General features: G+C 42.7%; 51 protein-coding genes, 5 tRNA genes and 1 pseudogene (1 of these 57 running past the window's edge). 18 read left to right on the forward strand and 39 right to left on the reverse strand.

The window, feature by feature from the left end:
- The 4 genes from EZV76_RS09505 to EZV76_RS09520 all read right to left on the reverse strand — a co-directional run.
- Window positions 1-1,679: beta strand repeat-containing protein (locus EZV76_RS09505; RefSeq protein ID WP_136566321.1), on the reverse strand; the 1,679-nt coding region annotated here is incomplete at its 3' end.
- 465 nt (window positions 1,680-2,144) lie between these two features.
- The gene (locus tag EZV76_RS09510; protein ID WP_136566322.1) at window positions 2,145-4,091 is read right to left on the reverse strand and encodes an OmpA family protein; all 1,947 of its coding nucleotides are present in this window, start codon (window positions 4,089-4,091) and stop codon (window positions 2,145-2,147) included.
- 11 nt (window positions 4,092-4,102) lie between these two features.
- Entirely contained in the window at window positions 4,103-5,050 is a 948-nt protein-coding gene (locus tag EZV76_RS09515) for a PorP/SprF family type IX secretion system membrane protein (protein ID WP_136566323.1), read from the reverse strand.
- Window positions 5,051-5,061: 11 nt separating this feature from the next.
- On the reverse strand, window positions 5,062-8,856 hold the full coding sequence (locus EZV76_RS09520) for a T9SS type B sorting domain-containing protein (protein ID WP_136566324.1): 3,795 nt from the start codon (window positions 8,854-8,856) through the stop codon (window positions 5,062-5,064).
- Window positions 8,857-9,247: 391 nt separating this feature from the next.
- On the opposite strand from EZV76_RS09520, the gene EZV76_RS09525 reads away from it, so the two are divergent.
- Window positions 9,248-10,837 carry a peptide chain release factor 3 gene (locus tag EZV76_RS09525; protein WP_136566325.1) on the forward strand — a complete coding sequence of 530 codons (1,590 nt, stop codon included), beginning with the start codon at window positions 9,248-9,250 and terminating at the stop codon, window positions 10,835-10,837.
- A gap of 186 nt (window positions 10,838-11,023) precedes the next feature.
- A complete protein-coding gene (locus tag EZV76_RS09530; protein ID WP_136566326.1) occupies window positions 11,024-11,455 on the forward strand; it encodes a hypothetical protein in 432 nt (143 codons plus the stop codon).
- Window positions 11,456-11,489: 34 nt separating this feature from the next.
- Here EZV76_RS09530 and EZV76_RS09535 read toward each other — a convergent pair whose 3' ends face one another.
- The 27 genes from EZV76_RS09535 to EZV76_RS09665 form a co-directional block, all read right to left on the reverse strand.
- Window positions 11,490-11,801, reverse strand: a complete 312-nt coding sequence (locus EZV76_RS09535; RefSeq protein ID WP_136566327.1) for a DUF3467 domain-containing protein — start codon at window positions 11,799-11,801, stop codon at window positions 11,490-11,492.
- 64 nt (window positions 11,802-11,865) lie between these two features.
- Window positions 11,866-16,164, reverse strand: coding sequence for a DNA-directed RNA polymerase subunit beta' (rpoC, locus tag EZV76_RS09540; RefSeq protein ID WP_136566328.1), 4,299 nt, complete (start codon window positions 16,162-16,164; stop codon window positions 11,866-11,868).
- A 39-nt stretch (window positions 16,165-16,203) separates the two neighbouring features.
- Window positions 16,204-20,013, reverse strand: coding sequence for a DNA-directed RNA polymerase subunit beta (gene rpoB, locus EZV76_RS09545; protein WP_136566329.1), 3,810 nt, complete (start codon window positions 20,011-20,013; stop codon window positions 16,204-16,206).
- A gap of 126 nt (window positions 20,014-20,139) precedes the next feature.
- Complete coding sequence (gene rplL / locus EZV76_RS09550; RefSeq protein WP_136566330.1) at window positions 20,140-20,523, reverse strand: 50S ribosomal protein L7/L12; 384 nt, start codon at window positions 20,521-20,523, stop codon at window positions 20,140-20,142.
- 54 nt (window positions 20,524-20,577) lie between these two features.
- Window positions 20,578-21,096, reverse strand: coding sequence for a 50S ribosomal protein L10 (gene rplJ, locus EZV76_RS09555; RefSeq protein ID WP_136566331.1), 519 nt, complete (start codon window positions 21,094-21,096; stop codon window positions 20,578-20,580).
- Between the two features lie 26 nt (window positions 21,097-21,122).
- The gene (gene rplA / locus EZV76_RS09560) at window positions 21,123-21,812 is read right to left on the reverse strand and encodes a 50S ribosomal protein L1 (RefSeq protein ID WP_136566332.1); all 690 of its coding nucleotides are present in this window, start codon (window positions 21,810-21,812) and stop codon (window positions 21,123-21,125) included.
- 20 nt (window positions 21,813-21,832) lie between these two features.
- Complete coding sequence (gene rplK / locus EZV76_RS09565; protein ID WP_136566333.1) at window positions 21,833-22,270, reverse strand: 50S ribosomal protein L11; 438 nt, start codon at window positions 22,268-22,270, stop codon at window positions 21,833-21,835.
- Between the two features lie 155 nt (window positions 22,271-22,425).
- A complete protein-coding gene (gene nusG / locus EZV76_RS09570) occupies window positions 22,426-22,977 on the reverse strand; it encodes a transcription termination/antitermination protein NusG (RefSeq protein ID WP_136566334.1) in 552 nt (183 codons plus the stop codon).
- A 6-nt stretch (window positions 22,978-22,983) separates the two neighbouring features.
- Complete coding sequence (secE, locus tag EZV76_RS09575) at window positions 22,984-23,172, reverse strand: preprotein translocase subunit SecE (protein WP_136566335.1); 189 nt, start codon at window positions 23,170-23,172, stop codon at window positions 22,984-22,986.
- Window positions 23,173-23,193: 21 nt separating this feature from the next.
- Window positions 23,194-23,266, reverse strand: a tRNA-Trp gene (locus tag EZV76_RS09580).
- Window positions 23,267-23,333: 67 nt separating this feature from the next.
- On the reverse strand, window positions 23,334-24,521 hold the full coding sequence (tuf, locus tag EZV76_RS09585) for an elongation factor Tu (protein WP_136566336.1): 1,188 nt from the start codon (window positions 24,519-24,521) through the stop codon (window positions 23,334-23,336).
- A 48-nt stretch (window positions 24,522-24,569) separates the two neighbouring features.
- A tRNA-Thr gene (locus EZV76_RS09590) sits at window positions 24,570-24,641 on the reverse strand.
- 98 nt (window positions 24,642-24,739) lie between these two features.
- Window positions 24,740-24,812: transfer RNA gene (locus EZV76_RS09595), tRNA-Gly, on the reverse strand.
- 80 nt (window positions 24,813-24,892) lie between these two features.
- Window positions 24,893-24,975 (reverse strand) — tRNA-Tyr (locus tag EZV76_RS09600).
- Between the two features lie 22 nt (window positions 24,976-24,997).
- Window positions 24,998-25,071, reverse strand: a tRNA-Thr gene (locus EZV76_RS09605).
- 102 nt (window positions 25,072-25,173) lie between these two features.
- On the reverse strand, window positions 25,174-25,476 hold the full coding sequence (hpf, locus tag EZV76_RS09610) for a ribosome hibernation-promoting factor, HPF/YfiA family (protein WP_136566337.1): 303 nt from the start codon (window positions 25,474-25,476) through the stop codon (window positions 25,174-25,176).
- Window positions 25,477-25,530: 54 nt separating this feature from the next.
- Entirely contained in the window at window positions 25,531-26,421 is an 891-nt protein-coding gene (locus EZV76_RS09615; RefSeq protein ID WP_136566338.1) for a tyrosine-type recombinase/integrase, read from the reverse strand.
- A 97-nt stretch (window positions 26,422-26,518) separates the two neighbouring features.
- Window positions 26,519-26,713 carry a 30S ribosomal protein S21 gene (rpsU, locus tag EZV76_RS09620; RefSeq protein WP_119642038.1) on the reverse strand — a complete coding sequence of 65 codons (195 nt, stop codon included), beginning with the start codon at window positions 26,711-26,713 and terminating at the stop codon, window positions 26,519-26,521.
- Window positions 26,714-26,782: 69 nt separating this feature from the next.
- Entirely contained in the window at window positions 26,783-27,922 is a 1,140-nt protein-coding gene (locus EZV76_RS09625; RefSeq protein ID WP_136566603.1) for an acyl-CoA dehydrogenase family protein, read from the reverse strand.
- Window positions 27,923-27,956: 34 nt separating this feature from the next.
- The gene (locus tag EZV76_RS09630; RefSeq protein WP_136566339.1) at window positions 27,957-28,814 is read right to left on the reverse strand and encodes a ComEA family DNA-binding protein; all 858 of its coding nucleotides are present in this window, start codon (window positions 28,812-28,814) and stop codon (window positions 27,957-27,959) included.
- 11 nt (window positions 28,815-28,825) lie between these two features.
- Window positions 28,826-30,445 carry an alanine/glycine:cation symporter family protein gene (locus EZV76_RS09635; RefSeq protein ID WP_136566340.1) on the reverse strand — a complete coding sequence of 540 codons (1,620 nt, stop codon included), beginning with the start codon at window positions 30,443-30,445 and terminating at the stop codon, window positions 28,826-28,828.
- Between the two features lie 85 nt (window positions 30,446-30,530).
- Window positions 30,531-31,538 (reverse strand): potassium channel family protein, encoded by a 1,008-nt coding sequence (locus EZV76_RS09640; RefSeq protein ID WP_136566341.1) that lies wholly within the window; start codon window positions 31,536-31,538, stop codon window positions 30,531-30,533.
- 3 nt (window positions 31,539-31,541) lie between these two features.
- Window positions 31,542-31,769 (reverse strand): PspC domain-containing protein, encoded by a 228-nt coding sequence (locus EZV76_RS09645; protein WP_116217522.1) that lies wholly within the window; start codon window positions 31,767-31,769, stop codon window positions 31,542-31,544.
- 8 nt (window positions 31,770-31,777) lie between these two features.
- The gene (locus tag EZV76_RS09650) at window positions 31,778-33,058 is read right to left on the reverse strand and encodes a DUF2851 family protein (RefSeq protein WP_136566342.1); all 1,281 of its coding nucleotides are present in this window, start codon (window positions 33,056-33,058) and stop codon (window positions 31,778-31,780) included.
- Window positions 33,059-33,128: 70 nt separating this feature from the next.
- Window positions 33,129-33,440, reverse strand: coding sequence for a rhodanese-like domain-containing protein (locus tag EZV76_RS09655; protein WP_136566604.1), 312 nt, complete (start codon window positions 33,438-33,440; stop codon window positions 33,129-33,131).
- Window positions 33,441-33,518: 78 nt separating this feature from the next.
- Window positions 33,519-34,133, reverse strand: a complete 615-nt coding sequence (locus EZV76_RS09660; protein ID WP_136566343.1) for a thioredoxin family protein — start codon at window positions 34,131-34,133, stop codon at window positions 33,519-33,521.
- A 5-nt stretch (window positions 34,134-34,138) separates the two neighbouring features.
- Window positions 34,139-34,696, reverse strand: coding sequence for a TlpA disulfide reductase family protein (locus tag EZV76_RS09665; protein ID WP_201741852.1), 558 nt, complete (start codon window positions 34,694-34,696; stop codon window positions 34,139-34,141).
- 133 nt (window positions 34,697-34,829) lie between these two features.
- On the opposite strand from EZV76_RS09665, the gene EZV76_RS09670 reads away from it, so the two are divergent.
- From EZV76_RS09670 to EZV76_RS09720, 11 genes are all read left to right on the forward strand, one after another.
- A complete protein-coding gene (locus tag EZV76_RS09670) occupies window positions 34,830-35,276 on the forward strand; it encodes a MarR family winged helix-turn-helix transcriptional regulator (protein ID WP_136566344.1) in 447 nt (148 codons plus the stop codon).
- A gap of 4 nt (window positions 35,277-35,280) precedes the next feature.
- A complete protein-coding gene (locus EZV76_RS09675; protein WP_136566345.1) occupies window positions 35,281-35,913 on the forward strand; it encodes an NAD(P)H-dependent oxidoreductase in 633 nt (210 codons plus the stop codon).
- Window positions 35,914-35,947: 34 nt separating this feature from the next.
- Window positions 35,948-36,520, forward strand: a complete 573-nt coding sequence (locus EZV76_RS09680) for a YceI family protein (RefSeq protein ID WP_136566346.1) — start codon at window positions 35,948-35,950, stop codon at window positions 36,518-36,520.
- 243 nt (window positions 36,521-36,763) lie between these two features.
- Entirely contained in the window at window positions 36,764-38,158 is a 1,395-nt protein-coding gene (locus EZV76_RS09685) for an anthranilate synthase component I family protein (RefSeq protein WP_136566347.1), read from the forward strand.
- 2 nt (window positions 38,159-38,160) lie between these two features.
- Entirely contained in the window at window positions 38,161-38,730 is a 570-nt protein-coding gene (locus EZV76_RS09690) for an anthranilate synthase component II (protein ID WP_136566348.1), read from the forward strand.
- Window positions 38,731-38,800: 70 nt separating this feature from the next.
- Entirely contained in the window at window positions 38,801-39,796 is a 996-nt protein-coding gene (gene trpD, locus EZV76_RS09695; protein WP_136566349.1) for an anthranilate phosphoribosyltransferase, read from the forward strand.
- Window positions 39,797-39,881: 85 nt separating this feature from the next.
- Window positions 39,882-40,667: an indole-3-glycerol phosphate synthase TrpC gene (gene trpC / locus EZV76_RS09700; protein WP_136566350.1), complete on the forward strand. Its 786-nt coding sequence runs from the start codon at window positions 39,882-39,884 to the stop codon at window positions 40,665-40,667.
- A 107-nt stretch (window positions 40,668-40,774) separates the two neighbouring features.
- Entirely contained in the window at window positions 40,775-41,470 is a 696-nt protein-coding gene (locus tag EZV76_RS09705) for a phosphoribosylanthranilate isomerase (RefSeq protein WP_136566351.1), read from the forward strand.
- A 62-nt stretch (window positions 41,471-41,532) separates the two neighbouring features.
- Window positions 41,533-42,714, forward strand: coding sequence for a tryptophan synthase subunit beta (gene trpB, locus EZV76_RS09710; RefSeq protein WP_136566352.1), 1,182 nt, complete (start codon window positions 41,533-41,535; stop codon window positions 42,712-42,714).
- Window positions 42,715-42,779: 65 nt separating this feature from the next.
- Window positions 42,780-43,541, forward strand: a complete 762-nt coding sequence (trpA, locus tag EZV76_RS09715; protein WP_136566353.1) for a tryptophan synthase subunit alpha — start codon at window positions 42,780-42,782, stop codon at window positions 43,539-43,541.
- A gap of 33 nt (window positions 43,542-43,574) precedes the next feature.
- Window positions 43,575-45,071 carry a M20/M25/M40 family metallo-hydrolase gene (locus EZV76_RS09720; protein WP_136566354.1) on the forward strand — a complete coding sequence of 499 codons (1,497 nt, stop codon included), beginning with the start codon at window positions 43,575-43,577 and terminating at the stop codon, window positions 45,069-45,071.
- Here the strand turns inward: EZV76_RS09720 and EZV76_RS09725 are convergent.
- From EZV76_RS09725 to EZV76_RS09750, 7 genes and pseudogenes are all read right to left on the reverse strand, one after another.
- Entirely contained in the window at window positions 45,068-45,745 is a 678-nt protein-coding gene (locus EZV76_RS09725; RefSeq protein ID WP_136566355.1) for a uracil-DNA glycosylase family protein, read from the reverse strand. The two genes, EZV76_RS09720 and EZV76_RS09725, sit on opposite strands and share 4 nt — an antisense overlap.
- Window positions 45,745-46,341 carry a hypothetical protein gene (locus tag EZV76_RS09730; protein ID WP_236640901.1) on the reverse strand — a complete coding sequence of 199 codons (597 nt, stop codon included), beginning with the start codon at window positions 46,339-46,341 and terminating at the stop codon, window positions 45,745-45,747. Before EZV76_RS09730 ends, EZV76_RS09725 begins: the two co-directional genes overlap by 1 nt.
- Window positions 46,342-46,470: pseudogene (locus EZV76_RS17505) on the reverse strand (hypothetical protein); the annotation flags it as partial.
- A gap of 71 nt (window positions 46,471-46,541) precedes the next feature.
- Complete coding sequence (locus EZV76_RS09735) at window positions 46,542-49,088, reverse strand: phosphoenolpyruvate carboxylase (RefSeq protein WP_136566357.1); 2,547 nt, start codon at window positions 49,086-49,088, stop codon at window positions 46,542-46,544.
- Window positions 49,089-49,253: 165 nt separating this feature from the next.
- Window positions 49,254-50,015: a peroxide stress protein YaaA gene (yaaA, locus tag EZV76_RS09740; protein ID WP_136566358.1), complete on the reverse strand. Its 762-nt coding sequence runs from the start codon at window positions 50,013-50,015 to the stop codon at window positions 49,254-49,256.
- 88 nt (window positions 50,016-50,103) lie between these two features.
- Window positions 50,104-51,132, reverse strand: coding sequence for an RluA family pseudouridine synthase (locus tag EZV76_RS09745; RefSeq protein WP_136566359.1), 1,029 nt, complete (start codon window positions 51,130-51,132; stop codon window positions 50,104-50,106).
- Window positions 51,133-51,134: 2 nt separating this feature from the next.
- A complete protein-coding gene (locus EZV76_RS09750; protein ID WP_136566360.1) occupies window positions 51,135-51,722 on the reverse strand; it encodes a PASTA domain-containing protein in 588 nt (195 codons plus the stop codon).
- A 78-nt stretch (window positions 51,723-51,800) separates the two neighbouring features.
- Here EZV76_RS09750 and EZV76_RS09755 point away from each other — a divergent pair, with 78 nt between their 5' ends.
- From EZV76_RS09755 to EZV76_RS09775, 5 genes are all read left to right on the forward strand, one after another.
- Window positions 51,801-52,775, forward strand: coding sequence for a D-alanine--D-alanine ligase (locus tag EZV76_RS09755; protein ID WP_136566361.1), 975 nt, complete (start codon window positions 51,801-51,803; stop codon window positions 52,773-52,775).
- Window positions 52,776-52,807: 32 nt separating this feature from the next.
- Window positions 52,808-53,266, forward strand: a complete 459-nt coding sequence (gene coaD, locus EZV76_RS09760; protein WP_136566362.1) for a pantetheine-phosphate adenylyltransferase — start codon at window positions 52,808-52,810, stop codon at window positions 53,264-53,266.
- A 195-nt stretch (window positions 53,267-53,461) separates the two neighbouring features.
- Window positions 53,462-55,300, forward strand: a complete 1,839-nt coding sequence (locus EZV76_RS09765) for a PAS domain-containing sensor histidine kinase (protein WP_236640902.1) — start codon at window positions 53,462-53,464, stop codon at window positions 55,298-55,300.
- The gene (locus tag EZV76_RS09770; RefSeq protein ID WP_236640903.1) at window positions 55,284-55,697 is read left to right on the forward strand and encodes a response regulator; all 414 of its coding nucleotides are present in this window, start codon (window positions 55,284-55,286) and stop codon (window positions 55,695-55,697) included. The genes EZV76_RS09765 and EZV76_RS09770 overlap by 17 nt, the downstream gene beginning before the upstream one ends.
- Before the next feature lie 114 nt (window positions 55,698-55,811).
- Window positions 55,812-57,545 (forward strand): M14 family metallopeptidase, encoded by a 1,734-nt coding sequence (locus EZV76_RS09775; protein ID WP_136566364.1) that lies wholly within the window; start codon window positions 55,812-55,814, stop codon window positions 57,543-57,545.
- On the opposite strand, the gene EZV76_RS09780 is transcribed toward EZV76_RS09775, so the two are convergent.
- Window positions 57,538-57,671, reverse strand: the 3' end of a protein-coding gene (locus EZV76_RS09780; RefSeq protein WP_136566365.1) for an NUDIX hydrolase. 469 nt of this gene lie beyond the right edge of the window; the window shows 134 of its 603 coding nt (coding positions 470-603); the start codon falls outside the window, past its right edge — the gene reads right to left on this strand; it ends in the stop codon at window positions 57,538-57,540. The genes EZV76_RS09775 and EZV76_RS09780 overlap by 8 nt on opposite strands.

Genomic DNA, 57,671 nt, shown 5'->3' on the forward strand with positions numbered 1-57,671 from the left:
GCATTGGTCGGGTCAGTAACGTTCGTAATGGATGTGCCCGCGCTGTTGCCCTCTCCCAGCACGCTCGCCAAATTTTGTATCTCGTTGGTGATGCTTCCGTCCACCTCCGTGAAGGTGCTGTTCACGATATAGGGGTCGCCGGTGGTGCCTGTGCCGCTCACACTGATGTCCGTACCGGCGTTCACGATGGTCTCCGAGCCATCGGCCGCGTTGGCCGTGATCTGCGTGTCCACGTAGTTCTTCGTGGCGGCGTCCTGGGCATTGGTCGGGTCCGTCACATTGGTGATGGAAGTGCCCGCGCTGTTGCCCTCGGAGAGCACCTCCGACAAGGTCTGGTCGTCGCTGCCCAAGTTGGCCAAAGGTACCTGTAACGTACCGTTGCTGTCCTCTATCTCTAGGTTCGCCCCACTTACCTCGAAGCGGGTGTTCACCTCATTGGTCACGCTTCCATCGACCTCAGTGAAGGTGCTGTTCACGATATAGGGGTCGCCAGTGGTACCTGTGCCGCTCACGCTGATGTCCGTGCCGGCGTTGACGATCGTCTCCGAGCCATCGGCCGCGTTGGCCGTGATCTGTGTGTCCACATAGTTCTTCGTGGCGGCGTCCTGCGCGTTGGTCGGGTCAGTAACGTTCGTTATGGATGTGCCCGCGCTGTTGCCCTCGGAGAGCACGCTGGCCAAATTTTGTATCTCGTTGGTGATGCTGCCGTCCACCTCGGTGAAGGTGCTGTTCACGATATAGGGGTCGCCGGTGGTGCCTGTGCCGCTGACACTGATGTCCGTACCGGCGTTCACGATGGTCTCCGAGCCATCGGCCGCGTTGGCCGTGATCTGCGTGTCCACGTAGTTCTTCGTGGCGGCGTCCTGCGCGTTGGTCGGGTCAGTAACGTTCGTAATGGATGTGCCCGCGCTGTTGCCCTCGCCGAGCACGCTGGCCAAATTTTGTATCTCGTTGGTCACGCTGCCGTCCACCTCCGTGAAGGTGCTGTTCACGATATAGGGGTCGCCAGTGGTGCCTGTGCCGCTCACACTGATGTCCGTACCGGCGTTGACGATCGTCTCCGAGCCATCGGCCGCGTTGGCCGTGATCTGTGTGTCCACATAGTTCTTCGTGGCGGCGTCCTGCGCATTGGTCGGGTCAGTAACGTTCGTTATGGATGTGCCCGCGCTGTTGCCCTCGGAGAGTACCTCCGACAAGGTCTGGTTATCTGTATCAATCAAGGCCGCAATATCCGCTAGTGATACGGCATATGTGTTCGTATCAGAATCTGTAATAACCAAATTGGTATTGGTCCCATCAATTCCAAAAGAAGTAATCGTCGTATTGGTATCGGTAAGGCTATCGCTTAAACTACTTAAATCAACATTGACACTACCCCCATTCTCCAATGTCAATGTTAAAGTATTGGTTGCATCGTTAAACGTGAAACCTGTAAGCTGTTGGTCATCTGAAGAAGTTAGTTCCCAAGTATCACCATCCCAAAAGTAAATGGTTCCAGTATTGGTATTGACATAAATGTCTCCAGTGTCGGCGCCGCTTGGAACTATCGCTCCTGGGCTTGACACATCGGTTCCTTTTAGAACTTCACAATTGCACTGGTCTTGCAGGGTTACTGTGGTTTGAGAAAAGGCAATTCCTGTAGAAAGTAGCAGGATTAAAACTAATATGCTCTTTTTCATGGGGTTATTATTAGTTGAGGGTTCTGTAATTGTATTTTTTTTTGCAATTTTACTAGCTTAGTTTTCGTGTTGGTTGCAAGAATCAACACTTGGCATTTTAATACATGCTACAAAATTACCTTTACTTATAGGGGGGGAAAATATTTGTTGTGTATGCCCTGAATCTTACGGTATAGTCTTGAATTTTTGAGGTGATTGTCCGAATACCTCCTTGTTTCTTAGGACCGTTTATCGATAAATCCAGCAATATCAACGGTTAAGAATGCTTCAAAAATTGAAGACCATTTTATGAATCTAATCGTAAGAAATATCCTTCACTTTATTTTTTAAACCTTTTTATGTGTTTAAATGATGTATTTGAGGTAATAATTTTCTCGAGGGAAGATTGTAAAATCAGGTTACTCCAAACAAAAAGCACCTCTTGAAATTTCAAGAGGTGCTTTTTATTCTTATTCAGTGGTAGAATCAGTCAAATATGATGAATTCGGACCTTCTGTTTAGCTGGTGTTGCTCGCTGGAGCATGGTACTCCATTAGCACATTCGTTGACCAATCTTGATTCTCCAAATCCTTCGCTTTGTAGTCTGTCGGCAGCAATCCCTTTGGAAATCATATAATTTATTGTAGACTCCGCTCTTTTCTGCGATAACCAGAGGTTATATGCGTCGTTTCCACGGCTATCGGTGTGTGAGTTCACCTTAATTTTTAAGCTTGGGTACTTTTCCATGGCTACAATTACCTTTTGGATTTCGATTTCGGCATCTGGACGGATGTTGTATTTGTTCAAATCAAAATAAATGGTACTCAGCTGGAGTAGTTTGGCCAAATCATCGCCAAACCCACCGGTCACGACATCGCGTTCCAAATAAAAATCTATAATTCTTGGTTTGCCATCGGACTTATTCAGGTACTCCTCTGCAGGAACATACCCATCTCGTGATGCCCGTACAAAATTACCCTTGGAGCAATCCAACTGCAAAACATAATTGCCTTTGGAATCTGTAATTGTTGAAGAAATTTCTTTATTTTCCTCATCAATGACCATAACTGTGGCTCCTGCCAACACTTCATTGGATATCCGGTCTCTAACCGTTCCCGAAACTTCTTGTATGCAATCGAGCACCAAAGGGTCATTTTCAACAAACTCGTAAATATCATCTTCTCCCATTCCACCTTCTCTATTTGAGGAAAAGTAGCCCTTCTTGCTCTCTGAATCGAAAATAAAGGAAAAGTCATCTAGAGGTCCATTGATGGGCCTACCTACGTTAACAACAGGTTGATCGTAATCATTGAAGGCAATTTTGGTGGCAAAGACATCCAAACCACCCAAACCTTGATGGCCGTCCGATGAAAAATATAATACACCATCTTTAGTGATAAACGGAAAGGTCTCACGCCCTATGGTATTAATGTTCTTCCCTAAATTTATGATTGGCCCATAGGTTCCGTCTCCAATAATTTCTGTCATGAATATATCCGATTCCCCTGCACTTCCGGTCATATCAGAAACAAAATACAACCTCTTCTCATCTGGACTCAAGACAGGGTGTGCCACCGAATAGGAATCATTGTTGAAAGGGAGCTCCGTGATGTTTGTCCAAACTCCATTGACCCGTTCTGCGCTATAGATCTTTAAACGGATGATACCCTCCTCATCTTTTTTCTTTTTTCCATCCAAAAAATTGTTTCGGGTAAAGTACATGGTGGTTCCATCCTTGGTTACTACCGAAGTTGATTCATGTAGTCGGGTATTCACATCTCCCTCCAGTTTTATGGCTCTTCCATTGGAAGCACTATCAGCATCGACCTTATATAGGTCCAGAAAGTCTTTTGAGTTCCATGTATGCCTATAGCGGGCCAAATTTCCCGTGTCCCTATCCGAAGCAAAAATGAGACCTTTCTCATAAAAGGATGCGGCAAAATCTGAATACTTACTATTATATTCGAAGGGCTTTACACCATATCTTCCTGAGTTTTCCTCTATTTTGGCCAGATAGTCTTCATCAAAATCAACATCAACCGCGGTCATCGTCTTGAACTTTTCCATCAATTGGCCAGCTTCATCGTAATTCCCCAACGATTTCAAGCTTTGGGCATATCTAAAAATGAAGTCCACTCCCATTTCATCTGGATAGGATTCTTCCAGTTTCTTATAGATATTGGCTGCCTCTTGGTACTTCGCATTGAAATAGTAGGCATTTCCAAGGCGTTTCAGCAAATCTGACGACACGTATCCTTTGTCCAATACCTTCTTGTAAATGTCGATGGCCGGACTAAAGGAATATTCTTCATAACGTTGGTCTGCCTTTGCTTTTCTTTTGGCTTGCTGCTTATCTGGAATGCTATCCTGTGCCAGCATGTTCGCTATGCATCCAAAAAACATGAGAAGGAGTATGGGTATTCTTTTTAGCATCCTAACCTGTATTAAAAGAATCTTGGTGATACCGTTCTTTGAAACGATTTAAGCAACTCCAATCTGAGGAATATCTCAAAAGAGCCGTCGTTGAATTGGGTCCCTCCCAATTCGGTTACTTCCCTGTCATAGGCCAGACCTATCATTATCTGGTCCGTAATCTGAAATCCTGCCAAGGCACTTACCGCAGCATCCAATCTGTATGCGGCGCCAAAACTGAACTTGTCTGCATACAGGAAATTTGCCGATAGGTCAACTTGCAAAGGTGCCCCTCCAACAGCTTTTGTCAAAAGAGCCGGTTTAAATTTCAAATCGGCCCCAATATCAAAAACATACCCTGTAATCAAATAAAAATTGATACGCTCGGCCGACAAAAAGTTCACCGAGCCATCATCATTATTATTGTCGAAATACTCGCTTTCCAAAATATTTGGTGCTGAAGCCCCAACATAGAATTTGTCAGTATGATAATAAATTCCCAGTCCAAAATTAGGATTGAACTTGTTATCGATGTTGTCTTGACTGACCACTTCTTGATCAAAATTTCGAAGTCCGTTGAAATCCAAGCTGAGCATATTTCCTCCTGCTTTCAACCCAAATGACAATTTAGCATCCCTTGCGAATTGGATGGTATATGAAACGACGGCATCCAAGTAAGTTTCTTGAACCACTCCATCCCCAATATTGTCATTAACAATGGAAACTCCATAACCCAACCTACTGTTTCGGATGGGTGAATGAAGGTTTAAGGTGAACGTTTCTGGGGCACCATCCAACCCTACCCATTGGGAACGGTACAATCCGGCAAAACTCAATTGGCCTCGAGACCCGGCGTAAGCAGGGTTTACGCTCAAAGTATTGAACATGTATTGCGTATATTGCGCGTCTTGTTGGGCAAAAAGCCCCATGGACATCATTCCCAATACAGCAAACGGAACTAAAAAATGTTTTTTTATCATTCTAACTATTGTTACCTGCTTATATAAATGTAATCGGTGTCCGTGAAACTTCCTTTTTCGGTTTCATAATTAAAGATATAAAAATATACCCCGGCCGGAAGATAGTCGTTCACACTCAATGAGGACCTTCCTCTGGAACGACCGTCAAAAACATTCCTCACATTGTCATAGTTTTTGCCCTCATAAACGGCCACACCCCATCTATTAAAAATCTGTAATGTGCTGGATTTTATCTTGCTCACCCCACGGATAAATAGGAAATCATTCTTTAAATCCCCATTTGGAGTCACCATCTGGTTTACTTCTATCTCCTCTATGATCACGGTAACCGTTGCCGTATCACAATTTTCAGGGTTGCCTGCCTCGCAAATGGTATACTCTATGGTATACTCCCCAGCCGTAATTTCTGAAGCAACAGTAATTGTTCCATCGTCATTGATCATGAGTGAGTTTGTTGGATCTGAAGTCAAAATGACATCGACCAAGTTAACTTCCTCCCCATCAAGTCTGTCATTCAACAACACATTGGCATTTGGAATAACACCGCCTCCTGCTTCTTCATTATAAAAATCATCCACGGCATCGATGACGTTGGCCATACCCTCGGTTACCTCCACGGTGACCGTGGCCGTATCGCAATTTTCCACATTATCGATTTCACAGATGGTATAGGTGATGGAATATATACCCTCGGCTGTACCAGGGTTCACACTCACGCTTCCATCAGGATTGATGGTAAGCTCGTCCGTTGGGGTCGAGGTCAAAATAACATCGGCCAAAGTAACTGCCTCTCCATTCAATGTATCGTTGGAAAGTACATCACTGTCAGCAATGTCTCCATTTCCAGTATAGGAATCATCCACGGCATCAATGGCATTGGCCATGCCGTCCGCGACCTCCACGGTGACCGTGGCCGTATCGCAATTGTCCACATTGGCGATTTCACATATCGTGTACGTTATAGTGTACGTGCCCTCGGCTGTACCAGGGTTCACACTCACGCTTCCATCGGGATTGATGGTAAGCTCGTCCGTAGAGGTAGAGGTCAAAATCACATTCAACAAAGTAGCGGGCTCCCCGTTCAATGTATCGTTGGAAAGCACATCACTGTCAGCAATGTCCCCATTTCCGGTATATGAATCATCCACAGCATCAATGGTGTTGGCCCCCACTTCAATGGTAACCGTAGCTGTAGCACAAACATTTGGGTCCGGCAAGACATTACATACTTGATACACAACCGTAACCGTAGAATTGGATTCCAATTCCGTAGGGGTATAGGTCATAAACCCAGTTTCTGGATCAAAGGAAACAACACCGGCCGCAGTCCCTCCAATTCTCGACAAACTGGTAACACCCACATTATTTTCATTATTGTTAGGGAGATAATCATCATTCTCCAAAATATTTATGGCCACTTCCGTCAAGGCTGGGGTTGATCCAGAATCATCAGCTGCTGAAGCTTCCAAAGGATTGGGATCCGTACCATTTGGATTTCCGTCTCCATCACAATCCAGTTCTTTCCACTCTGGAGATGGCTCCAACGTGATACTCTCTGGATTATAATCACAAGGGTCCAATGGATCAGTACCATCTTCTATCTCGTCTTCATTGGTAACCCCATCACCATCGCAATCAGCAGTATTCCATGTAGAGCTTGGGTCCACGGTCTGGCTATCCAGTACAAAGTCACATGCATCGTTCGGATCTGTTCCGTCTTCCTCTTCATCTTCGTTCGTCACTCCATCACCGTCGCAGTCAGCGGTCAAATAATCCCCACTCTGTGGCAAGGTCACATGGTCAGGATTGTAGTCGCAGGGATCCAATGGGTCGGTACCATCTTCCTTCTCATCCTCATTTGTCACTCCATCACCATCACAATCAGAAGTATTCCATGTAGAGCTTGGGTCCAGGGTCTGGCTATCCAATACAAAATCACAGGCATCGTTCGGATCTGTTCCGTCTTCCTCTTCATCTTCGTTCGTCACTCCATCACCGTCGCAGTCAGCGGTCAAATAATCCCCACTCTGCGGCAAGGTGACATGATCAGGGTTATAATCACAGGGATCCAAGGGATCCGTGCCATCTTCTTTCTCGTCCTCGTTGGTCACACCGTCTCCATCACAATCCGATGTCTTCCATTCAGACGAAGGTTCCACGGTCTGGTTGGCCAATATAAAATCACAGGCATCGCTAGGATCCGTTCCGTCTTCCTCTTCATCATCATCAGTGACTCCATCACCATCCGTATCATCACCTCCGCCACTGTCGGGGTCAAGGTAGTCCGGGGTGCCATCTTCATCAGTATCATCATTTGTAGGGTCACCGTCCTCATTTGCGTCCTCGTCAGGGGTGTCGATCCCGTCGCCATCATCATCAATATCTCGGTAGTTTACATCTTCAGTACCATCTGTGTCGGGAAGGTCCGTTGCAGGGTCCTCTATCTCGTCGTTCACGTCATAACCGTCGTTGACATCGCTGCCCTCGTAGCCGTCGTCAAGACCGTCGTTGTCCGTATCCGTCCCTGTGTATGTCCAGTCCGGGATACCGTCATAGTTGAAGTCGTTACCTTCGTTGTTGTCCGCCACCAAATCGTCATCACTGTCTTCGTCAAGGTAGTCCGGCGTGCCGTCACCATCGGTGTCCTCCGGGTCTAAGCCACCAAGGTAGGCGCTGTTCAAACCGTCGTTCGACTCGTAGGTTGCAGCGTCGTCGTTGTTCGGGAGAATATAGCCTGCAGTGCTCTGCGCCTCAACGTTGTCTGGAATCCCGTCATCGTCACTATCGATATCTCTAAAATCTGGCAGTGAATCTGCATCAGAATTGATGGGATCAATGCCTCCAAGACCATATACATCATCCATTCCGTCTCCATTATCATCGATTCCGCTTGGCGCCACATAATCTTGGATTGTCTGGCTTTCAACATTGTCCAATATGCCATCATTATCACTATCGATATCCCTATAATCAGGAATGGAATCGGAATCCGTATCAATAGGATTTAATCCATCTTCATAGGCATCATCAATATCATTGCAGTTTTTGTCATCAGATGGTGGAATGTACCCTTCTGATGTTTGTGCTTCCACCTTATCTTTTATTCCATCATTATCTGAATCGAAATCCCTGTAGTCCGGTATGCCATCTTCATCTGAATCCAAAGGGATAATCCCAAATCCGTATGCCCCTTCATATGCATCGTCCAATCCATTTGCATTTGAATCCGTTCCAGAGGGCCCAACATAGTCTTTAAACGACTGAGCCTCTACATTGTCCCTAATGCCATCGATGTCAGAATCCACATCCAGATAATCTGGCAAAAACCCATTTCCCCCATTATATCTATCCGTATTTATGGGTTCGATTCCCAGCTTACCATCATTTTCATAAGCATCATCCAAACCATTATTGTTGGCATCTATTCCCGACGGTGCTATATAATTTGAGGATGACTGCCCCTCAATGTTATCCAAAATACCATCACCATCTGAATCTATGTCCAGATGATTGGGAATACCATCGGAGTCTTTATCATAAGGATTGGTCAGGGGGTCGTTATCGCCATCAAGGTTATTATCCTCTACCGAATCCAAAATTCCGTCATTATCGTCATCAATATCTATGTAATCTGGAACACCATCTCCATCTGCGTCAGTGTACATATCTACAACGACCAAGGATTTGGTTGTGGATGCGGGTGCCCCATCAAAAGAGGTCATGATCAGGAATATGGCAAGTCCCAGAACAGGAAATAGACCATAAAGTATCCTTCTCCCAAAATCCAAGAAAGTATTTTTTTCCATAAATGATAAGTTTTGGTCAACTAATCACCATGGCATGTAGTTCTCGTAAGTGTAAGAAAATTGGGGCTTTCTTATTTTTTCGTGCTTTGGTCATTCCGACACATACAAACACAATCCGGTCACATAATTAATGTATTTGACGCTCACCTCCTATTTTTCTCGATAAAAGGCGTATTCATCATCATTATTTACCTCATACTTTACATTAAATCAAAATAAACCGAAGCTCAAACTTTACGCTTGAGCAATGCGGAGCGAAAATTACTCTACTTTTTGCTACCATAACCCAAGGCCGGCTTCCTTTTTTTCCGAAAATATCAACAATGGGGTATCTTTTAACAAATTGATGACAAAAGCTATAATTACCCTATTTTTGCCCAAATTTTTGTTGATGAGTTTTGAAAAGGAAATAGCGCGACGAAGAACTTTTGGTATTATCTCTCACCCTGATGCGGGAAAAACCACCTTGACGGAAAAATTACTTTTGTTTGGAGGTGCAATACAAGAGGCTGGGGCCGTAAAGAGCAATAAAATTAAAAAGTCCGCCACGAGCGACTTCATGGAGATTGAGCGACAGCGAGGTATCTCAGTAGCTACTTCGGTTCTGGCATTTATTTACAACAATAAGAAAATCAACATATTAGATACACCAGGACACAAGGATTTTGCCGAAGACACCTTTAGAACCTTGACTGCTGTTGACAGTGTAATTGTAGTAATCGATGTTGCCAAGGGTGTAGAGGAACAGACCGAAAAATTGGTTGAAGTTTGCCGGATGCGCAATATTCCCATGATTGTCTTTATCAACAAGTTAGATCGGGAGGGAAAAGATGCCTTTGACCTATTGGACGAAGTGGAACAAAAATTGGGACTATCTGTTACTCCCCTTAGTTTTCCCATAGGAATGGGGTACGATTTTAAGGGTATTTACAATATTTACGAGAGAAACATCAATCTATTTAGCGGCAACAGTAAAAAGAATATTGAAGAGACTATTGCCTTTGATGATATCAACAGCCCAGAGCTCGAAAAAATTATAGGTGCCAGTGCCGCTGAAAACCTTCGTGACAATCTGGAATTGGTAAATGGAGTATATCCTGATTTTGACAAAGAAGCATATCTAAAAGGAGAGTTACAACCTGTTTTCTTTGGTTCAGCCCTAAATAATTTTGGGGTTCGGGAATTGCTAGACTGTTTTGTGGACATTGCTCCTCCCCCAAGAGCCAAAATGGCCGAGGAACGTTTAGTAAAAGCCAATGAGAAGGATTTTTCAGGCTTTGTGTTTAAAATCCATGCGAATATGGACCCCAAACACCGAGATAGATTGGCATTTATAAAGGTAGTTTCGGGAACTTTTGAGCGTAATACACCTTATTTACACGTTCGTCATGACAAAAAGTTAAAATTTTCCAGCCCTAATGCATTCTTTGCGGAAAAAAAGGAAATCGTTGATGTTTCATACCCCGGTGATATTGTTGGACTGCATGATACTGGGAATTTTAAGATCGGAGATACGTTAACCAGTGGCGAAAAGCTACATTACAAAGGTATCCCAAGCTTTTCACCAGAGCATTTCAGATATATCAACAATGCAGACCCCATGAAGGCCAAGCAGTTGTATAAAGGAATTGACCAGCTTATGGATGAGGGTGTAGCCCAGTTATTTACCTTGGAAATGAATGGCAGAAAGATTATTGGTACGGTGGGAGCTCTGCAATATGAGGTAATCCAATACCGATTGGAGCACGAATATGGCGCCAAATGCACTTATGAGAACTTTCCAGTGTACAAAGCCTGTTGGGTAGAACCTGAGGATAAAAATAATGAGGAATTTGCCGAATTTAAACGGGTAAAACAGAAGTTTTTGGCTACTGATAAACGTGGAAAACTTGTCTTTTTGGCCGATTCTCCATTTTCACTTCAGATGACACAGCAAAAATACCCTTCTGTAAAACTACATTATACTTCAGAGTTTGAATAACAGCCAATCCACGTAATCTAGAAGTCAAAAAGTAGTTTCACAATAGAAACAGTAAGCGTTAAAACATGCTAAATGCTGTGGAGTTCACAGCAACAATTGACACACTTACTTTATTGTAAAATAACGTCTTAGCCATTCTTTGTTGTCATTTTTGTACATTGTATCCACAACCAAAAAATAACTATTATGACAACAACCGTAAAACCACCAGTTTGGTTCTGGGTGGTAAGCACTATCGCACTTTTGTGGAATTTGATGGGTGTTTTTAACTATCTCAATCAAGCCTTTAACCAACAGGCCATTCTGGAATCTTTGGACCAGGCACAACGTGAGGTTTTTGAAGGAATACCAGCTTGGGCAACTGCTGCATTTGCCATTGCAGTCTTTTCCGGGCTTATTGGATCAATCGGGCTTTTGCTCCGAAAAAAATGGGCGCGGCCTTTCTTCATTATTTCATTGATAACTGCCGTGGCACAGTTTATCCATTGGCTTTTTATTTCCAATGCGGTAGAAGCATTTGGCACTTCCACTTATGGGATGCCCATAATTGTTATAATCATTGGGCTTTACCTAGTTTTCTTTTCAAAAAAAGGAATCGATAAAGGCTGGCTGAAATGATAAAAAAGGCCCTGATTTAAATCAGGGCCTTTTTTTAAGCTTCTCCCGTAGGTCCAAAATTCAATGGAATGGAAGGTTGCTCATAATCTTTTATAGGGCCGTGTGCTTTTTCAAAACGGGCCACATTATCGTTTAAAGCCTTTAAAAACTTCTTGGCATGTTGGGGTGTCAGCACAATTCTGCTCTTCACTTTAGCCTTAGGAGCCCCTGGCATCATACTGATAAAGTCCACCACAAACTCCGATACGGAATGATTGATAATGGCCAAGTTGGAATAAATTCCCTCTGCCGTTTTCTCATCCAGTTCAATATTAATCTGCTTTTGGTTCTGATTTTTTTCAGCCATACTTTACTTTCTTTCAAAAATGAAAAAGAAAACCCTGACGGTTAGGTCAGGGCTTGCTCATTATCTAGAATTTAAATTCCTCTTTTCGGGCCATGATCTCATCATATTCCTCTTTGGAACCTACAATGATACTGTCATAATCCCTCATACCGGTACCGGCAGGAATCTTGTGTCCAACAATTACGTTTTCCTTCAATCCTTCCAAAGTATCTACCTTACCATTAACGGCAGCTTCATTCAACACTTTGGTGGTTTCCTGGAACGATGCCGCAGAGATAAAGGATTTGGTCTGCAACGACGCTCTTGTAATTCCCTGAAGAATTGGTGTCGCAGTAGCAGCAACGGCATCCCTTGCGGTAACCAAGGTCTTGTCCTCTCTTCGAAGAATAGAGTTCTCATCCCTTAATTGACGTGCCGTAACTATCTGACCTGGTTTTAACCTCTCGGAATCACCTGCATCCTCTACCACTTTCTTACCAAAGATTTCATCATTTTCGTTGATGAAGTCATCTTTGTGTACCAATTGGTTCTCCAAGAAGGTAGTGTCTCCCGAATCCTGGATCTGTACTTTACGCATCATCTGCCTAACGACAACCTCAAAGTGCTTATCGTTGATTTTTACACCTTGTAAACGGTATACCTCCTGAACCTCGTTCACTAAATACTGCTGAACAGCAGATGGTCCTTTGATGGCCAAAATGTCTTCTGGAGTAATAGATCCATCAGACAATGGCATACCGGCACGTACATAGTCATTTTCCTGAACCAAAATTTGGTTGGAAAGTTTAACCAAGTACTTCTTGATCTCACCTGTCTTTGATTCGATGATGATTTCACGGTTACCTCTTTTGATCTTACCAAAAGAAACCACACCATCTATTTCAGATACAACAGCTGGGTTAGACGGGTTTCTTGCTTCGAATAACTCGGTTACTCTTGGAAGACCACCAGTAATATCCCCTGTTTTAGCAGATTTACGTGGAATCTTGACCAGAATCTTTCCTTCTTTGATTTTCTCCCCATCGTTCACCATAATGTGGGAACCAACAGGCAAGTTGTAAGAACGCAAGGTTTCACCTTTACCATCCTTGATCAATAAGGTAGGAATCAACTTTTTGTTTCTCGATTCAGAGATTACTTTTTCTTGGAAACCGGTCTGTTCATCAATCTCCACTTGGTAGGTAACCCCTTGCTCAATATTCTCATAGGCAATCTGTCCTGTAAACTCGGACACAATAACACCATTATAAGGATCCCACTGACAAATCACGGTTCCCTTGGAAATCTTCTCTCCATCCTTCACAAACAATTGTGAACCGTAAGGAATGTTATTGGTACTCAAGGTAATTCCTGTCTTGGCATCCATTATCTTGATTTCGGTAGTCCTGGAGATAACAATATTGGTCTTTTCACCTTCACTGTTTTCACCTTCAACAACCCTCAAATCTTCGATTTCTGCAACACCATCGAACTTGGACTCCAATTTGTTGTCCTCAGAAATGTTACCTGCAATACCCCCTACGTGGAACGTACGCAAGGTCAACTGAGTACCTGGCTCTCCAATGGATTGTGCTGCAACCACACCAACGGCCTCACCACGTTGCACCATTTTATTGGTAGCTAGGTTTCTTCCGTAGCATTTTGCACAGATTCCCTGAGGCGCCTCACAAGTCAATGGTGAACGTACTTCAATTTTTTCAATTGGAGCGGCTTCCACCTTCTTCACATCAGCTTCAGTAATATCTTGGCCTGCTCTAAGGATCAACTCCTCAGTCAATGGGTTGTATACATCATGTAAAGAAACCCTACCCAAGATTCGTTCTCCGAGGGTTTCCACGATTTCCTCATTCTTCTTCAATGCTTCCACTTCAATTCCTCGAAGTGTACCACAATCTTCTATGTTGATGATCACATCTTGGGAAACATCCACCAAACGACGGGTCAAGTATCCAGCATCCGCAGTTTTCAAAGCGGTATCAGCAAGACCCTTACGCGCACCGTGGGTAGAGATAAAGTATTCCAAGATGGATAGACCTTCCTTAAAGTTGGAAAGAATCGGGTTTTCAATAATTTCACCACCACCAGCGGTAGATTTTTTAGGCTTGGCCATCAATCCACGCATACCGGTCAACTGACGAATCTGCTCTTTGGAACCCCTCGCACCGGAATCCAACATCATATATACCGAGTTGAATCCTTGCTTGTCCTCACGGATTCGCTTCATGGCCAATTCGGTCAACATGGCGTTGGTGGAAGTCCAAACATCAATAACCTGGTTATATCGCTCATTGTTGGTGATAAGACCCATGTTATAGTTCATCATAATACCATCAACCTGCTCGTTGGCCTCGTTGATCATGTCTTGTTTTTCCGCTGGAATAATAATATCTCCCAAGCTGAAGGACAAACCTCCCTTGAAAGCGAAATCATATCCCATGGATTTTATCTTATCCAAGAATTCGGCCGTTGTAGGTACATCGGTCACGGCAAGAATATCCCCAATAATGTTCCTTAGGGCCTTCTTGTTCAATACTTGGTTGATAAATCCTGCTTGTTCTGGTACTTCAGAGTTGAACAATACACGACCTACCGTAGTTTCAATAATTTGATTGACCAATTCTCCATTTTCATTGAAGTCTTTGGTCCTTACCTTGATTGCTGCATTAAGATCTACTTTCTTTTCGTTAAAGGCAATCTCAACCTCTTCAGCGGAATAGAACGTCAAGCCTTCCCCTTTTACAGGAACTTCTTTGGTAGACCTTCTTTCCTTGGTCATATAGTACAATCCCAAAACCATATCCTGTGATGGTACCGTAATTGGCGAACCATTTGCAGGGTTCAAGATATTTTGGGAAGCCAACATCAACAATTGGGCCTCCAAAATGGCCTCTGGCCCCAATGGCAAGTGAACCGCCATCTGATCCCCATCGAAATCCGCGTTGAATGCGGTACACGCCAAGGGGTGCAAACGAATCGCCTTACCTTCAATAAGTTTGGGCTGGAACGCTTGGATACCCAATCGGTGTAATGTGGGGGCCCGGTTCAATAGAACTGGATGTCCTTTAAGGACATTTTCCAGAATATCCCAAACCACAGGCTCTTTCTTGTCTATGATCTTCTTGGCAGACTTTACTGTCTTTACAATACCTCTTTCTATTAACTTACGGATAACAAAAGGCTTGTACAGCTCGGCCGCCATATCTTTTGGCAGACCACATTCGTACAATTTCAATTCCGGACCAACAACAATTACGGAACGAGCGGAGTAATCCACACGTTTACCCAAAAGGTTTTGACGGAAACGACCTTGTTTACCTTTCAAGGAATCTGAAAGGGATTTCAATGGTCTGTTTGATTCTGTTTTTACCGCAGAGGCTTTTCTTGTGTTGTCGAAAAGGGAATCCACAGCTTCTTGAAGCATACGTTTCTCATTTCGCAAGATTACCTCAGGGGCTTTGATCTCCATCAACCGCTTTAGACGGTTGTTACGGATGATCACCCTACGGTATAGATCGTTCAAATCCGAAGTGGCAAAACGACCACCATCCAATGGCACCAATGGGCGCAATTCTGGTGGAATCACGGGAATGACCTTCATGATCATCCACTCAGGGTTGTTCTCCCTGTTGTCCTGTGATTCACGCAAGGCCTCAACCACTTGAAGACGTTTCAAGGCTTCGGTCTTACGTTGTTTTGATGTTTCGGTGTTTGCCTTGTGACGAAGTTCGTAGGACAATTGTTCCAAATCGATTCTGGACAATAAATCGATCAAACATTCGGCACCCATTTTGGCGATGAACTTGTTGGGGTCGGTATCTTCCAAGTACTGGTTCTCAGAAGGGATGGACTCCAAGATGTTCAAATATTCCTCTTCGGTCAAGAAATCCATTTTGTGGATTTCCTCTCCTTCGGGACCTTTGGCAATACCGGGTTGGATGACCACATACCTTTCGTAGTAAATGATCATATCCAACTTTTTGGAAGGCAATCCCAAAAGGTATCCGATTTTATTTGGCAATGAACGGAAGTACCAGATGTGTGCTACGGGAACCACTAGGTTGATGTGCCCTACACGGTCCCTACGTACTTTTTTCTCGGTTACTTCAACACCACAACGATCACAAACGATTCCACGGTAACGGATACGCTTATACTTTCCACAGGCACACTCATAATCCTTTACGGGACCAAAGATACGCTCGCAGAACAATCCATCACGCTCGGGCTTGTGCGTTCTATAGTTAATGGTTTCAGGCTTCAATACTTCGCCACGGGACTCAGCCAAAATGGACTCTGGAGAGGCCAATCCTATGGAAATCTTATTGAACCTTTTTGGTGCGTTATTGTCTTTTATTCTAGCCATAACAATATGGTGATGATATAATTAATGTAATATAGTGTTCTACTCCTCCAAACGGATATCCAAGCCCAAACCTTTAAGTTCGTGCATCAATACGTTGAAAGATTCTGGCAATCCAGGTTCTGGCATGGTCTCGCCTTTCACGATGGATTCATAGGTCTTGGCCCTTCCGATAACGTCATCCGACTTAACGGTCAGGATTTCCCTTAGGGTTGATGAAGCACCGTAGGCTTCCAATGCCCATACTTCCATCTCTCCAAAACGCTGACCACCAAACTGGGCCTTACCACCCAATGGTTGTTGTGTGATCAATGAGTATGGTCCAATGGAACGTGCGTGCATCTTGTCGTCTACCATGTGACCCAATTTCAACATATAAATCACCCCAACGGTGGCAGCCTGGTCAAAACGCTGACCTGTTCCACCATCATAAAGGTGTGTATGTCCGAAACGTGGCACACCGGCCTCATCAGTCAATGCATTGATCTCGTCCAAAGTGGCACCATCAAAAATTGGTGTAGCAAACTTTTTACCCAATTTCAATCCGGCCCAACCCAAAACGGTTTCGTAGATCTGACCAATGTTCATCCTTGAAGGTACACCCAGTGGGTTCAATACGATGTCCACAGGAGTTCCATCTTCCAAGAACGGCATGTCTTCCTGACGAACGATACGGGCAACAATACCTTTGTTACCGTGACGACCCGCCATTTTATCACCCACTTTCAACTTGCGTTTTTTGGCGATGTAGACCTTGGCCAACTTCATGATTCCCGCAGGAAGCTCATCCCCAACGGAGATGGTGAACTTGTCCCTTCTTAGGTTCCCTTGAATGTCGTTCAATTTGATCTTGTAGTTGTGCAACAAATCGGCCACCAAAGCATTGGTATCCTCATCTGTTGTCCAGCTACCTCCAACCAAGTGGGCAAAATCGTCAACAGCGTTCAACATTTTAATGGTGTATTTCTTTCCTTTTGGAAGTACTTCCTCACCCAAATCGTTGATGACACCTTGAGATGTTTTACCATTGATCAAGCCAAATAATTTCTCGATCAATACATCTTTCAATTGCTGGAATTTCACCTCGTAATCCATCTCCAATCTTGAGATGGCTTCTTTGTCCTCGGAACGCTTGCGCTTGTCCTTGATGGAACGAGAGAACAATTTTTTGTCAATAACCACACCTCTCAACGATGGTGAAGCTTTCAAGGAAGCATCTTTTACGTCACCGGCCTTGTCACCAAAGATGGCACGCAACAATTTTTCCTCTGGGGTTGGGTCTGATTCTCCTTTTGGAGTGATCTTACCAATAAGGATGTCACCAGGTTTTACCTCGGCACCGATACGGATCATACCGTACTCGTCCAAGTCCTTGGTAGCTTCCTCGGATACGTTTGGAATATCGTTGGTCAATTCCTCTGCACCCAATTTGGTATCCCTAACCTCAAGAGCGTACTCATCAATGTGGATGGAGGTAAAGATATCCTCACGAACCACTTTTTCAGAGATTACGATCGCATCCTCAAAGTTATATCCTTTCCAAGGCATAAAGGCTACTTTCATGTTTCTACCCAAGGCCAATTCACCTTTTTCGGTAGCATATCCTTCACAAAGTACTTGACCTTTTTTCACCTTGTCACCTTTCTTCACGATAGGCTTCAAGTTGATGCTGGTCCCTTGGTTGGTCTTTCTAAATTTCACCAATTCGTAGGTCTTGGAGTCTTCTTCGAAGCTTACCAAGCGCTCTTCATCGGTTCTATCGTATTTGATAGTGACTTTTTGGGCATCCACATACTCCACGGTTCCATTGCCTTCGGCATTGATCAATACCCTGGAGTCGGTAGCTACTTGTCTTTCAAGACCTGTACCCACGATAGGTGAATCAGGACGCAACAATGGTACGGCCTGGCGCATCATGTTGGAGCCCATCAACGCACGGTTCGCATCATCATGTTCCAAGAACGGAATCAAGGAAGCAGAGATGGATGCAATCTGGTTGGGGGCAACGTCCGTGTACTGGATTTCAGCAGGATCAACCACTGGGAAATCCCCTTCTTCACGGGCAATTACCTTATCCCTGTCAATGGTGCCGTCATCTTTCAAAGGAATGTTCGCCTGGGCAATTTTCATTCCTTCTTCCTCCTCTGCACTCAAGTAGATGTGATCTTTCACGTCTACTTTTCCATCGGCAACTTTACGGTAAGGAGTTTCCAAGAAGCCCATGCTGTTCACTTTCGCAAATACGGAAAGTGAAGAGATCAAACCAATGTTTGGTCCTTCAGGGGTTTCAATGGGACACAATCTACCGTAGTGGGTATAGTGAACGTCACGCACCTCGAAACCAGCTCTTTCACGGGAAAGACCACCTGGCCCCAATGCGGACAATCTTCTTTTGTGTGTAATTTCAGCCAATGGGTTGGTCTGGTCCATGAACTGAGACAACTGGTTGGTCCCGAAGAACGAGTTGATCACGGAAGACAAGGTCTTGGCGTTGATCAAATCGATTGGGGTAAACACCTCGTTGTCACGAACGTTCATACGCTCACGGATGGTACGTGCCATACGTGCCAAACCTACTCCAAACTGCTGGGACAATTGCTCACCCACGGTACGTACACGACGGTTGGACAAGTGGTCGATATCATCAATCTCCGCTTTGGAGTTGATCAACTCGATCAAATACTTGATGATGGTAATGATATCTTCCTTGGTCAAGACTTCTTTGTCCATACCAATGTCCAAGCCCAATTTCTTGTTCATTCTGTAACGACCTACCTCACCCAAAGAGTAACGTTGATCGGAGAAGAACAATTTATCGATAATACCACGAGCGGTTTCCTCATCGGGTGGCTCGGCATTACGCAATTGTCTGTAAATATGTTCTACCGCTTCCTTTTCAGAGTTGGTAGGGTCCTTTTGCAAGGTGTTGTGGATAATGGCGTAATCTGACTGTGCATTGTTTTCCTTGTGAAGTAGGATGGTCTTCACATCGGCATCAATGATTTCATCGATATGCTCCTTTTCCAAAATGGTATCACGGTCAAGGATGATTTCATTACGCTCAATGGAAACCACTTCTCCGGTATCCTCGTCCACAAAATCCTCATGCCATGTATTCAACACCCTTGCGGCCAATTTGCGGCCCAATACTTTTTTAAGACCAGCCTTGGAAACTTTTACTTCTTCGGATAGATCGAAGATTTCCAAGATATCCTTATCCCTTTCAAAACCAATGGCCCTGAATAGGGTGGTTACCGGTAATTTTTTCTTTCTATCGATATAGGCGTACATAACACCATTGATATCGGTAGCAAATTCAATCCAAGATCCTTTGAAAGGAATTACCCTGGCTGAATACAATTTTGTTCCGTTTGCGTGAAAAGATTGTCCAAAGAAAACCCCCGGAGATCTGTGCAACTGGGAAACAACCACACGCTCTGCACCATTGATCACAAAGGTCCCACTCGGAGTCATATACGGGATGGTACCCAAGTATACATCCTGTACAATGGTCTCAAAGTCTTCGTGCTCAGGATCGGTACAGTATAATTTAAGACGTGCCTTTAATGGAACACTGTAAGTAAGTCCACGCTCGATACATTCTTGGATGGAATATCTGGGTGGATCTATGAAGTAATCCAAAAACTCTAGTACAAACTGGTTTCTGGTATCTGTGATTGGAAAATTCTCCATGAAGGTGTTGTAGAGACCTTCGTTCCCTCTTTCGTCAGATTTGGTTTCAAGTTGAAAAAAGTCTTGAAATGATTTTATCTGAATGTCCAAGAAATCCGGGTATTCCGGTATGTTCTTAGCGGATGCGAAATTAACTCTTTCAATAGTGTTTGTGAACATCTATGGACAAATTTTGATCGTGAATACTATGGGGGCCGTGTATGACTTTATACACTCCTTATTAAAATAGGCTAAGGTCTAACCAAAAATGGAAAGACCTTAACCAAACCTTTATGGTATAAGCTATTATTTAAGCTCAACTTCTGCTCCTGCTTCTTCCAATGATTTTTTGATACCTTCTGCCTCATCTTTAGAAACAGCTTCCTTAACAGCTTTTGGTGCGCTGTCAACAATGTCTTTAGCATCTTTCAGTCCAAGACCGGTCAATTCCTTAACCAATTTTACAACTGCCAATTTAGAAGCACCAGCTGCTTTAAGGATTACATCGAATTCTGATTTTTCCTCAGCAGCCTCAGCATCACCACCAGCGGCTCCACCACCAGCAGCAACAGCTACTGCAGCAGCAGCAGGCTCAATACCGTATTCTTCTTTCAATATGTCGGCCAATTCATTTACCTCTTTTACTGTAAGGTTAACCAACTGTTCTGCAAAATCTTTTAAATCTGCCATTTTTCTATCGTTTAATAAAAATTTTAAAAATATACTTAGTTTATTGTGCGCGAATTATTCTTTTTCAGATAATGTCTTAAGGATACCGGCCAACTTGCCTCCACCTGATTTAAGACCAGAAATAACATTCTTGGCCGGTGATTGCAATAATCCGATAATATCTCCGATGACTTCTTCTTTGGACTTGATGTTTACAAGTGCCTCAAGGTTTTCGTCCCCGATGTATATGGCCTCAGCTATAAAGGCTCCCTTCAACAAAGGTTTATCTGATTTTTTTCTAAAGTCCTTGATAAGTTTCGCAGGTGCATTTCCGGTTTCGGACAACATCATGGATGTATTGCCTTTCAACACGCCGGGAAGTTCACCAAATTCCTTATCAGAAGCTTCCATTGCTTTTGCAAGCAAGGTGTTCTTAACCACTGCAAGTTTAATATTGGCCTTGAAACATGCCCTTCTAAGGTTAGAAGTGGCAACGGCATCCAATCCTGAAATATCTGCCAAGTAAATATTGGCGGTTTCAGCTAACTGTGCAGTCAAATCTTCTATTACTGTTGCTTTTTCTTCTCTTGTCATAGTTAAAATATTGAACTACCAGTTACTTAAACTGCTTTTGGATCCAATTGAACACTGGGACTCATAGTACTGGACAAGTAGATACTTTTCATGTATACTCCTTTTGCTGCGGCAGGCTTCAACTTCACCAAAGTATCAATCAATTCCTTGGCATTTCCTGCAATTTTATCTGCAGAAAATGAAGCTTTACCGATAGCGGCATGTACAATTCCCGTTTTATCCACTTTAAAGTCTATCTTACCAGCCTTTACCTCAGATACAGCCTTGGCCACATCCATGGTAACGGTTCCGGTCTTTGGATTGGGCATTAATCCCCTTGGCCCCAAAACGCGACCTAATGGACCTAATTTTCCCATAACGCTTGGCATGGTGATGATAACATCAACATCGGTCCAACCGCCTTTAATTTTATCCAAATATTCGTCTAACCCTACATAGTCGGCACCAGCTTCTTGAGCTTCGGCTTCTTTATCAGGGGTCACCAGTGCCAAAACCTTAACGTCCTTACCAGTTCCATGGGGAAGGGTAACCACGCCACGCACCATTTGATTTGCTTTTCTTGGATCTACACCCAAACGAACCGCCAAATCAATGGAAGCGTCAAATTTTACATTGGTTATTTCTTTTACCAAAGCAGAGGCCTCTTCCAAGGAATAGAGTTTATTCTTATCTATTTTGGCTTGGGCTTCTTTTTGCTTTTTTGTCAATCTTGCCATTCTAAATTGCTTTTAAGATTTTAAAAAGGTCTTTTACCGGCTATTTTAAGGCCCATAGATCTAGCAGTACCTGCAACCATACTCATTGCAGACTCTACTGTAAAAGCATTCAAATCTACCATTTTGTCTTCGGCGATTTGCTTTACTTGATCCCAAGAGACCGAACCGTTCTTAACCCTGTTAGGTTCGCCAGATCCTTTTTTAATCTTAGCTGCTTCCATCAATTGAACTGCCGCAGGTGGTGTCTTTACAACAAACTCGAAAGATTTGTCTTTGTAAACGGTGATAACAACCGGCAATACTTTGCCTTGTTTGTCCTGTGTACGCGCATTAAACTGCTTACAGAACTCCATGATGTTAACACCAGCAGCACCTAAGGCGGGTCCAACCGGTGGCGATGGGTTCGCAGCACCTCCCCTAACTTGTAATTTAACTACCTTATCTACTTCTTTTGCCATTGTTTCTAATTAAATTTAAAGTGTGTCAATTGGAAGCAACACAGCTTTATATATGTAACAGCTCAATTTAATTCTTAACTTTTCTGATTCAAAACTTATAGAACCATGAGTCAAGACATTCATCGTCTTTTATCTTGTTTCTCCCGGTCTTGAGTCTATACTTTCTCGACTTGCATATAGCTAAGTTCCAATGGTGTTTTTCTGCCAAAAATCTTAACCATTACCTCTAGCTTACGCTTTTCTTCATTGACTTTTTCAACAGTTCCATTGAATCCGTTGAAAGGACCATCAATAACTTTTACCGTTTCACCCAACACAAATGGAATGGCCACATTGTCTGTATTGACAGCCAGTTCATCCACTTTCCCAAGCATTCGGTTCACCTCTGATTTTCTCAAAGGCACGGGATCACCACCTTTGGTTTCACCCAAAAATCCAATCACATTGGTTATGGAACGTATAATATGCACCATTTCACCACCAAGATTGGCTTTGATCATTATATATCCCGGAAAGTAAACCCTTTCTTTATTGATTTTCTTTCCGTTTCTGATTTGTACAACTTTCTCGGTAGGCACAAGGACTTCTTCAAGATAGTCGCCAAAACCATTGCGCTCTACCTCACTCTCTATGTAGCCCTTGATCTTATTTTCTTGACCACTGACAGCCCGTACCACGTACCATTTTTTCTCAAGAACTTCAGACATACCGACTTAACCTATTATTTGTTCAAAATACAATCCTACCAACTTGCTAAAAAGTTCATCCACACCCCATGTTGCCAAGGCAAAGATGATTGAGAATACAGCCACAACCACCATTAGGTTAGAGGCCTTGTCCCTATCCAACCAAGTAACATTATTCTTTAATTCCTCGAAGGATTCCTTAATATAAGTCAACATAGTACTGCTTGTATTTTCTTGCACGGGAGGAGAGACTCGAACTCCCGACACCTGGTTTTGGAGACCAGTGCTCTACCAACTGAGCTACACCCGTTTATAATTACACTGAAAGGTATCCCGAGAATCCGGGACACCCTTTAGTGCATTATTTTCAAAAATGATTAATCTAAAATTTCAGTAACCTGACCAGCTCCAACAGTTCTACCACCTTCACGGATAGCGAAACGTAGACCTACGTTCAATGCGATTGGCTGAATCAAATCAACAGTGATTGTCAAGTTATCACCTGGCATAACCATTTCAACTCCATCAGGAAGCACAATGTTTCCAGTTACGTCAGTTGTACGAACGTAGAACTGAGGACGGTAGTTGTTGTGGAATGGAGTGTGACGACCACCTTCTTCTTTCTTAAGGATATAGACCTCAGCTTTGAATTTAGCGTGTGGCTTAACGGAACCTGGCTTACAGATTACCATACCTCTTTTGATATCGGATTTTTCGATACCTCTCAAAAGAAGACCTACGTTATCACCAGCTTCACCTCTATCCAAAATCTTACGGAACATCTCAACCCCAGTGATAGTAGAAGACAATTTCTCAGCACCCATACCGATAATATCAACAGCATCACCAGTGTTGGCAACACCTGTTTCGATACGACCAGTAGCTACGGTACCACGACCAGTAATGGTAAATACGTCTTCAATAGGCATCAAGAAAGGCTTATCAACATCTCTCTCAGGAAGCTCGATCCACTCATCAACAGCTTTCATCAACTCCATTACGGTATCAACCCATTTTTGCTCACCGTTCAAAGCACCAAGTGCAGAACCAGCAATAACAGGTCCATTGTCACCATCGTACTCATAGAAAGAAAGCAATTCCCTTACTTCCATTTCAACAAGTTCCAAAAGCTCCTCATCATCAACCATGTCAACTTTGTTCAAGAAAACAACGATACGAGGAATACCTACCTGACGACCCAAAAGGATGTGCTCACGAGTCTGAGGCATAGGACCATCAGTTGCAGCAACAACCAAAATAGCACCGTCCATCTGAGCAGCACCAGTTACCATGTTCTTTACGTAATCCGCGTGACCAGGACAGTCAACGTGTGCGTAGTGACGGTTTTCAGTTTGATACTCTACGTGAGAAGTGTTAATGGTAATACCTCTTTCTTTTTCCTCGGGAGCGTTATCAATAGAATCAAAGCTTCTAAGCTCTGACAATCCCGCGTTAGCCAATACGGTAGTGATGGCAGCAGTCAAGGTAGTTTTACCGTGATCCACGTGACCAATGGTACCAATATTTAAGTGGGGTTTGGAACGATCAAAAGTTTCCTTTGCCATTTTAAAATGATTTTAATCTTAGTTTATATTAGTGTACAAATCGTTTTGAGCCAATGAGGGGATTTGAACCCCTGACCTCTTCCTTACCAAGGAAACGCTCTACCCCTGAGCTACACCGGCTTATTGCGTTTTCAGGTTTAGCGTTTAAAGTTGCAAGTCCAGCATGTTAAACTTCAACCTACACAATTTTGAAATCTTTTGTTCCAAAATCGGTTTAGAGCGGGAGACCGGGTTCGAACCGGCGACATTCAGCTTGGAAGGCTGACGCTCTACCAACTGAGCTACTCCCGCATTTTTATTTGGGACTTACACCCAAAAAACTTCAACATTTCAAAAAACTTTCCACGTCCTGTTGTTCGCTAACAACTTCGTGGGGAGAGCAGGATTCGAACCTGCGAAGGTGAAAACCAACAGATTTACAGTCTGTCCTCGTTGGCCGCTTGAGTATCTCCCCGCCTTATTTTCAGTATCTTACGAGCCGATAGAGGGACTCGAACCCACGACCTGCTGATTACAAATCAGCTGCTCTAGCCAGCTGAGCTATATCGGCATTTTTACCGCTTTTTTGAACATAAAAAAGTCCGCTATTTCTAACGGACTGCAAATGTAGAGATTTATTTTTTTATTCAAAATAAAATTTGAAAAATTTTGATCAAACCTTGGCCCTGAGTTTTTCCTTTCGCCTTACCAACTGTCTTTCCAAGGAACTACAGGCTGAATCGACCGCCTCCTCAAAGGACTTACATTGCTTTTTAACCATCATCTTATCCCCTGGGACAGATACCATGATTTCCACTATCTTATTCTCTTTTGCACTGGTGTTCTCCACCTTTAAATAAACATCCGAGTCAATGACCTTGTCATAGAACAATTCCATTTTATCCATTCTCTTTTGGATAAAGTCCAGAAGCTTACCATCAGCTACAAAATTTACCGATTGCGCATTTACTTTCATAAGATATGATTTTAGTGCTGTCAAGCGACAGCGAAGTTAAACAATACAAGAATTTCACTTCTTGTTCCTAGGGTGGGCCTTTTGGTGAACCTTTTTTAGTTCTGCTATACTGTTGTGCGTATAGACTTGTGTCGAAGCCAAACTTGAATGGCCCAATAATTCTTTAACCGAATTTAAATCCGCCCCCCCGTTAAGCAAGTGTGTTGCAAAGGTGTGCCTTAATATATGTGGACTCTTTTTTACCTTGGGGGACACTAAACTAAAATACTTATTTATGATACGATAAACAAGTGTTTCATAAATTTTAGCTCCTTCTTTGGTAAGAAAAATAAATGCAGGATTTTCTATTTTCTGCAATCTGGAACGGTATATCAGGTATTCCTTAATAAGTTCAACTGTGGCAGGCAGTAACGGGAGAATCCGTTCTTTGTTTCTTTTCCCCAAAACCTTTAATGTTGCATTGGAAAAATCCACTGCCCCGAGGTTCAGGTTCACAAGCTCTGTCCTACGCATCCCGGTCGTATACAAAAGCTCAATGATGAGTTTATCCCGCATCCCCTCAAAATTATCCTCAAAAGGTATTTCCGACAAGATTTCATCCATTTCCTGTTCCGAAAAGGGTACTTCCACTTTTTTCTCTGTTTTGAGCGCCTTGTGCTTGGCCAATGGGGTGCTCTTTATTTCACCTATTTTCATTAAAAACTTGTAATAGGCTTGGAGTGAGGATATTTTTCTGTTGATAGACCTGTTGGATAGCCCTGTATTGGATAAGGATACAATCCAATTTCTGATAATGGGGTAGTCCATGGAGTCTATGGATTCCACTTGATGATCTTGCTTACAAAACATGGAAAATTCTTCAATATCCCGTTCATAAGCCTTGACCGTATGTTCGGAATAATTCTTTTCCAAACGTAGATAGGATGTGAAAGCTACAACAGACATACCTCAAAGGTATACCAAATACATTTGCGAAGTCCCTAAAAACAAAAATCCCGTTCCAAAAATGAAACGGGATACTTTATATGTTCTATTCAAGAGCCTATACTTCCTCTTGGTCCCTCAAGCCTTGAATGTACTGTGCTTTCTGAATCTCAGCTCTACGCTGTACGGAAGGTTTAGTGAACTGCTGTCTGCTTCTCAACTGACGCATGGTCCCGGTCTTATCAAACTTACGCTTGAAACGCTTTAAAGCTCTATCGATGTTTTCTCCTTCTTTTACTGGTATAATTAACATGGGCTACAACCTCCTTTCTTTTAGAATTTTGGAGTGCAAATATACACCTAAATACTATTAACAAACAAATTACTTTAGAATATTTCTGGAAATCACCACTTTTTGGATTTCCGTGGTACCTTCCCCTATGGTACAAAGCTTGGAGTCACGATAAAACTTCTCCACTGGGAAATCTTTCGTATACCCATAACCTCCATGGATTTGAACCGCCTCATTGGCCACTTTGACACACACTTCCGATGCGTACATTTTGCACATGGCCCCGAGTTTGGTCATAGGCCGACCCTCATTTTTCAGGAACGCTGCTTTATGGAGCAATAGTTCCGAAGCCTCAATTTCCGTGACCATATCTGCCAATTTAAAGGATATACCTTGAAATTCACAAATGGGCTTGCCAAATTGGGTTCGTTCTTTGGAATACTTCAAAGCAGCCTCATATGCACCTTTGGCCACTCCCAAGGATAGTGCTCCAATGGAAATCCTTCCTCCATCCAACACCTTCATGGATTGGATAAAACCATCCCCTACTGCTCCCAACCTGTTTGCATCGGGTATCCTACAATCTGAAAATATAAGTTCTGCGGTTTCACTGGCCCGCATTCCCAACTTGTCTTCTTTTTTACCACTGGTGAATCCTTTGGTTCCCTTTTCCACGACAAAGGCTGTCATTCCATGGCTATCCCCTTTTTCTCCAGTACGTGCTATCACTACGGCAATATCACCACTCTTTCCATGGGTAATAAAATTTTTGGAACCATTTAAAATCCAATGATCTCCATCTTTCACTGCCGTGGTGTTCATACCACCGGCATCAGAACCTGTATTGTGTTCCGTTAGTCCCCAAGCTCCCAACCATTCGGCAGTTGCCAATTTAGGAATCCACCTTTGTTTTTGCTCTTCGTCACCAAAACTCAAGATATGGTTGGTACATAGCGAATTATGAGCTGCAACCGACAAGCCAATAGACGGGTCGACTTTGGAAATTTCTTCCAAAATGGCAATATATTCATGATATCCCAGTCCAGAACCTCCCAATTCCTCTGGAACCAAAATCCCCATAAATCCCATTTCGCCAGCTTTTTTAAAAACCTCAATAGGAAAAGTTTGGGTTTCGTCCCATTCCATGACATGTGGAAAAATATACTGCTGGGCAAACTCCCGGGCAGACTCAGCAACCATTTTTTGGGTCTCCGAATAATCAAAGTTCATAGTATACAAGGTATCTGTAACCATTCGTGCAATTTTATAGGGTCAAATATAGCTTAATTCTCCCAATCCTTTCCGCAGGCAATACCTTTAGGTTGCTTAATTCGTCCAATGCACCAAATGCCCCGTTCTCCTCCCGATACCGAACAATGGCATGGGCCATATCAGTAGTTATATAGACCAGTTTTGACAATTCTTCTACTGTGGCGGTGTTTATGCTGATTTTTTTGACGGCAGGCGGTTGATGCACTTGAAAACGCTCCATGGCACGCTGTACCACTTCCGGCTCCAAGCCATATACATCATAAAGCTGTTCAGTGACCAAAAATCCACCCAGCCTGTCCCGAAACTTGACAATTCTCTGGGAAAGTTTTGGCCCTATACCATTTACGTCCATTAATTCTTCAGGAGTTGCCCTGTTAAGGTCAGTAACCTCAACAGGTTTCTCTTCAATAGGATGAAAGTGCTTTTTCGAATCATCCTTTTTATCCCAATTGGGAAACTTAAAGTATGGCGACATGGTTTCCAACAGGGAATCTGAAACTTGGGTCACTTGTTGAAACTCTTGCGCCGAATTCACAAACCTTCCCTTGGCCCGGAAGGCAAATAATTTATCCAATTCTTTTGACGACATTCCCAAAACATACCCTTTGTGGTCGGTGATATAATTTGGATTGAACGGAAAAATTTTCAAGGCGCTGATTTGACTTTCCTGCTTTAAGCTATCCAGTCTGGATTGGGCATCGGTATTGATCGCAATCCTTTTATTGCCGTTAAACGGTTTCGCTTTTATGTAGAAAAATATCCCTTGAAGGATAAAAATAATTAGCAACAAAAAAAAGATTCCACTTCGTTCTTGCTTGTTGAACCGGAAGTGGAATCCTTTTTTTTCCAATTGAAATAGTATCAGTAGACCTTATTAATGGCCTTCGTATATCTTTTTAATTCATCTTTCACCCTTGGGAACAGGATAAGTAGCCCCACCATATTTGGGAATACAAGTGCCAAAATCATGGCATCGGAGAATTTAATGACCGCATCCAAAGTAGCTGCAGCTCCAATCACCACGAACAACAAGAACAGTATTTTGTAAGCTATATCCGCGGTCTTGCCCCTTCCAAAGAGATACTTCCAGGATTGGAGTCCATAGTAAGACCATGAAATCATAGTTGAGAAGGCAAACAAGACGATAGCAATAGTAAGCACATATCTAAATCCAGGTATTACAGAATCATAGGCCATTGAGGTCAAATCCACACCTCCAATATAAGTGCCGGACTCATTGATCAAAACTGTACTTCCAACTGCATTTCCATAATCGAAAGCCCCAGCATCCATATTAAAAAAGATAATCACCAAAGCGGTCATTGTACAGATAACAACCGTATCAATAAAAGGCTCCATAAGCGCCACCAATCCTTCAGAAGCAGCATACTTGGTTTTTACCGCGGAGTGGGCAATAGATGCAGAACCAGCACCTGCCTCATTGGAAAAAGCCGCTCGTTGAAATCCAACTATGATTACTCCCAAAATACCTCCCAAACCTGCTTCTGGCGTAAATGCTCCAGCAAAAATCATGGAAACCGCATCTCCGATGTACTTGATGTTGGCAAAAATGATAATCAAGGAAGCAATTACATAAATCACAGCCATAAACGGAACAATCTTCTCAGTGACACTGGCAATCTTTTTGATACCTCCAATAATCACAATTCCTACCAAAACAGCCAATACAATCCCTATGACCACACCAACTGCTCCACCTTCTAAATTAAACATGGTGGACAACTGTACCGCAGCTTGGTTGGATTGAAATGCGTTTCCTCCTCCGAAGGAGGCACCAACGCACAATATGGCAAAAATGACAGCCAATATTTTCCCTAGGCTTTTAAGCCCCTTTTTCTCAAGACCTCTTGACAAGTAGTACATAGGACCACCATGAACCACTCCATTATCGTCAACATCCCTGTATTTTACCCCAAGAGTACATTCCACAAATTTGGTTGACATCCCGATTAATCCACAGACAATCATCCAAAAGGTAGCCCCGGGACCACCAAGTGCAATAGCTACGGCAACACCAGCTATGTTTCCTAAGCCAACTGTTCCTGAAACCGCAGTTGCCAGTGCCTGAAAATGGCTTACCTCCCCTTCTTCGCTTTCATCGCGAATGGTATCAGGGATATCACCATCATCAGTCATGTGCAATTCCACTTTTTCAAGACCGTACATTTCAACTTCCTCATATTTGCCCCGCACCACGTTGATGGCCAACGGAAACTTTAAAATGTTGGGGAATTTGAAATAAATTGTAAAAAATGTCGCTCCAAAAACCAACAAAATAAGAACAATGGGCACGTTGTACTGTCCTACTGGTATCGATGTAAGGACGAATCCTTCCCACCAAACAGCAAAAGGCATGAATGCGTCGTTTACACGCTCATCCAAGCCTTTCTTTGTAGCTTCTTGTGCAAAAGTTGATAGTGGCAACAATAAGGTTAAAACTGAAAGAAGTTTATACTTCATAAATGAGTTTTTGATTATTTGATTTGATGTAATTCGGGCAATATCATAAAAAAAATTTACGCAGAAAAATTTAATGATCTTTTAACTATCCTATTCGAAACATTTGGTTGAGTTTTCGTATTTGTTCCGGCCTACCCAATACAATCACCTTGCTTTTGGGTTGAAGTACCACATCTGCTTCTGGGTTGATAATATATTCACCATCGGGAGCTATGTACCCTATTATAGTGCAACCTGTTTTTCTACGCAGATCCAAATCACGTATGGAACTGCAATCTATTTGGTTGGTAAACTCCTCGATCTCCACTTCTTCCAAATTGGTGGTATGTTCGCCTTCCACGGATAGTTTATCCATAAAAGTGATCAAATCGGGCATGACCACCAGCGATGCCATATGGTCTCCCCCTATCTTATCGGGCATGATTACCTTGTCCGCTCCCGCAAACTCCAATTTTTTTAACGAGGTCACCTGGGAAGCCCTACTTATAATGAAGAGTTGTTTGTTCAATTGCCGGGCAGAAAGTACAATGAACAAGTTGGCAGCATCATCGGGTACGGCGGTGATCAAGTATTGGGCCTTTTCTATGCCTGCTTGCAGTAAGATATCGTCCTCATTGGCATCGCCTTCCACGAACAAGATCTCATTTTCGTAACGCTCAATAACTTCCTTGTCCCGTTCTATTACCACAAAAGGTTTGTTGTAAGCCATCAGCTTTTCTGCCGCCTGCATACCATTTCTACCAAAACCGCAGACCACTACATGTTTTGAGAGACTTTCTATCTGTTTTCTCACTTTTTTCTTTTTTAACAGCTCCAAGGAGCTTCTTCCCAAAATATATTCCGTGACCACCGATATGGCAAAAGCAAAAATGAAAACACTGGTCACAATTAAAATTACAGTAAAAATCTTTGCTTCGGCATCCAATGGCCTAACTTCCGAAAAACCCACAGTAGTAACCGTGATTATGGTCATGTAGAGGGCTTCAATCCAAGTATAATCGGATATTAACCGATAGCCCACTACGCCGAACAATAGAACCAACACCATTAAAGACAGGGCCAATACTATTTTTGAGCGCAGGAGTCGTATCATATTTTACAGATCAAAAACCGAGGTTCTCTTGGTGTAGACCAAATCCTTGATCTTTAACCAAAATGCAATAAAGAGGTAGAGGGCAAAACCAAATCCTAGGGTAACAAAGGTGAGATATATAAAAGTAGTACGCACCACTCTTGCACGAATGCCCAAGCGTTCCGCTATGCGCCTGCAGACCTCAAAACCCCTTTTTTGGAAATAGTACAGCGTATCGTAGAATAAAGCCATGGCTAAAATTATGTATTTCTGTTCAATAAATGGACGCCCAATGCGCATTGAAGACATTTATTTTTTGAGCAGTATTGGGTGTGTAGTTGAATTTTGGCCTGACTTTCGAGTGCATTTTTTGTGGGGGAACCCAAACTTGTGAATCCATCCACAATGGTGTTTTTTTCCTTTCCAATTTGCGAAACCAAAGAAATTAGCTCATCGTTTACATCTTTGCCCATATGTTTTGCATGACAAAATTTGAGGGGAATCACGGTGTTTATAACCAACAAATCGATAAAACTTTTGGAAAGCCTTTTTTGACTCTTCTTGGATTCTTTACCAAAGGTATAATGGTTTTCCCAGTAGGTGGCTACACCTATATGGAAGCTCTTATAAAAATCCTGCAAATCTTCAAGCTCCATGAGATGGGAGAAAAGATGTTGCTGTTTTACGTAAAGATGCGCCAATTGTGATATTCTTATGGTAGGAAAATTGGCAGGACGCAATCCATAAAAATCAGGCTTTCCCAAAGCTGATGACAAGCCAAATTTTCTGGTCAGATATTGATACTCCTTTTTGAGATGCAAATAATATTGGTCCGGGAAATCATCCATGTGCAAAAGTCCAAAGTGCCCAAATAGCAGGCTTTCAAGTTGCCACCATTCACCACTTGCTTTTCTGACTATGGAAAAATCCAGCTTTTGGGCTTGCTCCAGAAAATATTTACCATTGACCTTGGTCCCAAAATTCTTGGCCAATAGGGTAAACAGTACCCCTTCCCAATCGCTGTTGGACTTTTGAAGAAGTTCAAAAATGAAATTGGATTTTTGTTCTAGGCGTTCAATATAGAGCCTGTGGAGCCAATTTTCTACCAAGAACGTATCAATTCCACCAAAATCCTTTTCGCAATTGATAAATTTTGGCCTTGCATTTTCCAATAGATTCCTGTACCGACCCAGCAATCCGGTAGATACATAGTTTTTAACCTCCAAAGTGCAAATTGGCGATCCATCTTTCCGAAAAATGGAAATATCATCTTCCCAAACCACATGTAGAATAACATTATCGTAGTTGGGGTCAATCTCATGATGATGGGCATACCAATCCGAGGATTTCAGATGGATTTCCACATTGCCCACCCAGGTTTGCGAACCGATTTCCACTCTGGCATTGAAAAAATCTGGACCTGCATACTGATTTGGGACTCCCGGGGCCTTAATGTATATGGCTTCGTTGGCAGTTGAGGTAAGTTGTCTTCCATGAAGCTTTTTTTGCCCCCATATAAAATGGAGCAAGTCTTCCTTCATGCCGACAATATACTAAATTGGCCAACATTTTTGGAACAATCTAAAAAATAGGTGATTTTGTCAGCCTTGGTTACTCGGCCACCTCACCTTCCCAGTTCATGAATCCTCCTTCAAGGTTATAGGTGTTTTCAAAGCCAATGCTGTTCATGATCGCGCAGGCCTGTCCGCTTCGGTTACCCGACCTACAATAAACGTAGTAATTCTTGGATTTGTCCAATTCCTCCAGCTCATCAATAAACTCCTGACCTAAATAAATGTCTATTTTGATGGCATTTGGAATATACCCTTCTTCAATTTCTTCTGGGGTCCTGACATCCAAAATAACGGCATTGTCATCATTTTCCAATTGCTCTGTCCACTCTTCTTGTGATAAATCCATAATTGCTATAGGTTTAGATTCTGCAAAAATAAAAATCCGAAGCGTTACTCCGGATTTCAATACTATAAATTTTATCTGTTCCTATCGAATGCCACACCCAATGGCCTTTGTGGTCTTGGTTTTGATTTCCTTTCCAGCCAACAGGGCATCCACGGCATTCTCAACAAATTTTTCCTCTACCTGGGACGCATCACGATAGTTGTCGTCAATGGCACCAATATATTTCACCACATTACCACGGTCTGTTTTTTCCAGTAAAAAAACATGTGGCGTTCGTGTGGCGCCGTATTGAGGGTATATGGTTTGGCCTTTATCAAACAAGTATGGGAATGAAAAATTCTTTTCCGCAGCACGGGCCTTCATTTTCTCAAAACTATCACCCGGTTTGGCTGCCGGATTATTTGGGTTGATTGCAATTACAGGTATTCCTTGGGGTTTGTACTTGGCGTCCAAAGCATTTATACGATCTTCGTAAGCCACTGAATAGGGGCAGGTGTTACAGGTGAAAATGACCAAATAGCCCTTCGCTTCTTTAAAATCTGAGAGGGAGACCATGTTTCCGTCTATATTCTTGAGCGAGAAATCTGTTGCAACGTCACCAATCCCATATCCATCAACATCAAGGTTGGAAGATACTGTAAAGGCTCCCAAGGACAGAACCAACACAAACAATCCAAACATCTTAATTGTTCTCATGACGTTTAGTTTAAAAATTTGTCCAACTCTTGATTTAATTCCTCGTAGGTGAAACCTTTTTCATAAAAGTTTCTTTTCTCCTTATTATATATTAAGGTAGCCGGTATGCCTCCTCCCCACTCTTCAGATACTTTGGGAATCCATTCGTTTTGTTTGGGATCGTCCAAAATGACCACTTTGGATTTCATGCCCTTCTTTTCCACAAAGGGCTCCAATCTGGACTTCCACATATTGGGCATATCCAAACTGACCAACAACACTTCCACATTGTTATCTTTTTGCTCTGCATTGATTCGTTCAAAATAGGGCAGTTCCACTATACAGGGTTTGCACCAGGTAGCCCAAAAGTTTATAATATAGGTCTTACCATCGTCTTTATGTAAAAGTGGTTCAAACTCTTCAAAATCATAGACAGGAAATTTTACATCCTCATTCTTGTTAGTTTGCACCAACGCATAATCCTGTGGCTCAGAAAGATTTTCTGCGGACCCTTTTTCCGTTTTGTTTCCACACCCCAGAGCAATAGACAACACCAATACAATCATCAATACCAAGTTCTTCATTATCTGAATTTTAACCTATTAAATTTACAAATTGTAACTGCCTTCATTTCTGTTTTAACAAAAATTTATCTGTCAAGTCAAAGGTAGAAACAAAAATTCAACATACATTTGTATATACAAATATTGTTTATACATGAATGTTGAGGAAATCATAAAGACAACTAAGAAAATGCCGTTGGAGACGCGAACGTTGATTCACATCACCCTGATTCACAACAAAATCTATGAACATGTGGGAAATGCTTTAAAGCCTTTTGAGGTTTCGCTCCAACAATTTAACGTATTGCGCATTCTTAGAGGACAGAAAGGCAAGCCGGCCAACTTGTCCACACTAAACGAACGGATGGTGACCAAGATGAGCAATACCACCCGGTTGGTTGACAAACTTTTGGCCAAGGGATATGTTGATCGCTGCGTGTGTCCATCAAACCGACGAAAGGTCGAAATTTTGATTACCGAAAGTGGTTCCCAAGCTTTGACCCAAATGGATAAAGTAGTGGCCGAGACCGAAAATGAAATCGTTCAACATTTCTCAAAACAAGAATTGGAACAATTAAACCTCTTATTGGATAAATTTTAATACAATGAACAACATTTTAGAACATAGAACATGGCGGTACGCCACCAAAAAATTTGATGCATCAAAAAAAATATCGCATCAAGATCTTGAGACACTATTGGAAGCAACGCGTTTGAGTGCCTCTTCCTATGGTTTGCAACCGTATCACGTATTTGTGATCACCGATCCCGAAATCAGGGAAAAACTAAAACCCGTTTCTTGGAACCAGACTCAAATCAAGGATGCATCGCACCTTATCGTGTTTGCCCATGCAACGGATTTTGGCGAGGAGTTGGTAGATGATTTCATTACCAATCTGAGTGATACAAGAGATATTCCTTTGGATGGCCTCAATGGCTATGCCGAGATGATGAAATCCAACTTGTTGGGCCTACCCACCGATGTGAAAGCAAGCTGGGCGGGAAAACAAGTGTACATCGCTTTAGGCAACGCCTTGCAGGCTGCCGCGGAACTGCAAATAGACACCTGTCCCATGGAAGGTTTTCAACCGGAAGAATACAACAGAATCTTGGGCCTTACCGATAAAAATCTAAATGCGGCTGTAGTATTGGCAGTAGGCTACCGATCCCAAGAGGATGAAACCCAACATTTGCCAAAGGTCAGAAAATCAAAAGAGGAATTATTCACCCATATATAATCGTAACATTTAAAAACAAAAATTAAACACAATCATGAAAAAGACAATTTTAAGCTTGGTATTGACCACGTTCATTGGTGCTTCCACAATGGCAAATCCTATTGAAAAAGAAACCAAAACCGTTAAGGCCGAAGAAAGCAAAGTAACCTGGAAAGCATACAAGGTTGCCGGTTCCCATACCGGAACCGTAAAATTGCAATCCGGTGCCTTGGAATTTGACGGCGACAAACTGGTAGGCGGTGAGTTTGTAGTGGACATGACCTCTATAAATACCACTGACCTGGAAGGCGACTATAAGAACAAATTGGACGGACACTTAAGTTCGGCTGATTTCTTTTCCACTGAAAATAATCCAACATCAAAATTAGTGTTCACCAAAGTAAAATCCTCGGGAAAAAATAGCTATGAAGTTACTGGTGACCTAACCATAAAAGGCATTACAAAGCCTGTTACTTTTGATGTATCTGTTTATGGAAGCAAAGCCACTGCCACTTTGAAAGTAGATAGGACCAAGTACGACATCAAGTACAGCTCTGGTCTTATTGGCACAGCAAAGGACAAATTGATTTATGATGAATTTGATTTGGTAGTTGATTTGCAGATGTAATCAGCTCCTGTTTAGTGTGTGGGAATCCCGTTTAAGACTGTCTTGGACGGGATTTCCAATTTTAAAACAAATCTTTGTTTGCTGGTTAAATTTTCCTTTCTATATTTGAAGCAATGAATCACAGAATTGCAAATACTTGGTGGTGGATCAACTTACTTCGAAAGTCGTGAGCTAAGTCCCCATTATAACCATACAAGAGGCTTGTCATCACGACAGGCCTTTTTTAATTTATAACAGTTTAAGATGTATAAACTTCAAACCCATTACAAAAAAATCCTGGCAGACACCATTACCCCGGTGAGCGTCTACCTGAAAATTCGGGACAAGTTCCCCAACAGCATCCTTTTGGAAAGTAGCGATTACCATGCCAACGACAACAGTTTTTCATATATCTGCTGCAATCCCATTGCCTACATCAAAGTGGAAAATGAAACCATTACCCAAAGGTTTCCTGACGGTTCCAAAGATATTACCCCGATCACACCCGAAACCGATGTCACCGAGGTGATACACCACTTCGGACAGCAATTTTCGGTGACCCAAAACGGGTTCAAGTTTATATACAATGGTCTTTTTGGCTATATGGCCTACGATGCAGTCCGCTATTTTGAGGATGTAGAGATCTCGAAAAAGGAGGATTCTGTCAGCATCCCGGATATTTACTACGCCGTATATCAGAACATCATTGCCATAAACCACTTTAAGAACGAAGCCTATCTTTTTGCCCATTGCTACAATACCCAAAGCAATGTGGATGAGATAGAACAGCTTTTCAATGTTCGGAACTTCGCCTCCTACAATTTCACCAAGGAAGGCGAACCCAAATCCAACCTAAAGGACGAAGAGTATAAGGCCCATGTGGAGCTGGCCAAAAAGCACTGTCAGCGTGGGGATGTGTTCCAATTGGTATTGTCCCGAAGGTTCACCCAAAAATTCAAAGGGGACGAATTCAATGTATACCGGGCACTACGTTCCATTAACCCCTCCCCTTACCTCTTCTATTTTGATTATGGCAACTTTAAGATCTTTGGCAGCTCGCCCGAAGCACAATTGATCGTAAAGGACGGCAAAGCCGAAATCCATCCCATTGCCGGCACCTACAAACGAACCGGAAATGATGAAAAAGACGCCGAACTGGCCAAACAATTGGCCCAGGACAATAAGGAAAATAGCGAGCATGTGATGTTGGTAGATTTGGCCCGTAACGATCTCAGTCGCAATGGAAATACCGTAAATGTGGACACGTATCGGGAGGTGCAGTATTTCTCACATGTAATCCATTTGGTGTCGAAGGTCACCGCGGAAAAAAAACAGGACATCACCACCATGAAAGTAGTGGCCGATACCTTCCCTGCGGGAACCTTGAGTGGTGCGCCCAAACATATGGCCATGCAACTCATTGAAAAATATGAAAAAACAAGTAGGGCCTATTATGGTGGTGCCATTGGCTTTATGGATTTCAAGGGCAATTTTAACCATGCCATCATGATCCGCACCTTTTTGAGCAAAAACCATGAACTGCACTACCAGGCTGGTGCAGGATTGGTAGCTGCTTCCAACCCGGACGACGAATTACAAGAGACCTATAACAAATTGGGCGCATTGAACAAAGCCCTTGAAATTGCAGAAACCATCTGATCATGGGAAGAAAGATTTTAATGATAGACAACTACGATAGCTTCACCTATAACTTGGTGCACTATCTTGAAGATTTGGATTGTGAGGTCACTGTAAAACGGAACGATCAGCTCACTTTGGAGGAAGTGGAACCCTTTGACCTTATAGTATTGTCTCCTGGACCCGGGATTCCAGATGAAGCCGGACTGCTCAAGGAAATTATCAAGACCTACTCCCCTACCAAACGGATTTTTGGGGTGTGTCTGGGGCAACAGGCCATCGGTGAAGTGTTTGGAGGAAGCTTGATCAACCTCGATCAAGTTTACCACGGAGTGGCCACCACCATCACGGTGACCCAAGACGACCCAATTTATAAAGGATTGCCCAAAGAACTCCAAGTAGGGAGGTACCATTCTTGGGTAGTGGACCCCAATCTACCCGAGGAACTGGAAACCACATCGGTGGATGAAAACGGACAAATCATGTCGCTTCGTCATAAAAAGTACGATGTGACCGCCGTACAGTTTCACCCGGAGTCCGTACTGACACCAGAAGGAAAACAAATGCTAAAAAATTGGTTGGATAGCAAATAGATTTGAGATATGGGATTTTGGTAGTGAGAAGCATTTCAATACTCACTTCTAATATCTAAATACTAAAAGAATGAAAGAGACATTAAATAAACTTATCAATCACGAGATACTGCCCAAGGAAGAGGCCAAACAGATTTTGGTGAATATTGCCAAAGGCGATTACAACACCTCTCAAATTGCGGCATTCCTTACCGTGTATATGATGCGAAGCATCACCATTGAAGAACTGGAAGGCTTCCGGGATGCCCTCTTGGAACTTTGTCTGGCCGTGGATTTATCCGATTACGACCCCATCGACCTTTGTGGAACTGGCGGTGATGGTAAGGACACCTTCAACATCTCCACACTGGCTTCATTTGTAACAGCCGGAGCCAGCGTAAAAGTGACCAAGCATGGCAATTATGGAGTTTCCTCAAAATGCGGGAGCAGTAATGTGATGGAATTCCTGGGCATCAAGTTCAGTAATGAGGCCGATTTCTTGAAGAAATCCATTGAGGAAGCGGGTATTTGTGTGCTGCATGCCCCTTTGTTCCACCCCGCCATGAAAAATGTGGCCCCCATCCGAAGGGAACTGGCCGTAAAGACCTTTTTCAATATGTTGGGCCCCATGGTGAATCCCGCTTTTCCAAAAAATCAAATGGTGGGTGTGTTTAATTTAGAGTTGGCCAGAATGTACGGATACCTTTATCAGAATACTGATAAAAAATTCACGGTACTCCATGCCTTGGACGGGTATGACGAAATTTCCTTGACTGGAGACACCAAAACCATTTCCAACAACACCGAGGCCATGCTAAGCCCAAGTGACTTTGGGGTTGATAAAATTTCCCAAAAAGACATCACCGGAGGTGAGGACATTGCGGCATCAGCACAGATATTTTTGAATGTATTGAATGGCAAGGGCACCGAAGCACAGAACAATGTGGTCTGCGCCAATGCCGGAGTGGCCATTGCCACCGTGGAAAGTATTACCCCAAAAGCCGGCTTTGAAAAAGCCAAGGAAGCTCTGTTGGGTGGTAAGGGATTGGAAGCTTTGAAAAAATTGCAGGAATTGAGTAAAAACTAGCTGTCATTTCGAATGAATGTGAGACATCTCTACAAAAAAGATTTCTCAATCGCTTTGCTCATTTCGAAATGACAAATAACAACTTATGAACATTCTAGATAAAATAGTAGCCGATAAACGCAAGGAGGTCGATTTGAAAAGATCATTGATCACCCCTTCACAATTAGAGCAATCCGTATTGATGGAACGCACTTCTGCCTCCTTGGCCACAGCCTTGCGAAACAGTACCACAGGCATCATCGCGGAACACAAACGACGTTCCCCTTCCAAATCGGTCATCAACCAAGGTCTGAATGTACAGGACGTGGCCACGGGATATGAAATGGCCGGTGTATGCGGCATGTCGGTTTTGACCGATGGCAAATATTTTGGGGGCTCCTTGGACGACTTGATCTTGGCCCGTGCTGCGGTGAACATCCCCCTGCTTCGCAAAGAGTTCATTATTGACGAATACCAGATATTGGAGGCCAAGGCCCATGGTGCCGACGTGATTTTGCTGATTGCGGCCATTTTAGACCGGAAAGAAATCAAAACCTTTTCGGAAATGGCAAAAAGTTTCGGCTTGGATGTACTATTGGAAGTACACAATGAAGAAGAACTGCAAAAATCCATCATGCCCAGCTTGGACATGCTTGGGGTAAACAATCGGAACCTAAAAACCTTTGAAGTAAGCTTGGAAACCAGCAAATCCCTTTCGGAACAGATTCCCAGTGATTTTGTAAAGGTTTCTGAAAGCGGCATCAGTTCTGTGGAAGCCATAAAGGACCTGCAAACCTATGGTTACCAAGGTTTTTTAATTGGGGAGAATTTCATGAAAACGGATGATCCTGGAAAGAGTGCAAAGGAATTTATAAATGAATTAAATAGATAAGGTTATTTCGAACTGTCAGATTGAGCGCAGTCGAAATCAAAGTGAGAAGTCTGATCTGAGATTCCTCCATCACTTCGCTGATATCGGAATGACAAAAAAATTGAACTATGAAACTAAAGGTCTGCGGCATGAACCAAAATCCCCTTGAGGTGGCCCAATTGCAACCCGACTATCTGGGTTTCATTTTTTGGGAACCTTCCTCGCGCGCCTTTGAAGGTGAACTGCCAAACCTGTCCAAGTCCATCAAAAAAGTAGGGGTTTTTGTGGATGCACCTTTGGAGGAAGTTTTGGAAAAAGTTGCACAATATCAATTGGATGCCGTACAACTTCATGGCAAGGAAAGTGTTGCTTATTGCGAGGAATTAAAATCCAACTTTTTGTCATTTCGAGCGCAGTCGAGAAATAAAAAAGTATCCGATAAAAATGAGGTCTCGACTGCGCTCGACCTGACAGGTATGGACATCATCAAGGTTTTTTCCATCAAGGACAATTTTGATTTCTCCATTTTGAAAGCGTACGAAGCGGTATGCGATTATTTCCTGTTCGACACCAAAGGAAAGCTTCCCGGTGGGAACGGTTATACCTTTGACTGGTCCATCTTGGAAAACTATCCATCTACCCAACCTTTCTTTTTAAGTGGAGGCATTGGTTTGGAATCCGTTGAAAAATTGAAAGAATTCATGAACAGTCCGGCCTCAACATACTGTTACGCCATCGATGTCAACAGTAAATTTGAATTGGAACCCGGACGAAAAGATATCACAACATTGAAAGTGTTTCAAGAATCACTTTCTGAATTTTAACCAAATAAACAATTGCCTAAAACAGGTAATTGAGAATTGATAACTGATAATTGTAAATTGATATGAGCTATCACGCTGATGAAAGGGGTTATTACGGTGAGTTTGGGGGTGCCTATATCCCAGAAATGCTCTACCCCAATTGTGAGGAACTCCGGCAAAACTACCTCCGTATCATGGCGGAGCCTTCCTTTCAGGAAGAATTCCATCAATTGTTGAAGGATTATGTGGGCCGGCCAACCCCACTCTATTTTGCCAAACGCCTTTCCGAAAAATACAACACCAAAATCTACCTAAAACGGGAAGATTTATGCCATACTGGGGCACACAAAGTCAACAATACCATTGGTCAGATTTTGATGGCCAAAAAATTGGGCAAAAACCGAATCATTGCCGAGACCGGCGCAGGTCAGCATGGAGTGGCCACGGCCACCGTCTGTGCACTGATGGGCATCAAGTGTGTGGTATACATGGGTGAGATTGATATTGCCCGACAAGCGCCCAATGTGGCTCGTATGAAAATGCTTGGGGCCGAAGTACGCCCCGCTCTATCAGGCAGCAGGACCCTTAAGGATGCCACCAACGAGGCTATCCGCGATTGGATCAACAACCCGGTGGACACCCATTACATCATTGGTTCGGTGGTGGGACCCCACCCCTACCCAGATATGGTGGCCCGGTTTCAGTCCGTGATTTCCGAAGAGGTCAAATCCCAGCTTCTGGAAAAAGAAGGTCGTAAAAATCCAGACTATGTAGTGGCTTGTGTGGGCGGTGGAAGCAACGCCGCGGGGGCTTTCTATCATTACTTAGATGAGGCCGAGGTAGGTATCATTGCGGTTGAGGCCGCCGGTAAAGGCATCCATTCCGGGGAAAGTGCCGCCACCTCAGCACTTGGCAAAGTGGGTATCATCCATGGCAGTAAGACCTTACTGATGCAAACCGCGGATGGACAGATTACCGAACCGTATTCCATTTCCGCTGGACTGGACTATCCGGGTGTTGGACCTCTGCATGCCCATTTATATGTTTCGGGAAGAGGTGAGTTTATTTCCATTACCGATGATGAGGCCATGAAGGCAGGATTGGGGCTCTGTGAGCTGGAAGGTATCATTCCTGCTATCGAGTCATCCCACGCACTCGCCATTTTTGAGGATAGGAAGTTCAAAGAAGATGATGTTGTGGTGGTAAACCTATCTGGACGAGGCGATAAGGACCTACAGAATTACATAGATTATTTTGGACTTTAGATGATAGACAGTAGAACCAAGACCTATTTTCACAATCTTATGTCTCACATCTCAAATCTCATTTTATGAACAGAATCAAACAAAAACTACAAGAGGATAAAAAGATTCTCTCCATCTATTTCACTGCAGGTTATCCCAAACTGGATGATACCGTAAAAATCATCCAAGATCTGGAGAAAAACGGGGTGGACCTTATTGAAATTGGATTGCCCTTTAGCGATCCCTTGGCGGATGGCCCTACCATTCAGGAAAGTTCAACCATTGCCCTTAAAAATGGCATGCATACCGAACTACTCTTTGAGCAACTCAAGGATATAAGGGAAACCGTTTCCATCCCCTTGATCATCATGGGCTATTTCAATCCAATATTTCAATACGGCGTGGAGGCCTTTTGCCAAAAATGTAAGGACATAGGTATTGATGGGCTTATTTTGCCCGACCTACCGTTGGATGTGTACCAAGAGGAATACGAGACCATCTTTAAAAAATATGGATTGATCAATGTGTTTTTGATCACCCCCCAAACCGGTGAAGCACGGATCAGGGCCATTGACAAGGCTTCGGACGGATTTATTTATATGGTCAGTTCTGCCAGTACAACTGGGGCCAAATCGGGTTTTGGAGCTGAACAGACCCAATATTTTGACCGTGTCGCTGCAATGGAACTGAACAATCCCCAAATTGTGGGCTTTGGCATCAGCAATGCAGAAACCTTTGATCAGGCCACAAAAAACACCAAAGGAGCGATTATTGGTTCGGCCTTCATCAAACACTTGACCCAAAATGGAGTGGATCATATAAGTGATTTTGTAAATCAAATTCGTTAATTTTCGTGTTCAAAAAACAACCTGAAAATCACTATGAAAAAAGCTGTCTTTTTCCTTTTCACCATATGCACCTTTTCTATTTTTGCCCAAGATGAAGTAGCCATAAAAAGTCAAGTAGCCCATGCCATTACAGAGCTTAGGGAATTTATTGCTATTCCCAACGACGCCCTTAATGCCGATGATATTGATGACAATGTGCTTTGGCTCAAACGTAAATTCAGTGAGCGTGGTTTTAACACCGCTGTTTTGGAAACGGAAAACATGCCCTTGTTTTTTGCGGCTTTACCTGTTGAAGACGACAAGCCTACCATGCTCATCTATATGCATTTTGATGGGCAGTCCGTAGACCCTTCCAAATGGGACCAACCCAATCCGTACCAAGTTGTGCTAAAGGCCCCGGAGGGGGATGGATTCAAAACAGTCTCTTTTGATGAACTGGATGATGACATCAACTATGACTGGCGACTTTTCGGGCGTTCCACATCGGATGACAAATCACCCATTGTTATGTTGTTGAATACCATTGACTTGCTTAAAAAAGAAGGGGCTGAAATTCCATTTAACGTCAAGGTCATTCTGGATGGTGAGGAAGAAAAAAGCAGTCAACCTTTGCCCAAAGCGGTAAAGCAATACCGTGAATTGTTGGAGGCCGACTTTTTGGTCATTGCCGACGGCCCTGTACATCCATCGGGAGACCCTACTGTTGTCTTTGGATGTCGCGGCATAACCACACTTACCCTAACTACCTATGGCCCGGTAAAGCCACAACATAGTGGCCATTATGGGAATTATGCCCCCAATCCAGGGTTTCAGTTGGCCCAGTTGTTGGCCAGTATGAAAGATGCGGATGGCAAAGTGACCATTTCAGGGTATTATGATGGCATTTCCATAGATGAGCCCACCATGGCCATATTAAAGAGTGTACCGGACAGTGATGCGGAGATTTCGGACAAATTGCAGTTCAAGTCTGCCGAACAAGTAGGCGGCTTTTATCAAGAAGCCTTGCAGTATCCTTCTTTGAACATTCGTGGAATGGGTTCTGGTTGGATCGGGGAAAAGGCTCGAACCATTGTACCGGAAAGTGCCACCGCCGAGCTTGACCTTCGTTTGGTGGTAGAAACCGATGGCAATCGTCTTAAAAAATTGGTGAAGGACCATATTACCCAACAAGGATATCAGGTTTATGACCATGTACCGACCAAAGCGGAGCGATTGGCCCATGAAAAAGTGGTCACGATGACCGAGGAAAGTGTCACCGATGCCTTCCGAACGGATTTGAATAATCCTTATGGCCAGTTTTTGGTGAAAACCTTGAAAGATACGTTTGGAAAGGATGTCATTCAAATCCGAACCACTGGAGGAACTGTGCCTATTGCACCGTTCATCAACGAGTTGAAGATTCCTGCATTCATTGTTCCCATGGTAAACCCCGACAACAACCAGCATAGTCCCAATGAAAACTTGAAAATTGGGCAACTGGCATATGGCATAAAAACATTTTATGGAATGTTGACTTCTAAATTGAACTAGAAAAACTCCCTGTACTGCATTACCCTGAAATCAACCGTACTGAATTCAGGGTTTTTGCTTTTGAGCTGTTTGTACAGAGGTAAGCTACCCACTGCTCTATTGGCAGCCCCGGAAGGTGCAGTGAGGGAAACTGTCCTTATCATTCTTAACTTCTCGACTGCGCTCGAAGTGAGAGGCAATTCCAACTCATGGATTCTTGGCACCTCATTGGATATTACTTTCAATTTCAAATTGTGTTCTTTCAATAGCCTCCTGAAAAAGTATTCAGGTCCATTTTTGCTATTCCCTCCCGTAAACAAAAGAGTTTCAATATTGGGGTATTGTCGTAAATACCCCAGTAAATCCCGAAGCACCACATTCTGCATTCCCAAATCCGAGGCATCTATTTTTTCCCGTTCGGCGCTTTGGACAATATCGCAGACCCCGATTTTTTGTTCCAACAAAAAGTCTTTGCGCTGTTTGGCGGCTTCATTGGTAGTTTCATACTTGAGTCCCAAATTGAAAATACGATCTAAAATGGGCCACAATTGTCCATTGCAACTTCCGTAACAAAAATCTACATCCTCTGGCTTTAACTCGCCTGTGGTAAATCGAGGTGGTGGTAAGGTCCCTACAATCAGTTTTGTGGCCGCCGGAAATAGGAAAGGTTCATAGGGATGTGTATGCAAAAACATTATTGAAGACCTGCGAATTCCTCCTTTATTTTCTTGACCAATTCCCGGTTCATCCGATAGCTTTGCTTTGACATACTTTCAGATTCAGATATCATTTCTTGATAAACCAGCTTTCCATCTGCCATTCTATCCTGTCGAATCAAAAACCTTGCGAGCTCCAAGCGTTCCCTGTAATTTGAATAGGGAGCATCAAATGCTCTCAAGTACTCTTCGGCCGATATGGGATCATTCCTCTTTTCCAATGCCATTCCGTATAAAAAGGAGGATTTGGACTTCCTAAACCTTGAATCATTCTCTATTCGTTTTGCAGTCTGGATCGCATTGTCAAAATCATCCGAAAAATAATAGGCTTCCACCAATTTTGAAATGACATAAAAATCATTGGCGAAAACATCCTTGAGTGAGGCTTTGTAATTTTCTATGGCCCCCATATTCATACCTTCATTCAAATAGGCGTCCGCAAGTGCAACTCGATTTTCAAAAGTTTCAGAAAATCTAAGCTTCTTTTCCAAATCCTTGATTTTCTTGGAAGGATTGATCACGGTCACCAGACTTTCCTGTACTTTTTCAATATCCCTTCTCTGAAATACATTCATAAAGAGATATAAAATAGAGCCGACTAGGGGAAGAAATATAATGGCAAGAATCCAATAATAGTTATTTCTATTTGCATAACAATGATATACGCAAAAGCCCTGCAATGCAATTATTAAATAATAACCCATTGTCTAAAAATAGCAACAATTTTCAAAAAACCAATAGTTTGTATTGGCACATTGATCCTACAACATAGGACCTAGGCTGAGTTCCTACTGGCGTTAATGTTACCGTACAGGGATCGTGTCACTATCTTTTCGTACAACTCCTTGAATTCCGAGTTTTGGGTGATATGGTACAAGGCATTTTGTTGGATGACCAACAGAGGCAGTACAATCTTTTCCCTAATTTTCACGGATTCCCGGGACACCTCCTCGTCTTCCATCAAAATCTTTTGTCCAGAAATCTGGAGCAGCATTTTTTTGGAGAGTAGAAACTCATTGTGCAAAATTTCCCAAAATTTACCAAACTCAGGATCTTCCTTCATATAGCTTGTCAAATCAAAATTGGTTTTGGCCAAGGACATCATACTGTTGTGCATCAAGGCCCTAAAAAAAGGCACTTCTTTGTACAATTTTTTGACTTCGTTGAGTTTCCCTTCCTGTTTCAACTGTTGGATTGCCGTTCCCAATCCAAAATACCCAGGGACATTTTGTTTCAACTGGCTCCACGACCCTACAAAGGAAATGGCGCGTAAATCGGATAAGGTGAGTTGTTTTTTATTCCCTCGCTTGCCCGGTCTACTGCCAATATTGGCCTTGGTATAATATTTTAGGGTGCTTCGATGCTCCAAATACGGAATAAACTTTTCATGCTGTTTCAATGCATCGTATTTACTGAAACTCAATTCTGAAAGTTCCTCTATCAATTTGCGTTGTGCCACAGTAATGGTATGCTCTTTTCCAAAAAGATTGTTGCGGAGTCCGGCAGTGAGCAATTGTTCGGAATTGTGCTTGAACTGTTCTTTGGTGCCATAGGTGCTGGTTATGGTCTGCCCCTGAATGGTAAGCTGTATCTCGTGGTTGGCCACATCCTTGGTCTGGGCGGCATAGAACCTATGGGTCTTTCCTCCTCCACGGGCTGGTGGTCCTCCCCTACCATCAAAGAAAATGGCTTTGATCCCATTCTTCTTACATACCTTGCTCAGGGTTTCCTTGGTCTTGAGTATAGACCAGTTGGCCTTAAGATACCCTCCATCCTTTGTGCCGTCCGAAAAGCCCAACATAATGGTATGGGTCTCATTTCTTCGCTCCAAGTGTTTCCTATATTTTGGAATATCGAAAAGTGTTTGCATGACACTTTCTGAAGCTTCCATTCCTTTCATGGTCTCGAACAGAGGGATGATATCAAAAGTGATGTCCTTTTCTTCCCAACCACTCCAGCGGAACAGGCCGTACACAAAAAGAACGGCAAAAATATCCTCAGAATTACTGATGATGTATCGATTGCAGCCTTCCTCCCCATTTCTCTTCTGGATTTCCTTCAATTGTTGGATATTGACAATGGTATCCTTTACAATCTCCTCATCGTAGTCATTCGGATTCAGCTTCAAGTCTTTTTGAAGCAACCACTGCGTCAGTTCTTTTTCCGAGAGTTCATCTAGGCTCTCTTTGATGGCTCCCTGCCGTTTTAAAATGGTTTCCACTACCAACGCATGTTTGCTATGATCTTGGCGAATATCCAAGGTAGCAAAATGGGTCCTGAAGATGTGAACTTTATCAATCAAAAGATCCAAGCGTTCCAAGTACAATTCGTGGTAATTTCCCACCAATTTTTCCCGAATACTGTGAAGGCTCTTTATGATTTCATCGTACGTAATCTCTACATCAGCATTGAACATGGCATTGTAAAGTCTATCGCTTAGCTGATTGATGTCTTCTTGCAGTCCTTTGAAGGTAAGTTTTTTTCGAAGCTCCTTCAATTCATTGTAGTAACACTTCATTAAAGTAAGCCGAAGCTCATCGGCCACTTTTTTAGTGACCTCAGCGGTAACATACGGATTTCCATCACGGTCGCCTCCTGGCCAAAATCCAAGTTTAATGATGTTGTAATTTTCAAACTCGGCATCCCTAATATTACGCTTCACATATTGGTACAACTCTCCAACGGCATCATAATAGGTGTTCCGTAAAATATAAATGATGTTCTTGGCTTCATCCAAAGGAGTGGGTTTCTTGGCATTCACCAAAGATGTCAGTCCCAGTTGTTGCAAGGTCACATCAATATCATAAAGTCGATCATTGTCTATGAGCGACCGCAGTTCAGCAATGATATCCAGAACCGAAGGAGTATAGAACTGTGTTGGGTGTGCCGTGAGCACAATCCTAGCACTGAATGTTGAGAGCTTTTTAGAGGCCTTGTCCCAGTTCTTGGTCCGATTGACCAATTCAAAATAATCTTTGATGGTCAATGAATTACTGTATTTCTGCAGCTCTGGAAATGCAGAGTCCTCTACACTATCGTACAACACCACTTGGCGCTCTACGTACTGGATGATGCGAAACATCAAATCCAACCGCTCACGCTCATCTTTTATGTCCGCAAAATTGGTAAAAAAAACGTCTAAAATCTCTTGGGGATCTTTACCAGCTTTGAGTCCTTTCTCGCATTGATCTAACAAAAGCGGAATAAGCATACCCACATTTTCCACATTCTTGTAGGGTAGGCTCAAAAAGAGACTATTATAGATGTTGAACTTATTGGTTACCGATTTTTTAAACTCTTCTAACCGTTTGGACTGCTGCATGTAATTTCGGTATTTTCTGTTTTGTTTGACTGAACTCCCAAAGGTCGTGATAAATGCCAAACCTTGGGATTAATTTTAAAGGTATCACAATTTAGGAGGTGGGTTTCATAAACCTAACACCCCACCTTTCTCAAAAAAACGCATTTTTTAAAGGCTTCGCAAGCCTTATCGCACAAATACGGGCTGATTTTCCTTGAGGGTATGTTCCTTGCTGAACATATAACCGTCATAATCAAAGCCTTTGAGGTCTTCCAAGTTTTTGGCATTGGTATCCAAAATATATCGTACCATGGAACCCCGGGCCTTTTTGGCAAAAAAGCTAATGACCTTTAGCTTGTCGTTTTTCCAATCCTTAAAGATTGGGGTGATGACCGGCACTTTAAGTTTTTTTTCATCCACGGCCCCAAAATATTCGTTACTGGCCAGATTGATGAACAATTCGCCATCCTGTAGTTCGGCATTCAGATGATCGGTAAGTTGTTTTTGCCAAAACTCGTACAGATTCTTTTTCCGACCTATTTTCAATTGGGTTCCCATTTCCAATCGGTAAGGTTGAATCAAATCCAAAGGCCTTAAAACTCCGTAGAGTCCAGATAGAATCCGTAGGGTATCTTGCAATTTGTCCAACTTGTTTTCGGGAAGTGTGTAAACATCCAATCCTTGGTAGACATCCCCGTTGAAAGCATAGACTGCTGGTCTTGAATTGTCAGGGGTGAATGGCAATGAAAATTGTTGGTTTCGCTCCCAATTCAGTTGGGCCAAATTATCCGAAATGGACATCAATTGTGATAAAGCCTTTGGCTTTTTCTTTTTCAGAACCGCATTCAACTTTTCGGACTGCTCCAAAAATTGGGCCTGTGTATATTTGGAGGTGGGCAAAGCCGTATCAAAATCAAGTGACTTGGCCGGGGAAATAACAATTTTCATGGGCATCAATTTTCTGTAAAAATAACGAGGATTTTCCTTTTTCAAACGCTTACCCCATGAGGTTTATCAATCTTAATATTGACGCAACCTATGATTCATGGTGTTTGGCATATCCCCGCCATTTTTCAATACAGTTGACCATGTCCTGGGGCAATTCGGAACTAAAGCGCATAAACTCACCTGTGGTTGGGTGTTCAAACCCCAAAGTCTTGGCATGTAGTGCCTGTCTGGGCAGAATTTTAAAGGCATTGTCCACAAACTGTTTGTACTTGGTGAAAGTGGTTCCCTTTAAAATCTGGTCGCCTCCATAGCGTTCATCGTTGAACAGCGTATGGCCAATATATTTCATATGGACCCGTATCTGATGGGTTCTACCTGTTTCCAGTTTGCATGAAATCAAGGTAACATAGCCCAAACGCTCCAGAACCTTGTAATGGGTCACCGCTTCTTTTCCTTCATCACCTTCTGGGAAAACCACCATTTGAAGGCGATTCTTTGGATTCCGGCCAATATGCCCCTCCACAGTGCCCTCATCTTCTTCCACATTGCCCCAGACCAAAGCCACATATTCCCGTTCGCTTGACTTTTCAAAAAACTGTTGCGCCAAATGTGTCATGGCCAAGTCTGTCTTGGCAATGACCAATAACCCTGAGGTATCTTTATCGATACGGTGCACCAATCCAGGGCGTTCCGAACTATTGTTGGGGAGGTTATCAAAATGATGGACCAAGGCGTTGATCAGGGTCCCGGAATAATTGCCATGACCGGGATGTACCACCATACCGGCCGGCTTGTTCACCACCAAAAGGGCATCATCTTCATAAACAATATCCAACGGAATGTCTTCTGGGGTAAGGAGAAATTCATAAGGCGGGTGTTCAAACATTACCTTGACCTCGTCCCCTGCCTTTACTTTGTAATTTTGCTTAACAATGGTACCATTTACCCAAATATGGCCCTGCTTAGCTGCCTGCTGAATCTTATTTCTTGTGGCATTCTCAATGAAATTCATCAAAAACTTGTCCACACGAAGAGGATCCTGTCCTTTTGAGGCTACAAACCTGTAATGCTCAAAGAGGTCTTCTTGAGAAAGCTCCTGATTGTCCGAAGTATCCATGATTACTCTGAATCTGCCCGTACCTGAGCACTTCCGGGAATGGTTCCGTTACCGCAGATAAGCTCAACCTTGGAAGTTTTGGGCAACTTATCCCCAGGTTTAACATACTTTCCTTTGTGCTTCATATTGTAGACCATGTCCTTTCCCAACTCATCAATGTAAGTGACCCGCTCCACATCCAGTCCAACGGCTCTTAACATTGAAGTGGCATTGCGTTGCGTAACTTGGATGATATCGGGAACACTAACCTTTTTATATCCAGATGGATTTACCGTAAAATAGATTTTTCGGTTAGATTTGACTTTGTTTCCGGCGGGAGGGTCTTGATCTAAAATGGAAAACCTTGGGTAGTCTGGATCATAATTGGATGAATCCAACACCTGATAACGTAGTCCGGCTTCCTCGACTGCTTTGCGCATTTCCATGACCGACATTCTAGAAAAGTCCGGTACCTCCACAAACTCACCATGATTGGTTGTTCCCTTGAGCCATTGCAATGCTAAAAACACCAAGAGCACCAAAGCCACGACCGCAAGGCCCAATTGAATCAGGAACGTCTTGCTTTTCAAAAAACCAAAAAAATGTTTCATGTGAAATCCTTATGTGGACAAATATAGGAAAGCCAGTGCTTTTTTCTTTACTTTGGCGCTCCGATATTCGACAAGCTGATGAAAAAAAACATTGCCATTATTATGGGTGGTTACTCCAGCGAGTATGGCATTTCCATAAAGAGCGGTAACGTAGTCCACAAATATTTGGACAGAGAACAATACAATTCCTATCGTATAGTGGTTACGAAGGAAAAATGGGTGTATTTGGATGATTCCGACCAGGAGTTTCCGGTAAACAAATCGGATTTTAGTATTCAACCCGCTGCGGAAAAGATCACGTTTGACTGTGTTTTCAATGCCATTCATGGTACACCTGGTGAAGATGGACTGCTCCAAGCCTATTTTGAACTACTTGGGATTCCCCAGACTTCCTGCAATCACTATCAGTCAGCCCTAACCTTCAACAAAAGAGACTTACTGAGCACGCTTAAGCCGTATGGCGTACAATGTGCCACCTCTTTCTACTTGAACAAGGGACAAACCATTGACAAAGATGCCATTGTAGACAAAGTGGGACTACCTTGCTTTGTAAAAGCCAATAGAGCGGGCAGTAGCTATGGGGTATCCAAGGTCTATCAAAAAGAAGAACTGGAAAATGCACTTACGGCAGCTTTCAAAGAAGATAGTGAGGTAATTATTGAATCTTTTCTGGACGGAACTGAAGTTTCGGTTGGGGTGATTACCTACAACAGCGAAATTACTGTACTGCCCATCACAGAAATTATTTCAGAAAATGATTTTTTTGATTATGAGGCCAAATACATGGGAAAATCCCAAGAGATAACCCCTGCAAGGCTTTCGGAAATCCAAGAAACCAAAGTAAGGGACTTGGCAGAATTTATATACAGAACCTTGGATTTAAAGGGCTATACTCGAAGTGAATTTATTTTCATAGGAGATATTCCCCATCTTTTGGAGGTAAACACCACTCCGGGGCTTACTGAGGAAAGTCTTCTTCCCCAACAGGCAAAAACCGCAGGCATTTCATTGGAAGAATTATTTGCCAGCGCCATTGAAGAAGCATTGCGATAGAAATTCTGTATTTTTAAAAAAACATTCCACTCATGAGGCGCGCAATTTTTCCAGGATCTTTTGACCCACTTACTCTTGGGCATTATGACATCATTAAGCGAGGGATCACTCTTTTTGATGAATTGGTCATTGCCATAGGTATCAATGCGGAAAAAAAATACATGTTCACCTTGGAGGAACGCACCACTTTCATCAAAGAGGCGTTTAAAGATGAGCCCAAGATCACTGTACTGACCTACGAAGGGCTTACCGTTGACTTCTGCAAGAAAATTGGTGCTGATTTTATATTGAGGGGACTAAGAAACCCTGCCGACTTTGAGTTTGAAAAAGCCATTGCCCATACCAACAGAAAGCTTTCCGAAATAGAAACGGTTTTTTTATTGACTTCTTCAGGCAAATCCTACATAAGTTCGTCCATAGTTCGGGATGTTATCCGAAATGGCGGCGATTATTCCGGTTTGGTTCCGGATACTGTGGTAGTTAAGTCTTAATTTTCAAAAAAACGCAAGTTTTTTGCCCGTTTCTTGCCTGTTGGATCACACATAAATGCTTTCAAACCCTGCTTTTTTTTCAAAAAACCACATTTTCGCAACTTTTCACAACAAATACTTATTGATATATGTCAATACTTATAAATTGGTCAGAAATTTCTTAACTACGAGAAGTTCCCCTAACGACCACGTATTTTGAAAGCAGTTGAAAGAATCGCCCAACATTATCTATTGAAACAGTTGCCAAGAGCCACCGCATTTGTCGGTAAGGATGGCATGTTGGTAGATGCCTCTGATTCGTGGCTCCACATCTTCAATATTAGCCCTAAGGCTTTTTTCACCACCAATATTTTTGATTTGTTCCGAGAGGTAGTGGAAAACATTGATATACAGGATTTTTTAAAAAACAGTGAGGCCAGCACTATTCGCCATCATGAAATTGGCCATACCAACAAGCAATGGTATGAAAGTACTTTTGCTCCTTGGTTTGATGAAAAGGAAAACCTTGTGGGAACCATCATTCAAACGGATGACATTACCGCGTTGGTGGAAAAGGAACTGGAATTGGAACGTGTGAATGCCATATTGCAAGCACAATCCGAGGTTTTAAAAGTTGGAAATTGGGAATACGATATAGAATCTGAAAAACTTTTTTGGAGTGAAGAGACCAAGAAGATACACCATGTTCCAATATCGTATACTCCTGAAGTTTCTGAAGCGATAGGTTTTTACAAGCAAGGTTACTACCAGAATAAGATTTCGATGCTTTTCCATCAAGTCATGACCAAAGGAACCCCCTTTAGCCAAAAACTTATCATTGTTACCGCCACAGGTGAGGAAAGATGGGTACAAGCCGCAGGAAAGCCAATTCTAAAGGATGGCAAGATCATTAAGGTGTTTGGAACCTTTCAGGACATTCATGAAAAAGTAATGGCCGAAACAAAGACCAAGGAAAACGAACAACTGCTCTATACCTTGATCAATAATATTCCCCTGAACATCTATGTTAAAAATTTAGATTCCAAAAAGATTTTGGTGAACAAGGCGGAATGTGAACATATGGGCAAGAGTTCCAAAGAACTGATTGGGAAGTCGGATTTTGACCTTTATGACACTGAAATAGCAAAAATTTCCCGTGATGAAGACCTCGAGGTTATCCGCACACTGAAGCCAATTTTAGGCAAGGAAACCATCAGCATTAAAAAAAATGGGGAAACCACTAATTTTCTGACTTCAAAGATTCCTCTATTCAATTATGATGGCAATGTAAATGGACTTATTGGCATCAGTATGGACATTACTGCGTTAAAGAAGAAAGAGGACCAGCTGAGAAACTTGATCAATATTACCTCGGTGCAGAATAAGAAGCTCATCAATTTTGCCCATATTGTTTCCCACAATTTAAGATCACATTCTGCCAATTTTTCCATGTTATTGGAGTTTCTGATCAACGAAAAAGATGAAACCGAGAAAGAGAACATCGTAAAAATGCTTTCACAAGCATCAGATCGTCTGTTGGAAACCTTGGACAACCTGAACGAGGTGGTAGACATCAACACCAACATGGATTTAGAAAAGAAGCCACTAAACCTTCATGAAAGTCTTACCAAAGTGCTGCAAAGTCTCGCTGCCCTTTTGGACAAAAACCAAGTGAAAATTGTGAATCATGTGGATAAAGAGCTATGTGTTTCAGCCAACAGTTCTTATCTGAATAGCATTATCATAAACTTGATAACCAATGCCATAAAGTATCGGAGCCCAAAACGCAATCCCATCATCACCCTAAATGCCCAAAAACATGAAAGACAGGTGGTGTTCAGTGTTTCGGACAATGGTCTTGGAATAGATATGGAAAGGTATGGCGGGAAAATATTTGGGCTATATAAAACGTTTCATGATAATAAGGATGCCAAAGGCCTTGGTTTGTATATCATCAGAAACCAAATTGAAGCCATGGGCGGCAGCATAACTGCCAATAGTGAAGTAGATAAGGGTACAATATTTAATGTGTATTTTAATGAAGAAAGTCAATAGTTTGTTCATTGTGGATGATGATCCCATAACAGTTTTCGGTATCAAAAAAATGCTGAAACCCATCTGTGATTGTGATGACATTCAAATATTTGAAAATGGGAAGGAGGCCATTGACGCCCTTAAAAACAGAATTGAGCTTGGAGACACCATCCCTGAAGTAATATTTTTGGACATAAACATGCCCATCATGGACGGTTGGGATTTCTTGGAAGAATTTATTTTATTGGACCTTCAAGAACGGGTTACCATTAATATGATCACGTCTTCCATAGACCCTTTGGATTATCAAAAATGGAACGAGTTTAAGGTGAAATGCCCGCACAGTCTCAACTACAGGAACAAACCCATTTTTAAAATTGAGATTTCTGACCTGGAGAGCATAGATTTGGCATCATGACCATAATATTCTGTACATTTATGTTTGCAAACAGAGTTGTTATCCGTGTTGATCTATAAAGAACGTGCCATAGTACCAAAGTACTTTGTCTTTTTTACCCTACTAATTCTTTTCATGTCCTGTGAGACCAAGAAACAGGACAAGGTAGCCTCTTACCAAACTTTTTTTGAAACTTCTGGAGGCGAGGAAACTTCCACATACCAAGAAACCATTGCCTTTTACATGAAATTGGCTCGGGATTTTCCTGAAATCAATATCCACACCATTGGCAAAACGGACAGTGGCTATCCCCTTCACATGGTAACCTTTAATCCTGATGGAGATTTCAATTTGGAAAATGTACGAAAGGAAAAAGCCATAATCCTTATCAACAATGGCATACATCCTGGTGAAAGCGATGGCATTGATGCCACTATGCTACTTTATAGGGATTTGGCCACCAAAATGCTACCAAGTCCTAAAAACACTGTGCTGGTCACCATACCTGTTTACAATATTGGTGGAGCCCTCAACCGAAATTCCACTTCAAGAGCCAACCAAAATGGGCCCAAGGAATATGGGTTTCGTGGAAATGCCCGAAACTATGACCTGAATCGGGATTTTATTAAGATGGACACCAAAAACGCACAAAGTTTTGCCAACATTTTTCATAGGGTAAAACCCGATGTATTCGTGGACAACCATGTGAGCAATGGGGCCGATTATCAGTACACGCTGACACACCTTTTCACGCAACACAACAAACTGGGCGGAAATTTGGGAAAATACCTGCACCAAGAGTTTATGCCCGGATTGGAAAAATCCTTGGCAGATAAAAAATGGGACATAACGCCCTATGTCAACGTTTTTAATGTTCCTCCAGAAATGGGCTTCAATCAATTTATTGACCATCCTAGATATTCCACTGGCTATACCACATTATGGAACACCTTGGGCCTGATGGTGGAAACCCATATGCTTAAACCCTATGACCAACGGGTAGAAGGCACCTACCAACTTATGGAAAGTCTTGTACAACTTGTTGAAAAGGAATACGAATCCATTAAAAAACTGAGAAGGGAAGCACAAGAAAAAACGCTTGCGCTTACAGAGTATCATTTCTCATGGCAGGTGGATACTACCCAACATTCCCTGTTACAGTTTAAAGGTTATGAAGCAGAGCGTCTCTTGAGCGAAGTTACCGGCCTTCCCCGCTTAAAGTATGATCGCGACAAACCTTTTACCAAAGAGACCATATATCGAGATTATTATCTTCCGTTGGATACCATTACCATTCCAGACGCTTATATCATTAATCAAAGTTGGCAAAGCATCATAGATAAACTGGATGCGAACCACATCCACTATTCAAGACTGGGCAAAGATACCTCCCTGACTGTTGATGGGTATAAAATTCTCGGTTACGAAACACGAAAAAGCCCTTACGAAGGACATTATCTGCATTACGACACCAAAGTGGAAAAGTGTACAAAAATAGTCCAGTTTAGGGCAGGTGATGTAGTCATTCCAACCCAACAAATAGGCATACGGTACATTTTGGAGACTTTGGAACCCCATGCGGTGGATTCTTTTTTTAATTGGAACTTTTTTGATACCGTCCTCCAGCAAAAAGAAGGGTTTTCTCCCTATGTCTTTGAGGACGTAGCTTTGGAAATGCTGCAAAATGACTCTATTCTTCGTCAAAATTTTGAAGCTAAAAAGGCGTTGGACAAAGCATTTTCGGAGAACTGGTACGCTCAACTGGATTGGCTCTTTCAACAGTCAAAATATTTGGAGGATGCCTACCTAACCTATCCCGTATATCGTGTTGAAAAGGGCAGCGATGCCGCAGGAATTCTTCCTAAATAGGCCATTCAAAATCCTTGAACAAAACTTCAATGTTTGCATAAGAATTCTTCAGGGCCTTCTCGGTTTTCCTTGGTCCCTTCCACTTCACCTTGGAAATTCCTTCAGATTTTTCGGCCACCAGTTTGC

Origin of the sequence: Flagellimonas alvinocaridis, assembly GCF_004916895.1 — a bacterium.
Taxonomy (GTDB): domain Bacteria; phylum Bacteroidota; class Bacteroidia; order Flavobacteriales; family Flavobacteriaceae; genus Flagellimonas; species Flagellimonas alvinocaridis.

Excerpts from the sequence above, each read along its gene's own strand:
- EZV76_RS09510 (WP_136566322.1), bottom strand. The coding sequence starts at position 4,091 with ATGCTAAAAAGAATACCCATACTCCTTCTCATGTTTTTTGGATGCATA.
- EZV76_RS09515 (WP_136566323.1), bottom strand. The coding sequence starts at position 5,050 with ATGATAAAAAAACATTTTTTAGTTCCGTTTGCTGTATTGGGAATGATG.
- EZV76_RS09520 (WP_136566324.1), bottom strand. The coding sequence starts at position 8,856 with ATGGAAAAAAATACTTTCTTGGATTTTGGGAGAAGGATACTTTATGGT.
- EZV76_RS09525 (WP_136566325.1), top strand. The coding sequence starts at position 9,248 with ATGAGTTTTGAAAAGGAAATAGCGCGACGAAGAACTTTTGGTATTATC.
- EZV76_RS09530 (WP_136566326.1), top strand. The coding sequence starts at position 11,024 with ATGACAACAACCGTAAAACCACCAGTTTGGTTCTGGGTGGTAAGCACT.
- EZV76_RS09535 (WP_136566327.1), bottom strand. The coding sequence starts at position 11,801 with ATGGCTGAAAAAAATCAGAACCAAAAGCAGATTAATATTGAACTGGAT.
- rpoC (WP_136566328.1), bottom strand. The coding sequence starts at position 16,164 with ATGGCTAGAATAAAAGACAATAACGCACCAAAAAGGTTCAATAAGATT.
- rpoB (WP_136566329.1), bottom strand. The coding sequence starts at position 20,013 with ATGTTCACAAACACTATTGAAAGAGTTAATTTCGCATCCGCTAAGAAC.
- rplL (WP_136566330.1), bottom strand. The coding sequence starts at position 20,523 with ATGGCAGATTTAAAAGATTTTGCAGAACAGTTGGTTAACCTTACAGTA.
- rplJ (WP_136566331.1), bottom strand. The coding sequence starts at position 21,096 with ATGACAAGAGAAGAAAAAGCAACAGTAATAGAAGATTTGACTGCACAG.
- rplA (WP_136566332.1), bottom strand. The coding sequence starts at position 21,812 with ATGGCAAGATTGACAAAAAAGCAAAAAGAAGCCCAAGCCAAAATAGAT.
- rplK (WP_136566333.1), bottom strand. The coding sequence starts at position 22,270 with ATGGCAAAAGAAGTAGATAAGGTAGTTAAATTACAAGTTAGGGGAGGT.
- nusG (WP_136566334.1), bottom strand. The coding sequence starts at position 22,977 with ATGTCTGAAGTTCTTGAGAAAAAATGGTACGTGGTACGGGCTGTCAGT.
- secE (WP_136566335.1), bottom strand. The coding sequence starts at position 23,172 with ATGTTGACTTATATTAAGGAATCCTTCGAGGAATTAAAGAATAATGTT.
- tuf (WP_136566336.1), bottom strand. The coding sequence starts at position 24,521 with ATGGCAAAGGAAACTTTTGATCGTTCCAAACCCCACTTAAATATTGGT.
- hpf (WP_136566337.1), bottom strand. The coding sequence starts at position 25,476 with ATGAAAGTAAATGCGCAATCGGTAAATTTTGTAGCTGATGGTAAGCTT.
- EZV76_RS09615 (WP_136566338.1), bottom strand. The coding sequence starts at position 26,421 with ATGTCTGTTGTAGCTTTCACATCCTATCTACGTTTGGAAAAGAATTAT.
- rpsU (WP_119642038.1), bottom strand. The coding sequence starts at position 26,713 with ATGTTAATTATACCAGTAAAAGAAGGAGAAAACATCGATAGAGCTTTA.
- EZV76_RS09625 (WP_136566603.1), bottom strand. The coding sequence starts at position 27,922 with ATGAACTTTGATTATTCGGAGACCCAAAAAATGGTTGCTGAGTCTGCC.
- EZV76_RS09635 (WP_136566340.1), bottom strand. The coding sequence starts at position 30,445 with ATGAAGTATAAACTTCTTTCAGTTTTAACCTTATTGTTGCCACTATCA.
- EZV76_RS09640 (WP_136566341.1), bottom strand. The coding sequence starts at position 31,538 with ATGATACGACTCCTGCGCTCAAAAATAGTATTGGCCCTGTCTTTAATG.
- EZV76_RS09645 (WP_116217522.1), bottom strand. The coding sequence starts at position 31,769 with ATGGCTTTATTCTACGATACGCTGTACTATTTCCAAAAAAGGGGTTTT.
- EZV76_RS09650 (WP_136566342.1), bottom strand. The coding sequence starts at position 33,058 with ATGAAGGAAGACTTGCTCCATTTTATATGGGGGCAAAAAAAGCTTCAT.
- EZV76_RS09660 (WP_136566343.1), bottom strand. The coding sequence starts at position 34,133 with ATGAGAACAATTAAGATGTTTGGATTGTTTGTGTTGGTTCTGTCCTTG.
- EZV76_RS09665 (WP_201741852.1), bottom strand. The coding sequence starts at position 34,696 with ATGAAGAACTTGGTATTGATGATTGTATTGGTGTTGTCTATTGCTCTG.
- EZV76_RS09670 (WP_136566344.1), top strand. The coding sequence starts at position 34,830 with ATGAATGTTGAGGAAATCATAAAGACAACTAAGAAAATGCCGTTGGAG.
- EZV76_RS09675 (WP_136566345.1), top strand. The coding sequence starts at position 35,281 with ATGAACAACATTTTAGAACATAGAACATGGCGGTACGCCACCAAAAAA.
- EZV76_RS09680 (WP_136566346.1), top strand. The coding sequence starts at position 35,948 with ATGAAAAAGACAATTTTAAGCTTGGTATTGACCACGTTCATTGGTGCT.
- EZV76_RS09685 (WP_136566347.1), top strand. The coding sequence starts at position 36,764 with ATGTATAAACTTCAAACCCATTACAAAAAAATCCTGGCAGACACCATT.
- EZV76_RS09690 (WP_136566348.1), top strand. The coding sequence starts at position 38,161 with ATGGGAAGAAAGATTTTAATGATAGACAACTACGATAGCTTCACCTAT.
- trpD (WP_136566349.1), top strand. The coding sequence starts at position 38,801 with ATGAAAGAGACATTAAATAAACTTATCAATCACGAGATACTGCCCAAG.
- trpC (WP_136566350.1), top strand. The coding sequence starts at position 39,882 with ATGAACATTCTAGATAAAATAGTAGCCGATAAACGCAAGGAGGTCGAT.
- EZV76_RS09705 (WP_136566351.1), top strand. The coding sequence starts at position 40,775 with ATGAAACTAAAGGTCTGCGGCATGAACCAAAATCCCCTTGAGGTGGCC.
- trpB (WP_136566352.1), top strand. The coding sequence starts at position 41,533 with ATGAGCTATCACGCTGATGAAAGGGGTTATTACGGTGAGTTTGGGGGT.
- trpA (WP_136566353.1), top strand. The coding sequence starts at position 42,780 with ATGAACAGAATCAAACAAAAACTACAAGAGGATAAAAAGATTCTCTCC.
- EZV76_RS09720 (WP_136566354.1), top strand. The coding sequence starts at position 43,575 with ATGAAAAAAGCTGTCTTTTTCCTTTTCACCATATGCACCTTTTCTATT.
- EZV76_RS09725 (WP_136566355.1), bottom strand. The coding sequence starts at position 45,745 with ATGTTTTTGCATACACATCCCTATGAACCTTTCCTATTTCCGGCGGCC.
- EZV76_RS09730 (WP_236640901.1), bottom strand. The coding sequence starts at position 46,341 with ATGAATGTATTTCAGAGAAGGGATATTGAAAAAGTACAGGAAAGTCTG.
- EZV76_RS09735 (WP_136566357.1), bottom strand. The coding sequence starts at position 49,088 with ATGCAGCAGTCCAAACGGTTAGAAGAGTTTAAAAAATCGGTAACCAAT.
- yaaA (WP_136566358.1), bottom strand. The coding sequence starts at position 50,015 with ATGAAAATTGTTATTTCCCCGGCCAAGTCACTTGATTTTGATACGGCT.
- EZV76_RS09745 (WP_136566359.1), bottom strand. The coding sequence starts at position 51,132 with ATGGATACTTCGGACAATCAGGAGCTTTCTCAAGAAGACCTCTTTGAG.
- EZV76_RS09750 (WP_136566360.1), bottom strand. The coding sequence starts at position 51,722 with ATGAAACATTTTTTTGGTTTTTTGAAAAGCAAGACGTTCCTGATTCAA.
- EZV76_RS09755 (WP_136566361.1), top strand. The coding sequence starts at position 51,801 with ATGAAAAAAAACATTGCCATTATTATGGGTGGTTACTCCAGCGAGTAT.
- coaD (WP_136566362.1), top strand. The coding sequence starts at position 52,808 with ATGAGGCGCGCAATTTTTCCAGGATCTTTTGACCCACTTACTCTTGGG.
- EZV76_RS09770 (WP_236640903.1), top strand. The coding sequence starts at position 55,284 with ATGAAGAAAGTCAATAGTTTGTTCATTGTGGATGATGATCCCATAACA.
- EZV76_RS09775 (WP_136566364.1), top strand. The coding sequence starts at position 55,812 with ATGTCCTGTGAGACCAAGAAACAGGACAAGGTAGCCTCTTACCAAACT.